Consider the following 49,418-nt stretch of genomic DNA (forward strand, 5'->3'; position numbering starts at 1 on the left):
GGCGCGGGTGCGTAGCTCGGTGGAGTTTTTGCCGCAGCCGTTGAGTGAAAACAGCCTGCATATTCTGGTCAGCCTGAAGAACCCCGAGCATGAGCAGATCGTTGCCAGCTTTGACCGCGAGATTGCCAAGATGAAGACTGATGGCAGCTATGCGCGGTTGATGAAGCAGCACGGGATGTAGGGGCCTACGCCGCGCTGGTGTCTTTGATCAGGTGCGCGGCCAGGGTGCGCAATGGCCCCAACTGCCGGCAAATCAACGCCAGTTGCGTCTGCACCAAGCGCTGCCCCTCATCGATCTCATCCGGCATCTGTTCCAGCTCGGCGGCCAACGCTTCCTCGGCATCGCTCTGAATCGCGATCGGCTGTTTATTGGCCAGCCCCGTGGCGATTTCGTCGATGCTCGCCGCCAGGGTTTTCCCCGCGCCGTCGATCAAGTGCTCGCGCACGTCGGCCGGCAGTTGGGTTTCGCGGTGCGCGCCGAGCCCCGACAGGTAGCTGAGCAAGGTGTGGGACAGCACCAGGAAGCGGAAGCCCACATCGGCTTCCTTTCGGAAGTGCCCCGGCTCCATCAGCATATTCGCCAGGGTGGTGGACAGCGCCGCATCGGCGTTGTGAGCGTTGCGTCGGGCCAGGCGATAGGCGAGGTCGTCGCGTTTGCCGGCGGCGTATTGCTGCATGATCTGGCGCAGGTAGATGCTGTTGCAGGTCAGGGTGTTCGCCAGCACTTTGTTCAGGCGCCGGCCTTGCCAGTCCGGCAGGAACAGGAACACGGTCAGGCCGGCAATCACGCTGCCGATCAAGGTGTCGAACAGCCGTGGCAGGAACAGCCCGTAGCCATCGCCCACCTGGTTGAAGCAGAACAGCACCATCAAGGTGATCGCCGCCGTGGCTAGGGTGTAGCGGGTGGTGCGGTTGATAAAGAACACCAGGCCTGCAGCGATGGCGAACATCGATTGCACCAGGGCGCTGGGGAACAGGTCGAACAACGCCCAGGCCACGGTGAGGCCGATGGCCGTGCCGATGATCCGCTGGCCGAGCTTGCGCCGGGTGGCGCCGTAGTTGGGCTGGCAGACGAATAGGGTGGTGAGGATGATCCAGTAGCCCTGGGAGGCGTGGATCGCATGCAGGGTGCCATAGCCGATGGTCAACGCCAGCGCCAGACGCAAGGCGTGGCGGAACAGCAGCGAGGTCGGCGTGAGTTGGGTGCGCAGGCGCGTCCACATTTCTTTGAGGTTGCGCGGGGCGCGATCGAGCAGGTTGCTATCAGTAGCGTCGGCCAGCGCGTCAGGGTTGCTGGCGTCACCCAGCAGGCGGTCGAGGGTCGACAGGTTGGCCGCCAGCGCACGCAAGGAGCGCAGCAGGCCGCGCCAGGCCGGGTTGCTCTGGATGCGCAGGTGTTCCATGGACGCGTTCAGGTCGCCCAGGGCTTCGGCGAAGCTGGCGTCATAGATGAACGGCTGGCGCAGTTGGATCGATTCGGCCAGGGCCTGGCAGGCCTTGCCTTGCTGGCGCAGCAGGCGCTGGCAGCGGAATAGCACGTCGCTATGGAAGAAGGCCTCGGCCAGGGCGTTGTAGGGGTAGTGGGACGAACTGGCGCGTTCGTGGATGTCCTGGGCCAGGAAGTACAGCTTGAGGTAACGACTGACCTTCGAGCCCGGCCGCCCATTGCCGACGCGGTGCAGGATAATTTCCTTCGCCGCATTCAGCGCGGCCACCACGCGGCCGTTTTGCTGGGCCAGCTCCAGGCGTCGCGCCTCCACATCCAACTGGCGGATCGGTTCGAACAGCGACGATTTGAGCTTGAGGTAATGCCCCAATTCGCGAAACAACCGCGCCAGGCTCTGCTGCACCGGCTGGTTGGAAAACAGCACCTGCCACAGCACTGACAGCGCCCCGTACCAGGCGGCCCCGGCCACCAGCAGCAGCGGTTCATGCCAGAAGTCCGTGACGGCGCCGCCGCGTTGGTCCACGCCGATCATGGTGTAGACCGACAGGATCAAGGTGGCCGAAGCAATCGCGCCATACCGTTCGCCAAGGGCGCCGAGCATGGTCAGGCCAAAACTCGCCAGGGCCAGGGCGACGGCAAAGGCCCAGGGATAGGGGAACAGCAACTCCACCGACAGCGCGGCAATGCTGAAACACACCAGCGTCACCGCCAGGGCATTGAGGCGGCCTTGCCAACTGTCGTCGGTCTCGGCCAGGGCGCTGGCGATAATTCCCAGGAACAGCGGGATCAGCAGCGTCATTTCATCTTGGTACCAGCACAGCGCCATGCTGCCGGTGAGGGCGATGAAGACCCGAACGCTGTAACTGAATTTATCCAGCGCCCACAGGCGCCGCATGGATTGGTTGAACGAGGTCGATGACATGAAGGCTGGAGTCTTCCGGGACGATGCCGCTAAATTGGGCCAGTAATGACGCCACGGCAAGCGTGGCGATCACATCTGACAGCAAAATTTATTCCGGCCACAGCATTCTCAATGTGCAATGCAGTCAATGTGGGAGGGGGCTTGCCCCCGATGGCGGCGTGTCAGTCACCTGATGAGTTGACTGGTCCACTGCTATCGGGGGCAAGCCCCCTCCCACATTTGTACTGCGTTGTGTCAGGCGTACTGCGCGGCGGCGTAGCCGGAAGCCCAGGCCCACTGGAAGTTGAAACCACCGAGGTGGCCGGTCACGTCCAGTACTTCACCGATAAAGTACAAGCCTGGGCTTTTCAGCGATTCCATGGTCTTGGACGACACTTCTCGCGTATCCACGCCGCCCAGCGTCACTTCGGCGGTGCGGTAGCCCTCGGTGCCTGCCGGGACCAGTTGCCAGCTCGCCAGTTTTTGCGCGATGTCGGCCAGTTCGGCGTGGGTGTACTGCTTCATCGGCTTGGACACGAACCAGGTTTCCGCCAGTAGGTTGGCCATCTTTTTGGTGAAGATCTCACCCAGCAGGGTTTTCAGCTCGCTGTTGGGGCGCTCGGCCTGTTGCTGTTGCAGCCAGGCGTGGGCGTCGTGGTCGGGTAGCAGGTTGATCTCGAGCGTGTCACCGGATTCCCAGTAGGAGGAAATCTGCAAAATCGCCGGCCCGCTCAGGCCGCGATGGGTAAACAGGAGGTTCTCGCGAAAGCTCTGGCCGTTGCAGTTGACCAGGCAGTCCACCGAGGTGCCGGACAACTCGCCGCACAAATCCTTGAGCTGGTCGGTGATGGTGAACGGCACCAGCCCGGCGCGGGTCGGCAGCAGTTCGTGGCCGAACTGCTTGGCCACCTGATAACCAAACCCGGTTGCGCCCAGCGTCGGAATCGACAAACCGCCGGTGGCGATCACCAGGGACTCGCAGCGCAGCTCGCCCAACGTGGTCTGCAACTGGTAGCCACTCTCGAGTTTGGCAATCTCTTGAATCGAAGTATCCAGGTGCAGGCTCACGCCGGTCTGGATGCACTCGTCGAGCAGCATGCCGAGGATGTCGCTGGATTTGTTATCGCAGAACAACTGGCCGAGTTTCTTCTCGTGGTACGGCACGCCGTGCTTGGCCACCAGCCCGATGAAATCCCATTGGGTGTAGCGGGCCAGGGCGGACTTGCAGAAGTGTGCGTTGTGCGAGAGGAAGTTGGCCGGCTCGGTGTACATATTGGTGAAATTGCAGCGGCCACCGCCGGACATCAGGATCTTCTTGCCGGCCTTGTTCGCGTGGTCGATCAGCATCACCTTGCGCCCACGCCCGGCGGCGGTCAGTGCGCACATCAAGCCTGCGGCGCCGGCGCCAATGATCACAACTTCGGTCGAGCGCACAGCAATGTCCTCACAAAATATTGATCTGAAATGCAATCAAAACTGTGGGAGGGGGCTTGCCCCCGATGGCGGTGGTCCAGTCAATTAATCAGGTGACTGATACACCGCCATCGGGGGCAAGCCCCCTCCCACATTAGATCTCCATGGGGTGGGAGATCGTTTACAAGATCCGCACGCGCAACGAACGGCCCTTGATCTTGCCGTCATTCAAACGCTGCAACGCCTGCTTGGCGACGCCGCGTTCCACGGCGACGAAGGCCTGGAAATCAAAGATCGCGATCTTGCCGACCTGGGCGCCGGGGATGCCGGCGTCACCGGTCAGTGCGCCGAGGATGTCGCCCGGGCGTACCTTGTCTTTACGGCCGGCGGCGATGCACAGGGTGCTCATCTGCGGCAGCAGCGGGCCACCGCTCTGCGGCTTGAGGTTGTCCAACTGGTCCCAGTTCAGCGGCGATTTCTGCAACTGCTCGATGGCTTGGGCACGGTGCGCTTCGGACGGCGCCACCAGGCTGATGGCGATCCCGGTCTCACCGGCACGGCCGGTGCGGCCGACGCGGTGGATGTGGATTTCCGAGTCGCGGGCCAGTTCGACGTTGATCACCATGTCCAGCGAGTCGATGTCCAGGCCTCGGGCGGCAACGTCGGTGGCGACGAGTACCGAGGTGCTGCGGTTGGCGAACATCGCCAGCACCTGGTCACGGTCACGCTGTTCCAGGTCGCCATGCAGGCCGACGGCGGAGATGCCCTTGGAGGTCAGGTGATCGACGGTTTCCTGCACTTGCTGCTTGGTGAAGCAGAACGCCACGCACGAGGCCGGGCGGAAGTGCGCGAGCACCTTGGTCACCGCGTCCATGCGTTCTTCCGGCGAAATCTCGTAGAAGCGCTGCTCGATCTGGTCATCGGAGTGGAAGGCTTCGGCCTTCACTTGCTGCGGCGCGCGCATGAATTTGGAGGCCAACTGCTTGATGCTCACCGGGTAGGTGGCCGAAAACAGCAGGGTCTGGCGGCGGGCCGGGGTCTTGCTGATGATGTCTTCGATGGCGTCGTAGAAGCCCATGTCGAGCATGCGGTCGGCTTCGTCGAGGATCAGCGTGTTCAAGCCGTCCAGCACCAGCGAACCCTTGCGCAGGTGTTGCTGGATGCGGCCCGGGGTGCCGACGATGACGTGGGCGCCATGCTCCAGCGAGGCGATCTGCGGGCCGAGGGACACGCCGCCACACAGGGTCAGCACCTTGATGTTGTCTTCGGCGCGGGCCAGGCGGCGGATTTCCTTAGCCACTTGGTCGGCCAGCTCGCGGGTCGGGCACATCACCAGGGCCTGGCAGCCGAAGTAGCGCGGGTTGATCGGGTTCAGCAGGCCGATGCCGAACGCAGCCGTCTTGCCGCTGCCGGTCTTGGCCTGGGCAATCAGGTCCAGCCCCTTGAGGATCACCGGCAAGCTCTGCGCCTGGATCTGCGTCATCTCGGCATAACCCAGCGAGTCGAGGTTAGCCAGCATGGCGGCGGAGAGCGGCAACGTATTAAAAGCGGTGGCGATGGTGGTCACGGGACTGGCTCTGCAAAACAAAATGTCGCGCAGTGTACCAGCCCCGTGGGATTTTCCCTGCAAGTTCTCGACGAGACGCCTGCTAGTGTTCGATGTCGTGCTCGCGGCTGACCCTACGTTTGCCGTCTTTTGGCGACAGTTGCAGGAAAATCGCCGCCGCCAGCATCGCCATGATGCCCACGGTGAGGAAGGTCAACTGGAAGGCACCGAGTACGGTGCTCACGCCGTCGTTGCCCGACTCGGCGGTAAACCCGCCGAGCAATGCACCGGCGCAGGCCACGCCAAGGCTCAGGGACAGTTGCGCTACCACCGACAGCAAGCTGTTGCCGCTGCTGGCCTGGGCGTCGTCGAGGTCGATCAGGGTGACGGTGTTCATCGCGGTGAACTGCAAGGAGTTGATCGCCCCCAGTACCGCCAGCATGCCCAGCAGCAGCGGGTAGGGGGTCTGCTCGCTGACCAGGCCCATGCTCGCCAGCATCAGGCCCAGGGCCAGGGTGTTGCCGGTCAATACCACGCGGTAGCCCAGGCGTTCGATCAGCGGCCGCGCGACAGACTTGGCCAACATCGCCGCCGCCGCCAGCGGCAGCATGCTCATCCCGGCCTGGGACGGTGAATAGCCCAAAGCCACCTGCAGCAGCAACGGCACCAGAAACGGCAAGGCGCCGCTGCCCAGGCGCGCGAACAGGTTGCCCAGGATGCCCACCGCAAAGGTGCGGGTCTTGAACAGCGCCGGCGAAAACAGCGGGTTATCGATATGCCCCGCGCGCAGCCAGTAGGCCGCCAGGCACGCCAGCCCGCCAAACAGCAGCAACATCACCCGCAGGTGCGGCAGGTGCAATTCGCCCAGACCTTCCATAGCGATGGTGATCAGCACCATCGCCGCGCCGAACAGCAGGAAGCCGCTCCCATCGAAACGCGTGCGCTCGCTGCCGCGCAGGTCGGGGATGAACTTCCACACGGCGTAGCAGCCGATCATGCCCACCGGCAGGTTGATCAGGAAAATCCAGTGCCACGTCAGGTATTGCACCATCCAGCCGCCGAGGGTCGGGCCGAGCAGCGGGCCGAGTAGGCCGGGGATGGTGATGAAACCCATGATTCGCACCAGCTCGGAGCGCGGATAAGCGCGCAGCACCACGAGCCGGCCGACCGGCAGCATCAGCGCACCGCCCAGGCCCTGGACCACCCGCGCGCCGACCAGCATGGTCAAGCTGCTGGACAGCGCGCACAGCAGCGAGCCAATGCTGAACAGCATGATCGCGCCAAAGAAGATTTTCTTGGTGCCGAAGCGGTCGGCGATCCAGCCCGACGCCGGGATCAGCAAGGCGACGGTGAGCATGTAGGCGATCACCACCCCTTGCATGCGCAGCGGGTTCTCTGCGAGGTCCCGGGCCATGGCCGGCAGTGCCGTGTTGAGAATCGTCCCATCCAGCGATTGCATGAAGAAGGCAATCGCGACCACCCAGGGTAGCCAGCGGGCGGTCTTGGCATCGAGAGGGGCGCGATTCGGCATGGGATCCCTTTTTGTTAGGAGGCTATGTGTCGGCGATTATGCGCCATTCGTCGCTCCTTTTCCCACTGGTGGTTCGTCTAAATCCGACAGCGGCGCGTGCTCGCCCACCAGGAAATCCAGCAGCGCCCGGTGGACCGCCAGCGCCGCTTCGCGGGACTCCAGGTCGAGCAAATGCCCGGTATGTTCGGCGACGGCAAAGCTGCTGCGGCCCACGTATTGCTTGAACAGTCGGGCCTCGGTGGCCGGGGTGTATTCGTCCAGCGTGCCGTTGAGGAAGTGCACCGGTGTTTCGATCCGGGTGAGCTGCGGCAGGTAGTTGCCATCGCCCATCGCCAGCACCTGGTGGATATGAAAGCGCGCCTGGCGGTATTCGGTGGTGGCCATGTTCGACAGGTGCCGATGGTTGTTGCGCTTGAGCCGCGGCGACAAGTATTTGCCCACCGTTTCGTTGAGCAAATGGCCGACGGCGGACTTGTCATCGGCCTCGATCAGCACGCGCACCCGCTCGACATAGTCGAGCATCGCCGGGTTGAGGTTGGGTGCCAGCGCCATCACTACTGAGCTTTCGATGGAGGGCGGGTTGTGCGCCAGGGTCAGCAGCGTGGAGATGCCGCCCCACGAGGCCGACACCAAGTGGTTGACCTGGAAGCGCTCCACCAGCGCGCGCAGGATTTGTACCTCGTCGTCCTTGGTCACCAGGTCCAGGTCAGTATTGTGTTCGCGCGAATAGCCGGAGAACGGCAGGTCGAACAGCAGCACATTGAAATGTTCGGCGAGGCACTTGCTGGTGCGCGCAAACGAGCGGGTGGTGGACAGCGCTCCATTGACCAACAGCACGGTTTTCCTTTGCGGATGTTTCTGTGGATCGAAACCCAACTGTTCTACGTGGACGTTGTAGTGCTTGAACAGCTTTTCTATGACAAAACTTCCATGGTTCATGTCAACGCTCCAGCTTGCCCTATCCCGGGCAAGGTCATACATCACGTGCGGGCACGTGGGTGGATGGCAGGGTGCCACCAACCGTTATAACGAGGTTTTTTGCAGGCGACAACCGGCCTTGGGCGGGCGGTGAGAGGGGTCTGATTTAGCTGTAGGACATGTCGAAACAAGACGTCTGAAATCAACACAAAACAATGTGGGAGGGGGCTTGCTCCCGATAGCGGTGTGTCAGTCAGTCCATCGAATACTGACACACCGCTATCGGGAGCAAGCCCCCTCCCACAAGGAGATTGCTGTTGGTTAGAGGGTCAGGGTCAGGCGCTTGACCAACGCCCCCGGCAACAGATTGGACGCGGTATTGCGCTGGCTGTAGGTGCTGGCTGACAGCAGCAATTCGCGCTCCGCGGTCAGCGCTTCGAGCTGTGAGCCGAGCAGGCTGTAGACGCTGTCATCGAAGCGCATGGTACTGACCGGCGCCTTGATCTCGCCGTCTTCCACCCAGAACGTGGCGAACCGGGTCATGCCGGTCAGGCGCGCCGCCGGCAGGTCGGAGTAGTTCAGGTACCACAGGTTGCTGATGTACAGCCCGGTGCCCAATTGCTTGAGGATATCGGCCTGGGCCAGGCTGCCCGCCGCCATCTGCAAGGCGCTGGGGGATTCGTCGCTGCTGGCGCCGTTGGCGCCGAGGCCGTATTCGGCGGCGCTGCGCGAATTGACCAGTTGGCCGTCGGCCTGGCCGGCGTTGATCAGCGTGACGTCACTGCGCGGGTAGCCTTCGCTGGAGAACGCCTCGCTCAGGGAGCCGCTGATGTGCTCATCCACCGTCACCAACGGGCTTAACGCCTGCTCTCCGGCATACAGGCGTTGCAGCGAGCTGCCTTTGCTGGCGATGGCCTGCGCGGAAAAACCGCCCCACGTGATGATGCTGATGATTTCTTCCAGCGCCGCCGGGGCCAGGTAGGCGCGGTATTGTCCTGGCGCCAGTGTGTGCAACGGGCGGCCGAGAAATTCCAGCTGATCGCGGGCTTGCTGGAAGCGCGCGGCGAACTCGGCGCTGTTCCAGGTGTGCCCGGCGTAACTGGCTTTCACCGCTTCGCCGTTGGCGTGGAACAGGCTGAAGTCGAAGTTGAAGCTATTGGCCTGGTGCCAGCCGAACGCCCCGTCGGAACTGGCGAAGCCACGGCTGATCGGGCCGGCGGCGTAGAAGCCGACCAGGTCGACCCCGTGTGCCGCCTGGCTGATGTCTTCGAGCACCTGGCCCAGCTCGGGCAGCGGCCGGGCCTGTTCGTTGTGGCTTTGCCAGGCGTTGTGGTTCAGCAACAGGTAAGGGTCATGCGGCAGCAACGGCAAGGTTTCGCGCAGTTGTTGCAGGCCATCGGCGAGGCGTTGGCGATCCAGCGCCGGTTCGCCGCCGAGGGTGATGCTGAGGTCGGCATGGCGACCGTCGTTGATCAGTTTGAGGTTGAGGCTGGCCTGTTGCACCTGGCCGGCCTGACGCACCTTGGCGTGGTTGAAACGCACGAATTCGGACGACTCTGCGGCATAGCCCAGGTGAAATTGTTCTTTGTCGGTGAGGGCTTGCTTGAGCCACTCCACCAATGCCTTGAAGTGGTTCATCAGGCATCTCCCCCGAATACATCAACGTTGCTGAACACACAGGCCGGCGACGCATGGCCGACGCGGATGACTTGGTTGGGTTCACCCTTGCCGCAGTTCGGCGTGCCCAGGACCTTGAAGGTGCTGGCGTCGCCCACGGCGCTGAGGTTGCGCCAGAACTGCGCGGAAATGGCGCGGTAGTTGGGGTTTTTTACCACGCCCTTGAGTTCACCGTTTTCGATCAACTGGCCCCACTCGCAGCCGAACTGGAATTTGTTGCGTGCATCGTCGATGGACCACGAACGGTTGGTCGACATCAGGATGCCGTGTTCGATGCCGCCAATCAGTTGCGCCAGGCTCTGGTCGCCGGCTTCGATATTCAGGTTGGCCATGCGGTCGATCGGCGGGCGGTTCCAACTGCTGGCACGGCTGTTGGCCACGCCGCCCATGCCGGAACGGAACTGCGACAGCGCGCCGCCCAGTGGCTTGAGCAGCAACCCTTCACGGATCAGGAATTGCTTGCTGGCGGCGGTGCCGTCGTCGTCATGGCTGTAGCTGGCCAGTTGCTCGGGAATGTCCGGGTCGAAGGTCACGTTGAGCAAGGGCGAGCCGTATTGCAGGCGGCCGAAGTCCTCGGCCTTGACGAAGCTGGTGCCGGCGTAATTGCGCTCGTCGCCCAGGATGCGGTCGAGCTCCAGCGGGTGGCCGATCGATTCGTGGATCTGCAGGATCATCTGGTCGGGCATCAGCAACAGGTCGCGCGGGCCCTGGGGCGTGTTCGGTGCCAGCAGCAACTGCAGGGCTTCGTCGGCAATGCGCGGCGCGGCGCCGACCAGGCCGAAGCGGTCGATCACATCGAAGCCACCCTGCTGGCCGAAGTTGCTGCCACCGAAGGTGCGCGACTGGCTGTCGTTGCCGTCGTAGGCGGTGACGTTGACGCCGGGGAATACAAAACGCTGGGCCTGGCGCAGCTCGGCACCGGCACTGTTGAGGTAGATCTGCTCGACGTGGGTCAAGCCGAGGCTGACTTCCCAGTTCACCAGGCGCTCGTCCTGGGGCACGGCAGCGGATTCATCGCCGAGCAACTGGTAGCAGTCGCTCAGGGACGGAAAGGCCTGGGCAAGGTTGGGTGACAGGTAGTCGGCGACGTCGCTGGACACGTGTTGATCGCGCAGGTCGAGCAGGGCATGGGGCTTGATCAGGCGTGCTTGCTGTTCGGCACGCTCAAGCGCGGCTTGCAGGCCGGGCAGGGAAATATCGTGGGTCGCGGCGTAGGCTTCGACCCCGTTGACGCGCACGGTGAGCATGGCGCCTTCGTCGTGGTTCAGGTGCGGCGGTGCGGCGACGTTCTTGCGCACCGACAGGTAGTGGCCGGATTCGCGCACGTAACGCAGGGAGAAGAAGTCGGCGGTGGTGCGCAGGGCACTGAAATGCTTTTTGAGTGTGGCGTGGTGGTCGAACATGGGGCCTTCCTTGTGGGCGGCTCAGCGCGGGCAGGCGAACAGAGTAGGCCTGGGCTGGGGAGCTATCAAGGAGAGTGTAGGTGCAAGGTTTGCGGCGTTGGGTCGGGCCTCATCGGGGGCAAGCCCCCTCCCACATTCTGACCGTGTGAACCCGATCAAGTGTGGGAGGGGGCTTGCCCCCGATGAGGGCGACACGGTCTTTCAGTTACTGCGCGGTCGGCCCCACTTCACGCATCGGCTTGCCCCGCACTGGCGCATCGCCGGCCACGTAGTAGTCGGCGGTGCTGCGCGGCAGCGGCTGGCGGCCACGGATCTTGTCGGCGATTTTCTCGGCGAGCATGATCGTCGGCGCGTTCAGGTTGCCGGTGGTGATGATCGGCATGATCGACGCATCGACCACGCGCAGGCCTTGCATGCCATGCACGCGGCCTTCGCCATCCACCACCGCCATTTCATCGGTGCCCATCTTGCACGAGCAGGACGGGTGGAACGCCGTTTCGGCGTGCTCGCGGATGAACGTGTCCAACTGCTCATCGGTTTGCACGTCGATACCCGGGCTGATTTCGCGGCCACGGAAGGCGTCGAGTGCGGGCTGCTGCATGATTTCACGGGTCAGGCGGATGCCATCGCGAAATTCCTGCCAGTCCTGCTCGGTGGCCATGTAGTTGAAGAGGATGCTCGGGTAGTCCCGTGGGTTCTTCGATTTCAACTGCACGCGGCCACGGCTCGGCGAACGCATGGAGCCCATGTGCGCCTGGAAGCCGTGTTCTTTCACGCCGTTGCTGCCGTTGTAGTTAATCGCCACCGGCAGGAAGTGGTACTGGATGTTCGGCCAATCGAAGTCTTCACGGGTACGGATAAAACCGCCCGCTTCGAACTGGTTGCTAGCGCCGATGCCGGTGCCGTTGAACAGCCACTCGGCACCGATCGCCGGTTGGTTGTACCAGAGCAGCGACGGGTACAGCGACACCGGTTGGGTGCAGGCGTATTGCAGGTACAGCTCAAGGTGGTCCTGCAGGTTTTCACCGACGCCGGGCAGGTCGTGGACCACCGGGATGTCGAGGCTTTCGAGCAGTTTGGCCGGGCCGACGCCGGAGCGTTGCAGCAGTTGCGGCGAGGCGATGGCGCCGCTGCACACCAGCACTTCTTTACGGGCGCGGGCTTCCACGCGTTCTTCGGCGGCACCGATCAGGTAACGCACGCCAACGGCACGCTTGCCGTCGAACAACACTTTGTCGGTCAGCGCGTGGGTGACGATGGTCAGGGTGGAGCGCTTTTTAGCCGTGTCCAGGTAACCGCGTGCGGTGCTGGCGCGACGGCCGTTTGGCGTGACGGTCCGGTCCATCGGGCCGAAGCCTTCCTGCTGGTAGCCGTTCAGGTCTTCGGTGCGCGGGTAACCGGCCTGCACGCCAGCTTCGACCATGGCGTGGAACAGCGGGTTGTTGCCGGCTTTGGGCGTGGTCACGCTGACCGGACCGTCGCCACCGTGGTAGTCGTTGGGGCCGATGTCGCGGGTTTCGGCCTTACGGAAATACGGCAGGCAGTCCAGGTACGCCCAGTCTTCAAGACCGGGCAGTTTCGACCAGTTGTCGTAGTCCATGGCGTTGCCACGGATGTAGCACATGCCGTTGATCAGGGAAGAGCCACCCAGGCCCTTGCCGCGCCCGCATTCCATGCGGCGGCCGTCCATGTGTGGCTCTGGATCGGTCTCGTAGGCCCAGTTGTAGCGGCGGCCTTGCAGCGGGAACGCCAGGGCGGCGGGCATCTGGGTACGGAAGTCGAGACGGTAGTCAGGACCGCCAGCTTCCAGCAGCAGGACGGTGACGCCTTCGTCTTCGGTCAGACGGGTCGCCAGGGTGTTACCGGCGGAGCCGGCACCCACAATGATGTAGTCGTATTCTTGGGACATGAATGCACCCTCTTTGAAGTGTGGTCAGGTCGGGCCTCATCGGGGGCAAGCCCCCTCCCACCTTTGACTGTGTAAACCCGATCAAATGTGGGAGGGGGCTTGCCCCCGATAGCGGCCTCAAAGGCAATACAAATCTCGGCTTTAGAACACCGAGGCGTAATCGCCCAGCTCAACCTGTACCGATTTGATGCGGGTGAAGTTGTTCAGCGAGCTGATCCCGTTTTCACGGCCCACGCCCGACTGCTTGTAGCCGCCGACCGGCATTTTTGCGTCGGACTCGCCCCAGGCGTTGATCCAGCAGATACCCGCTTCCAACTGATGAATGACGCGGTGGGCGCGGTTCAGGTCCTTGGTCACCAGGCCGGCGGCGAGGCCGAAGTCGGTGTCGTTGGCGCGGCGGATCACTTCTTCTTCCGTCTCATAAGTGAGGATGCTCATCACCGGGCCAAAGATTTCTTCACGGACGATGGTCATCTCGTCGGTGCAGTCGGTGAACACGGTCGGGGCAACAAAGGCGCCTTTGGCGAAGTCGCCCTCGGTCAGGCGGTCGCCGCCGCACAGCACGCGAGCGCCTTCTTCCTTACCTTTGGCGATGTAGCCCAGCACGCTTTCCATGTGGGCGAAACTGACCAGTGGGCCGAAGTTGGTGTTGTCATCTTGCGGGTCGCCAATGCGGATGCGCGCAACACGCTCGGCGATCTTGGCTTCGAACGCGGCTTGCAGGTGCTTGGGTACGAACACGCGCGTGCCGTTGGTGCAGACCTGGCCGGAGCTGTAGAAGTTGGCCATCATCGCGATGTCGGCGGCACGATCCAGGTCGGCGTCCTCGAACACGATCAGCGGCGATTTGCCGCCCAGTTCCATGGTCACTTCTTTGAGCGAGGAGCTGGAAGCGCTGGCCATGACTTTCTTGCCGGTGTCGGTGCCGCCGGTGAACGAGACTTTCTCGATGCGCGGGTGCTCGGTCAGCCAGGTGCCGACTTCACGGCCGCTGCCGGTCAAGACGTTGAACACACCGGCTGGAACGCCGGCTTCGGTGTAGATCTCGGCCAGTTTCAGGGTGGTCAGCGAGGTGACTTCGCTGGGCTTGAAGATCATCGCGTTACCGGCAGCCAGGGCCGGTGCGGATTTCCACAGGGCGATCTGGATCGGGTAGTTCCACGCGCCGATACCGGCGACCACGCCCAGCGGCTCGCGGCGGGTGTAGACGAAGGAAGTGTCGCGCAGCGGGATCTGCTCGCCTTCGATGGCCGGCACCAGGCCTGCGTAATATTCCAGCACGTCGGCGCCGGTGACGATGTCGACGTACTTGGTTTCGGAGAAGGATTTACCGGTGTCCAGGGTTTCCAGGGCGGCCAGTTCATCGTTGCGCTCGCGCAGGATGTCGACGGCACGACGCAGGATGCGCGAACGCTCCATGGCGGTCATGGCGGCCCAGATTTTCTGGCCTTTTTCCGCGCTGACCACGGCACGTTCAACGTCATCTTTCGTGGCGCGTTGCACGTTGGCGAGAACTTCACCGTTAGCCGGGTTGATGGCTTCGAAGGTGGCATCGCTGCCGGCATCGCTGTAGCCGCCGTCAATGTAGAGTTTTTGCAGGTCGAAACGGGCCATAAAGTCCTCGCAAGTGCATAAGTGGTTGGCGTTACCCGCCGCAAAGTGGGCCATAGGGGTGTGGCAACACTGAGCGGCAGACGTTCAGGGGTTGAGCGTTTATGTGTGCTCTAACTCACCTGCTTGGCCAATTGGAAATCCATGTATTCGTAAGCGATCCGTTGCGCTTGCGCCGTGTCGAAAGCGTCTCCCGACAGGGCGCCGCGTAGCCACAAACCGTCGATCAAAGCCGCCAGGCCCCGGGCTGCACTGCGCGCTTCAGGCAACGGCAGCTCACGGCGGAACTGGCAGCACAGGTTGGAATACAGACGTTGATCGTTGATCCGCTGCAACCTGTGCAAAGACGGGTGGTGCATGCTGGCGGCCCAGAAGGCCAGCCAGGTTTTCATTGCCGGTCCATTGACCTGGCTGGCATCGAAGTTGCCCCCGATGATTACCTGAATGTGTGCCCGCGGGCTGTCATCGTTCAGCGCCAGCCTGCGTTCATGGACGTTATCGATCAGCACATTCATCAGGTAGCGCATCGTCGCGGCGATCAGGCCGTTCTTGTCCTTGAAGTAGTGACTGATGATGCCGTTCGAAACGCCGGCCAAACGGGCGATCAGCGCAATGCTGGCATCTCCCATTCCGACTTGATCGATGGCCGTCAGCGTGGCTTCGATCAGTTGTTGGCGGCGTATGGGTTGCATACCGACCTTGGGCATGGAGTACCTCTCCTCAGGCCTGTCGGCGGGCGATAACGTCCGTCGACTTGATGGCCAGTCTATTTTGTTTTGATTGAACGTTCAATCAACAAAGAATAAGCTCTGCGACAAATTGCCGCTGCCTGCCGGTATTTCCTACGGGTAGGTGGCGACATCTGACACCTGCAAAAATCCTTGAAACAGGCCATTTCAGAGCCTGAACACCGCCTCGGCGGCCTCAAGAATTTTCGGGGTGTCTTTATAACACCCGTCCGTCGACTGCCGAAAAATCGATGAGCACGGGATCACCGTTGCCTTGTGTTTCTCTCTCGCACTGCCTGGAGCATCTGCGCCATGAGTTCTGCCTCTCTAATAAAGACCTCACCGGAAAAGGTGCGGGTCAACGGTTGGGTGTTCTACACCTCCACCGCGCTGATTCTGTTGTTGACCGCCATTTTGATCATCGCCCCGCAAGAGGCCGGCCGGGTGCTCGGCGTGGCGCAGGCATGGTTATCGAAAAGTTTCGGCTGGTACTACATGCTGGTGATCGCCGCCTACCTGGTGTTCGTGGTCGGCCTGGCGTTTTCGTCCTACGGCAAGTTGAAACTGGGCAGCAAGGACGACACCCCGGACTTCAGCTACGGCGCCTGGGCCGGCATGCTGTTCTCGTCGGGTATCGGCATTTCGCTGCTGTACTTCGGCGCCTCGGAGCCGTTGGACCATTACTTCAACCCGCCTGAAGGCGCGGCCGCCAGCAACGGTGCGGCGCGCCAGGCGCTGCAATTGACCTTCCTGCACTGGGGCCTGCACGGCTGGGCGATCTATGCCCTGGTCGGCCTGGCCGTGGCGTACTTCGCCTATCGGCACAACCAGCCGCTGGCCCTGCGTTCGGCGTTGTACCCGCTGGTGGGCGAGCGTTGGGTCAAAGGCGCGGCCGGCCACGCGGTGGACGGGTTCGGCATGTTCGTGACCCTGCTGGGCCTGGTGACCAACCTCGGTATCGGCGCGATGCAGGTATCGTCCGGCCTGGAAAACCTGTTCGGCATGCAGCACAACAACACCAACCTGCTGATCGTGATCATCGTGATGAGCACCGTGGCGACCATTGCCGCCGTGTCGGGGGTGGAAAACGGCATTCGTCGCCTGTCCAACCTCAACATCGTGTTGTTCAGCGGCTTGCTGATCTTCGTGCTGTTGTTCGGCCCGACCTTGCACCTGCTCAACGGCCTGGTGCAGAACACCGGTGACTACCTCGACGGCATCATCCTGAAAACCTTCGACCTGTACGTGTACGCCGGCGACGCCGACAAGACCGAACGCTGGATGGGCCTGTGGACTCTGTTCTATTGGGCTTGGTGGATTTCCTGGGCGCCATTCGTGGGCATGTTCATCGCGCGGATTTCCCGTGGTCGCACGGTGCGTGAACTGGTGGCCGGGGTGCTGCTGATTCCGCTGGGCTTCACCCTGGCGTGGTTGTCGATCTTCGGTAACTCGGCCCTGGACCTGGTGTTGAACCAGGGGGCGGTGGAGTTGGGCAAGACGGCGCTGGAACAACCGTCGATGGCCATCTACCAGTTGCTGGAGCATTACCCCGCGTCGAAAATCGTCATCGGTGTGTCTATTTTCGTGGGTTTTGTGCTGTTCCTGACCCCGGCGGATTCCGGCGCGGTGATGATGGCCAACCTTTCCTGCACAGGCGGCAACGTGGACGAAGATGCGCCGCACTGGCTGCGGATCTTCTGGTCGGCGGTGATCACCCTGGTGACCATCGGCCTGCTGTTTGCGGGTAACTTCGAAGCCATGCAGACCATGGTGGTGCTGGCGGGACTGCCGTTCTCGGTGGTGCTGATTGTGTTTATGTTCGGTTTGCACAAAGCGATGCGCCAGGACGTGGCGACGGAGCTGGAGCAGGCGCAATTGGCCGAGCGTGGCCGTCGTGGTTTCAGCGAGCGCTTGACCGCCCTGGACCTGCAACCGAGCCAGTCCACCGTGCAACGCTTTATGGACAAGCACGTCACGCCGGCGCTGGAACACGCGGCGACGGCGTTGCGCGACCAGGGGCTGGAGGTGCAGACGCTGTTGGGCAAATCTAAGCGTTGCATCGGCGTGCGCATCGAGATGGAAGAGGGCAACCCGTTTGTCTACGAAGTGAGCCTGGACGGCTACGCGGTGGCGTCGGACGAGCCGCCCGAGGCAGAGCGCACCCGTTACTACCGTGCCGAGGTGTACCTGCACAACGGGCCTCAGGAATACGACCTGATGGGCTTCGCCCAGGAACAGATCACCCGGGACGTGCTCGATCAGTTTGAAAGCCATCGGCAGCTCCTTGGCCGTGTCTATAGCTGATGGTTGAAGCCTGGTGGTGTCCCCACTGACACCACTGGGGCAAAAAATGTGGGAGGGGCGGTGCGACGATTCGACTTGCCCCCGATGGCGGTGTATCAGTAACAGATGAACCGACTGACACACTGCAATCGGGGGCAAGCCCCCTCCCACATTTTGACCCTGTTTCTTCAATGGCTTTTGCGGTGTCTGTTAACCGAGGTTTTTGCCTAATAACGCGTGGTACAACTCGCTGTCGCCAAGAATCCCCACCACCTTGTTGTTGTCATGCAACACCAGCTTGTTCCCCGTCTGGTAGCGAATCTGCAACGCATCGCGCATGCCGATGTTCGAATCCACCAGTGTCGGCACGCGGCCCAGGCCTTCCACGGGTTGCCCCGGTGCCCAGTTCTGCAGGTTCATCACCACGCCATTCTGGCGCGCGCCCTGGAGGGTGTTGCCTTCGGCCAGGTCCAGCCACGAGTCGCCGCTCGGATCAAGACACACCGAGCCGTTGACGCGTTTGCAGTTGTCCAGCGTGCGCATCAGGCTGCGCCCGCATAGCACGTTCAGCGGGTTGGTATGGGCGACGAAGGTGCGCACATAGTCATCCGCCGGGTTCAGCACGATCTCTTCCGGCACGCTGTACTGGATGATCTTGCCGTCTTTCATGATCGCGATGCGGCTGCCGAGCTTGAGAGCTTCGTCAAGGTCGTGGCTGACGAACACGATGGTCTTGCTCAGCTTGCGTTGCAGTTCCAGCAACTCGTCCTGCAGGCCTTGGCGGATCAGCGGGTCGAGGGCGGAGAAGGGTTCGTCCATCAGCAGGATGTCGGCGTCCATCGCCAACGCGCGGGCCAGGCCGACGCGCTGCTGCATGCCGCCGGAGAGTTCGTCGGGCTTCTTGTTGCGCCATTGGGTCAGGCCCACCAGTTCGAGCTTTTCGTCCACCAGCTTGCGCCGGTCTTTCTCTGGGAGGCCCTGCATTTCAAGGCCGAAGCTGATGTTCTCGCGCACCGTCAGCCAGGGCATCAAGGCGAACTTCTGGAACACCATGGCGATGCGTTTGGTGCGCATCATTTTCAGCTCAGCCGGGGTGCAGGAGGCGATGTCGATCTGGCGCCCTTCATGCTCGACGAACAACTGGCCACGGCTGACGGTGTTGAGGCCGTTGATGCAGCGCAGCAGGCTCGACTTGCCGGAGCCCGACAGGCCCATCAGCACACAGATCTCGCCTTTTTCTACATCCAGGCTGGCTTTTTCAACACCGACGATCTGGCCGGTCTTTTTCAGGATCTCGTTACGGCTCATGCCCTGGTCCAGCAGCTTGAGCGCTTCGCGTGGGTCTTTGGAGAAGATCACGTCGACATTGTCGAATCGGATAATGCTCATGCATCACCCCCTACTTTCTTGGCGTCGGGTTGTTTGCAGATGCGGTCGAGCATGATGGCCAGCAGCACGATCGCCAGGCCGGCTTCAAAGCCCAGGGCGATGTCGGCGGTGTTCAGTGCGTTGACCACCGGCTTGCCGAGGCCGTCGGCACCCACCAGGGCGGCGATCACCACCATCGACAGCGACAGCATGATGCATTGGGTAATGCCGGCAGCAATACTCGGCATGGCGTAGGGCAGTTCAATGCGCGAGAGCAACTGACGGCGCGAGCAGCCGAAGGCCTTGCCGGCGTCCATCAACTCTTGCGGGACATCACGGATACCCAGGTAGGTCAGACGGATCGGCGCGGCAATCGCGAACACCACCGTGGAAATCAACCCGGGCACCACACCCAGCCCGAAGAGGGTCAGGGTAGGGATGAGGTAGACGAAGGTCGGTACGGTCTGCATCAGATCGAGCACCGGCCGCATCAGGGTGTAGAACAGCGGTTTGTGCGCGGCAACAATGCCCAGCGGCACACCGATGACCACGCAGACCAGGGTGGCGAACAGCACCTGCGCCAGGGTCTCCATGGTTTCCTGCCAGTACCCCAGGTTTAGGATCAGCAGGAAGGAGGCGATGACAAACACCGTCAGGCCCCATTTACGTTGAATAAAGTGAGCGAGTAGCGCAATCAGACCGATCAATGCCAGCGGATTGAACCAGGTCAGCGCGAACGTCACGCCGTGGATCATCGTTTCCAGTGTCGATGCGATTGCGTCGAAGTAGTTGGCGCCATGTTGGGTCAACCATTCGACGAAGGCAGCGATGTACTGGCCTAGTGGGATTTTCTGTTCAGTCAGCATGGTAGTGAATGTCCACATGCGAAGGGGGAAAACATCCCGGGGCAGCGCACCGCCCCGGGGTCAGCGGTGTTACTGGGCGAGGTAGGCTTTCACGGCGTCGAGTCCAGGTTTGCCATCAACGGTGGTGACACCGGCGAGCCAGGTGTCGAGCACTTGCGGGTTCTTCTTCAGCCAGGCTTTCGCTGCGGCGTCGGGTTTCATCTTGTCGTCCAGGACGTTACCCATCAGGGTGCTTTCCATGTTCAGCGTGAACGACAGGTTTTTCAGCAACTGGCCGACGTTGCTGCATTCCTGGGTGTAGCCCTTGCGCACGTTGGTGTAGATGGTGGCCTGGCCGTAGTTGGGGCCGAACGAATCGTCACCACCGGTCAGGTACTTCATCTTGAAGCGGGTGTTCATCGGGTGTGGTTCCCAGCCGAGGAACACGATGGCCTTGCCGCGCTTGGTGGCGCGTTCGACCTGCGAGAGCATCCCGGCTTCGCTGGACTCGACCACTTTGAAACCGGCCGACTTCAAGCCAAACGCGTCTTTGTCGATCAGCGTTTGAATGGTGCGGTTGCCGTCGTTGCCGGGTTCGATGCCGTAGATTTTGCCTTCCAGCTCATCCTTGAATTTGGCGATATCGGCGAAGTCTTTCAGGCCTTTGTCATACAGCGCCTCAGGGACGGCCAGGGTGTACTTGGCGTTCTCCAGGTTGGCGCGCACGGTTTCCACGGTGCCGGCATCACGGTACTGCTTGATGTCGTTTTCCATGGTCGGCATCCAGTTGCCGAGGAAGATGTCCATGTTCTTACCGTCGGCCAGCGACTTGTAGGTCACGGGTACCGAAATCATCGTGGTGCGCGGCTTGTAGCCGAGGCCCTTGAGGATTTCGCTGGTGGTCGCGGTCGTCACGGTGATGTCGGTCCAGCCGACATCGGAGAAGTTAACGGTTTGACATTGTGCCGGTTCTGCAGCGTGCGCCAGGACTGGCAGACTCAGCATGGCGGCCAACAACAACGAGGGTGAACCTTTCATGGGGCTAGACTCCTGTGTGTTTTGTGGCGGCATTCGCCGCGCTTTATAAGTGTTGCGGTTGGAACGTGCTTTGAAGCGGCGGCACGGTGCCTTGCAAACGAGTCGAGACTGATCATGTACCAGTGAAAATCTGACGCCTACAGGGGGCGTCGTATCCAGTACAGGCAGGGTCGCATCCAGTGTCGGTGACGTCGTTTACAGGTTTTTCCCACGGCTAAACGGCTGTTTTTGCCCATCTGCACCGCTAAAAACGCCCAAAACAGGCCATTGCTCGTGAGCGACGCTGGTGAGCATGGTTGCGTCGGTGTGAGACGCCGTGATGACGGATAAAAGCCTGATGATGCCGCCATCTGGGCCGTCTGGGCGATCTGAGCGTAGCAGCTCGTTCAAGCCTGGCCTGTGCTTATCGAGGAGTTTCACGGCAATGGCTATCAGCGTTTTCGACCTGTTCAAGATCGGCATCGGGCCTTCGAGTTCTCACACCGTCGGCCCCATGCGCGCCGCAGCGTTGTTCGTTCAACGGTTGCGTGAACGTGAACTGTTGGAACAGGTGCGGCGCGTCGAAGTTCAGCTTTACGGCTCACTATCGGCCACCGGCATCGGCCACGGCAGCGATACCGCGACGATAATGGGCCTGATGGGCGAGTGGCCGGACGCAATCGATCCGGCGCAGATCGGCCTGCGTATCCAAACCCTGCGCGAGACCGACACGCTGCTGTTGGACGGGCGTTTGCCGGTGCCTTTCGTCTGGGCACGGGACATGCGCCTGCTCGACGAAAACCTGCCGTTCCATCCCAATGCCATGACCCTGGTGGTGTTCGGCGACGACGGCGAGTTGCATCGCAATACCTACTACTCGGTCGGCGGCGGTTTTGTGGTGGATGAAGCCCAGGCCCAAAGCGGCGTGGCGGATCTGGATCGCACCGAGTTGCCCTATGAGTTTTCCAGCGCGGTGGAGCTGTTGCAGTTGTGCAACAGCCACAATCTGCGCGTCTGCGAGCTGATGCTGGCCAACGAAAAAGTCTGGCGCAGCGAAGATGAAATCCGCAGCGGCCTGATGACGCTCTGGCGCGCCATGCAGGCGTGCGTGGAGCAGGGCCTCAAGCACGAAGGTATCCTGCCCGGCGGCCTGAATGTGCGCCGTCGCGCCGCCAAGTTGCACCGCAGTTTGCAGGAGCTGGGCAAGCCCAACGTGATCGGCTCGACCTTGAGCGCGATGGAGTGGGTCAACCTGTTCGCCCTGGCGGTCAACGAAGAAAACGCCGCCGGTGGGCGCATGGTCACCGCACCGACCAATGGTGCGGCGGGGATCATCCCGGCGGTGCTGCACTACTTTATGAAGTTCAGCGACGAAGTCACCGAAGCCAACGTGGTCGACTATCTGCTCAGCGCGGCGGCGGTCGGGATTCTGTGCAAGAAGAACGCGTCGATCTCCGGGGCCGAAGTCGGTTGCCAGGGCGAGGTCGGCTCAGCCTGCGCCATGGCGGCGGCGGGGTTGGCAGAGATTCTCGGCGCCACCCCGGAGCAACTGTGCAACGCCGCCGAAATCGGCCTGGAACACAACCTCGGCCTGACCTGCGACCCGGTGGGCGGGCTGGTGCAAGTGCCGTGTATCGAGCGCAACGCGATTGCCGCAGTGAAGGCGATCAACGCGGCGCAGATGGCCCTGCGCGGCGATGGCCAGCACTTCATCTCCCTGGACCGGGTGATCCGCACCATGCGCGATACCGGGGCGGACATGCATGACAAGTACAAAGAGACGTCGCGCGGTGGGTTGGCGGTCAGTGCGGTTGAGTGCTGAGACCGCGTCGCCTGCATCGGGAGCAAGCCCCCTCCCACACTCGACTGCATTCCAAAGGTGGAACTCGGTCGAGTGTGGGAGGGGGCTTGCCCCCGATAGCGCCAGTCCAAACAACCCTGCTCATAAAGTGAACACCAGAACCAAAAGCGCCACCTTTTAGCGCGTCGCAAACAGATAAGTACCCCCCACACACTTTCCCCTTCGACCAGCCGTCACCCGTGCTTGTGGTGACAGGCGCCGCCCTCACCCTCAAAGCGCCTACCCACAAGTGCTACCGATCTGCTCACGGCCCTTGAACGGAGCCGCTTCGGCGTTCGATTCGGGGCATATCCCGCACTTCGCACAGGGGCTTGTCTAGACACATCAAGAGGTCGTTTTCAGGAGTTATTGAATGGCCATTCAATTTTAGGCATGGCATTTGCTCTATCCATTCAAAGCCTCTCTCCGCGCTGGAGCAGAGCGCAATAACAAGAGCCTCGCCTGAGGCCATCACCCGCTTTGTGTGAGGAGATACCGCGATGACGTCGTTCAACTCCGGGGCCCAACCCCAGAACCGTGCGCCTCAATCCATCGGCTTTTTGCTGCTGGACAATTTCACGCTGATTTCCCTGGCTTCGGCAGTGGAACCGCTGCGCATGGCCAACCAGTTGTCCGGCCGCGAGTTGTATCGCTGGACCACCCTGAGTGTCGACGGTAACCAGGTATGGGCCAGCGACGGTCTGCAAATCACGCCCGATGCCTCCATGCACAAAGCCCCGGCCCTGGACACTGTCATCGTGTGCGGCGGCGTGGGTATCCAGCGCACCGTCACCCGTGAACATGTGTCGTGGCTGCAAAGCCAGGCGCGCCAGTCGCGTCGCCTTGGCGCGGTGTGTACCGGCAGTTGGGCCCTGGCCTGCGCCGGGTTGCTCGATGGCTTCGATTGCAGCGTTCACTGGGAATGCCTGGCGTCGATGCAGGAAGCCTTCCCGCGTGTGTCGATGAGCACGCGCCTGTTCACCCTCGACCGCAACCGCTTCACCAGCTCCGGCGGCACCGCGCCGCTGGACATGATGCTGCACCTGATCAGCCGCGACCACGGCCGTGAACTGTCGGCGGCGATCTCCGAGATGTTCGTGTACGAGCGCATCCGCAATGAACAGGATCACCAGCGTGTGCCGCTCAAGCACATGCTCGGCACCAACCAGCCGAAGTTGCAGGAAATCGTCGCGCTGATGGAAGCTAACCTCGAAGAGCCGATCGACCTGGATGAGCTGGCGGTGTACGTCGCCGTGTCGCGGCGCCAGTTGGAGCGGCTGTTCCAGAAATACCTGCACTGCTCGCCGTCGCGCTACTACCTCAAGCTGCGCCTGATTCGCGCACGGCAGTTGCTCAAGCAAACGCCGATGTCGATCATCGAAGTGGCGTCGGTATGCGGGTTCGTGTCCACGCCGCACTTCTCCAAGTGCTACCGCGAATACTTCGGTATTCCGCCACGGGATGAGCGCGTCGGCTCCAACACCACCCAGCAAGTGGCGATGATGCCGATTCCGCCAGCGCTGGTGTTGTCACCGTTGTCGGGGCCGATGTCGGCGTTGAGCCAGGCGCGGAACGAGTCGACGTTTGCCAGTGTAAGGCTCTAAACCGAGTCGCCTGCATCGGGGGCAAGCCCCCTCCCACATTTGAATTGTGAATACCTTCGAAGGTGGGAGGGGGCTTGCCCCCGATAGCGGTCTATCAGGCGCCAGATTTCTGTTTGAACTGCATCAGCGCCGGCAACAACTGCTTATCGATCGCCTGCCGCACCGCCGGCAAAATCGTCGCGCTGCCGCTGTACATCTGCTCAACCATCTTCTTGAGCGCCTTGGCCCGTGCCTCGCTCAAACCGCGTACCGCACATTCACAGGCCTGCTCGGCGCTGGCGCCGCTGGACACCTCGAAACCCAGCGAGCGCAGTTGGTTCAGCAGGTCATCCTGGTCAATCAAATCCGCGTGCATCATGACGTTTATCCTGGTGAAGGGAGCGGGGGGATTGATTTGGATTCTGGTAGCCGCCCAAGCGGTCGGCAAGGGCAGAATGCACGAATGGCTCAGATGGCTATGAACAGGTCGTTTTCGGGCTATTGGGCGCGGGCAGGCCAATGACGCGGCCGAGGAGGGCGGGCCTGGGCAGGTCGACTTGCGTGGCGCGGATGGCCGCGAGTCGTTCCAGCGTCGCCTCGGTGAACGGCGCCGAGCGCGGCCCGGCGAGGTCGACGTGCAGCAGCATCTGTTCGTTGCCCGCCAGTTCCTTGTCGTCGCTCACCCAGTGCAGGCTGTGATAAAGGTGCAGGCGCTTGGCATCGTGCGCGATCAGTTGGGTGCGCACCTCGACCTCGGCGCCGAGTTTCACTTCGTGCAGGTAGTTCAGGTGCAGCTCCAGGGTGAACAGCGAATGGCCGCTGGCGGCGCGGTTTTCGCTGTCCAGGCCCAGGGTGTCCATCAACGCGTCGGTGGCGTAGCTGAAGATCAGCAGGTAGAACGCGTCGCGCAGGTGGCCGTTGTAGTCCACCCAGTCGGGGTGGACCTGTGTGGTGTAGGTGGTCAGTGCGGGCATGCTGGGGTTTCCCTTATTCGGCGAAGGTCATGCCGTGCTTGGCTTTGGTGGTCTTCACCGCTTCCAGTACCGCCAGCAGGCAATCATCACGATAGCGCTCCAGCGCCGAAATGCTGTGTTGGCCCAACTGAGCGCGGGTGCCGTCGACCACATCGTCGATCAACTTGTCGGTCAGCTCCGGTGCCGGCAGGTAGGTCCACGGCAACTGCAACGCCGGGCCGAACTGCGCCATGAAGTGGCGCATCCCGGCATCGCCGCCGGCCAGGGTGTAGGTCAGGAACGTGCCCATGAACGACCAGCGCAAGCCGGCGCCAAAACGGATCGCGTCATCGATCTCGCCGGTGGTGGCGACGCCATCGTTGACCAGGTGCAGCGCCTCACGCCACAAGGCTTCGAGCAGGCGGTCGGCGATAAAGCCGGGGACTTCCTTGCGCACATGCAACGGGCGCATGCCCAGGGATTGATACACCTTGATCGCCGCCTGGATTGCCTCGGGCGCGGTGTTTTTGCCGCCCACCACTTCCACCAGCGGCAGCAGGTACACCGGGTTGAACGGGTGGCCGACCACGCAGCGTTCAGGGTGGGTCGAGCCCTCGTAGAATTCGCTGGGCAACAGGCCCGAGGTGCTCGAACCGATCAGGGCATTGGGCTTGGCCGCCGCGCTGATTTTGCCGTGCAGCTCCAGTTTCAGCGCCAGGCGTTCCGGGGCGCTTTCCTGGATGAAGTCGGCGTCTTTCACGCAGGCTTCGATGGTGCTGACAAAGCGCAGGCGCTGCTGGGAGGCGCCGGGAGCCAGGCCTTGTTTCTCCAGGGCGCCCCAGGCATTGGCGACGCGTTGGCGCAGCGCGGCTTCGGCGCCGGGCGCGGGGTCCCAGGCCACCACATCGAGGCCGTGGGCGAGGGCGCGGGACACCCAGCCGCTGCCGATCACACCGCTGCCGAGGGCGGCGAAGGTTTTGATATCTGTAATAAAGCGCATGGCGACATTCCTGAATAGTGTGATGTACCCCTGTGGGAGGGGGCTTGCCCCCGATAGCGGTGGATCAGCAGCGAATGCATCGACTGGTACACCGCTATCGGGAGCAAGTCGAATCGTCGCACCGCCCCTCCCACAGGTTTTGATCCGGTTTGGGCAGGGGGGTTAACCGCGTTTTTTGAGGCCCATTTTTATGCGCCCTTCGGCCGGGGTCATGACCCGCGCGCCCAGGCGGCTGAGGATTTCACTGGCGCGTTCCACCAGTTGACCGTTGGTTGCCAGTACGCCCTTGTCCAGCCACAGGTTGTCTTCCAGGCCGACCCGCACGTTGCCGCCCAGCAGCACCGCCTGCGCCGCCATCGGCATTTGCATGCGGCCGATGCCGAAGCCGGCCCACACCGCGTCGGCGGGCAGGTTGTCGACCATGGCTTTCATGGTGGTGGTGTCGGCCGGCGCGCCCCACGGGATGCCCAGGCACAGTTGGAACAGCGGGTCGTCGAGCAGGCCTTCCTTGATCATCTGCTTGGCGAACCACAGGTGGCCGGTGTCGAAGATTTCCAGCTCGGCTTTTACGCCCAGTTCCTGGATACGTTTGGCGCCGGCCCGCAACTGGGCCGGGGTGGACACGTAAATGGTGTCGCCATCGCCGAAGTTCAGCGTGCCGCAGTCCAGCGTGCAGATTTCCGGCAGCAGCGCTTCCACATGGGCCAGGCGGGTCAGCGGGCCGACCAGGTCGGTGTTGCTGCCGAATTCCATCGGGTTTTCGCCGCCGCCGATCTCCAGGTCGCCGCCCATGCCGGCGGTGAGGTTGACGATGATGTCGACGTCGGCCTCACGGATGCGCTCCATCACTTCGCGGTACAAGGCAACGTCGCGGCTGAACTTACCGGTCTCGGGGTTGCGCACATGGCAATGCACTACGGTGGCGCCGGCCTTGGCGGCTTCCACGGCGGCGGCGGCGATTTGTTTGGGGGTGACCGGCACATGGGGGCTTCTGGCGCTCGTGTCGCCAGCACCGGTGAGTGCGCAGGTGATGATGACGTCATGGTTCATCGGGGAGGTTCCTTACAGGCGTGTGATTTCAAGGCGTAGGGCGCCGTTCGCGGTCAGGGACGACCGCGAAACGGTGAGTCAAATACAGTTATTTGCCGGTCAGTTGCAGGTTGGCGGCGGCCGGTTTGCCGTCGAAGGTGGTCACGCCTTCGAGCCAGCGCTGCTGGTCTTGCGGGTGGTCCTTGAGCCACTGCTTGGCGGACTCGAATGCGTCCTTGTGATCCAGCAACGGCTGCATCATTCGGCTCTCGTCGGCGGCGGTGAAGGTCAGGTTGGTCAGCAGCTTGTGGACGTTGGGGCACTGCTCGGCATAGGTCGGCGAGGTGACGCTCCACACGGTGGCCATGCCTTCGTTCGGGCCCAGGGCGTCTTCGCTGCCGGTGAGGTAGGTCATCGCCACATTGACGTTCATCGGGTGCGGCGCCCAGCCGAAGAACACCACGGCTTCCTTGCGGCGCACCGCGCGGTCGACGGCGGCGAGCATGCCGGCTTCGCTGGACTCCACCAGCTGGAATTTGCCCAGGCCGAACTGGTTCTTGGCGATCATCGCTTTGATCTGGGTGTTGGCGCCCGAACCCGGCTCGATACCGTAGAGCTTGCCGCCCAGTTCTTTCTCGAACTTGGCGATGTCGGCGAACGTTTTCAGGCCTTTGTCCGCCAGATACGTCGGCACCGCCAGCGTCGCGCGTGCGTCTTCCAGGCTCGGTTTGTCGAGGACCTTGACCTGCTTGGCGTCGACGAACGGGGCGATGGTCTGGGTCATCAGCGGGTTCCAGTAGCCGAGGAACAGGTCCAGGCGCTGGTCGCGGATACCGGCGAAGATGATTTGCTGGGACGCGCTGGTTTGTTTGGTCTTGTAGCCGAGGCCGTCGAGCAACACTTGGGTCATGGCGCTGGTGGCGATGACGTCGGTCCAGTTCACCACGCCCATGCGCACGTTCTGGCAGGAGGGTGCGTCGGCCGCGAGGACGCTGGTGCTCAAGATGGCGCTGGCGCTGAATGCGAGCACGCAGCGGCTGATCAGTCGGTTCATGGTGGTTCCCTCGGCAGGTCGTTATTGTGGGGGCCGGCGTCTTTATGCGCCGTGCGATCACGTTACGCAGCTTGAGGGGCGACAAAACGCACGGCGGCGACCGGCTCTTGCACTGCAGCGACCTGTGCTCTTGAATGGGCCGTTGAACTGGCGTATCACAGTGACCACGCTGGCGGTCCGACGAGAGCGCACCATGTCCCAGGATTTCTACTTTCTGCTGATGCCGGGGTTCTCGGCCATCGGCTTTATCTCTGCGCTCGAACCGCTGCGGGTGGCCAACCGCTTTCGTGGCGAGTTGTACCGCTGGCATGTATTGAGCGCCGATGGCGGCGCGGTGCTGGCGAGCAATGGCATGTCGGTCAACGCCGACGCCGCGCTGGAGCCGCTGAAAAAGGGCGCGACGCTGATGGTGGTCGCCGGTTTCGAACCGCTCAAATTCGCCACCCCGGCCCTCGAACACTGGCTGCGCCGCCTCGACTATGACGGCGTGACCCTTGGCGCCATCGACACCGGTGCCTGCATCCTGGCCGAAGCCGGGCTGCTCGACGGCCACCGTCTGACCCTGCACTGGGAAGCCATCGACGCGTTCAAGGAAGCGTATCCACAGCTGACGGTGACCCAGGAACTCTTCGAGATCGACCGCCGCCGCATCACCTGCGCCGGCGGCACCGCCTCCATCGACCTAATGCTCGACCTGATCAGCCAGGCCCATGGGCCCGAGTTGGCGATCCAGGTGTCCGAACAATTCGTGCTCGGGCGCATCCGCCCACGCAAAGACCACCAGCGCATGCAGATCGTCACGCGCTACGGCATCAACAACAAGAAGTTGGTGCAGGTGATCGGCGAGATGGAACAACACACCGAGCCGCCGCTGAGCACCCTGGCCCTGGCCGAGGCGATCAAAGTGACGCGACGCCAATTGGAGCGGCTGTTTCGCCTGCATCTGAACGACACACCGAGCAACTTCTACCTCGGCCTGCGCCTGGAAAAAGCCCGGCAACTGCTGCGCCAGAGCGACATGAGCGTGCTAGAGGTGAGCCTTGCCTGCGGGTTTGAGTCGCCGTCGTATTTCACCCGCCGTTATCGGGCGCGGTTTGCCAAGTGTCCGCGGGAGGATCGGCGACGGGAGGTGGTGTGAACGTAGTTCCTACACGCGACAACGATCAAATGTGGGAGGGGGCTTGCTCTCGATAGCGGAGTGTCAGCCACTCATGTGCTGCTGATCCACCGTCATCGGGAGCAAGCCCCCTCCCACATTGGGTTTTCGGTGTGGCTTATTTCTTTATCAGCGCCGAACACGCCGCCTTGAAGGCTTCGAGCAACTGAAACACCCCTTCTCCTGTCAGCGACAACGATCAAATGTGGGAGGGGGCTTGCTCCCGATAGCGGAGTGTCAGCCACTCATGTGCTGCTGATCCACCGTCATCGGGAGCAAGCCCCCTCCCACATTGGGTTTTCGGTGTGGCTGATTTCTTTACCAGGGCCGCACACGCCGCCTTGAAGGCTTCGAGCAACTGAAACACCCCTTCTCCTGTCAGCGACAACGATCAAATGTGGGAGGGGGCTTGCTCTCGATAGCGCAGTGTCAGCCACTCATGTGCTGCTGATCCACCGTCATCGGGAGTAAGCCCCCTCCCACATTGGGTTTTCGGTGTGGCTTATTTCTTTACCAGGGCCGCACACGCCGCCTTGAAGGCTTCGAGCAACTGAAACACCCCTTCTCCTGTCAGCGACAACGATCAAATGTGGGAGGGGGCTTGCTCCCGATGACGGTGTGTCAGCCACTCATGTGCCGCTGATCCACCGCCATCGGGAGCAAGCCCCCTCCCACAGTAAATTGTCGGTGTGGCCTATTTCTTTACCAGGGCCGAACACGCCGCCTTGAAGGCTTCATGCTGGTACTTGTTCAGCGTCGTTGGCAGCTCAAAATTGTGTTTCTTGTTCTGCGCATTGAGGGTCTGCGGCGACAGCAGCGTCACTTCAACGCCGTCGAGCAACTGAAACACCCCTTCAATCTTGAACGTGGTCGGGCCACCGGCGAACTCGCCTTTCTTGCTGCGCTTCTTGATTGCGATGCGTTCGATGGCGTTGTCCTGCACGAACGCCTTCACCTGGGCCGCGAAGGCTTTGACGTTGGCCGCTTCATCGTCGTCTTCAAGGGCGATTTTCTTGGTGGCCAGGGCGACGTGGGTCAGCGTCTGGTTATCCAGGGAGGCAACGGCGAAAATGGCTTCGCTGCCTTTGATTTCGATGCCGCAGATAGTCATGTTCAAGCCTATGGGTATGAGAGGGTGTCAGTAATGCCGATCTTCTTCTTTATGCTGGTAGATCCGGTGCACCGTCCAGAACATCAGCATCAAGCATAAAATCATCAGGCCAGCACTTGCGCTCATGATGTAGAAATTGGGCGAGCTCGATTTGAGGTTTGCCTTGATGTTATGCACTGTCGGAAACCACTTCGAATACACCACTGGCACCGGGCCGCCCACTACGTAGCCTGGGTCGTCAACGTAGCTGCTGTTGTTCACCATGCCTTCTTCGCGATGGCCGTCATGGGTGAACGTGTAATAAACGTTGGTGCTAGAGGCGCGGGGGCCAACACTTTCGAGCTGGGTGATCTGCCCCATTGTTTCTACGGGCGCCGCCTTGATCAAGGCGTAGGGTGCCCCCCGGTCCTTGGACAGAAATAGCATCAGGCAGAGTACTAGCATGAAGAAAAACAGCAGCGTGGCGCGCGTGAACAGGAAATCCCGTTGCGCTTCGCGTGGGTAGTACATGTGAAGTCCTTTTCAATGGTTTTGAACGATAAAGCCTGCTTATTCCTGCCCAATCGACTCCAAAAACTCCGACCGCTCATCACTCATCCGCGCCAGGCAATCGTTCAGCTCGATCGCATAGGGTTTGGTGCCGGTCACCGCCGGGAAGGTGTCCACTGCGCAATCGGCGTCGCGCAATTTTTCCCACTTCTGCTGGGCATCCTTCAGACGAGCGGTAATGTCCGCCAGTTGCGTCTTGTTGTTGCCATAGGTCGAACCCATGCGTTCCAGCAGCCCTTGATAGTTATCCTTGAGCAGTTGTTCGGCGGTGGTTTTGTTGTAGGTGGCGCATTCCAGGGTTTGCTTGTCGTTTTCGATGCCATCGCACGGCGTGCTGTCGGTGTCTTCGGCCGCGTGGACGCCGGTTGCGATGAGTGCCAAAGCCAGGAAAATTGATTTCATTGCGCCGTCTCATATCGGTTGATGCGCGAATTCTGGCCCAAGCGTAAGACAAAGAACAGCCGTCAGACAGACCTGTCATAGCGACCTTCGTCGCGGATTGACGCTTTCGGCAATTCCCCTGTCGTTTTTGCACCCGGTCCGGTCGGCCCCTCGGCATATGCTGACCCCAAAGCGCCGGCAGACGATTCGGCGCACGAATCGCCAATAAGGGGACGCCTGATGAGCCCAGCGCAATTACACGCCGACAGCATCGTTATCGACGGGCTGATCATTGCCAAGTGGAACCGCGAGCTGTTCGAGGACATGCGCAAGGGCGGCCTGACCGCTGCCAACTGCACCGTGTCGGTGTGGGAAGGGTTCCAGGCCACGATCAATAACATCGTCGCCAGCCAGACCCTGATCCGCGAGAACAGCGACTTGGTGATCCCGGTGAAAACCACCGCCGACATCCGCAAAGCCAAGGAACAGGGCAAGACCGGCATCATCTTCGGCTTCCAGAATGCCCATGCGTTTGAAGACCAACTCGGCTACGTCGAGATCTTCAAGCAGCTCGGCGTCGGTGTGGTGCAGATGTGCTACAACACCCAAAATCTGGTCGGCACCGGTTGCTACGAACGCGATGGCGGGTTGTCGGGCTTCGGTCGCGAGATCGTCGGCGAGATGAACCGCGTCGGCATCATGTGCGACCTGTCCCACGTCGGCTCCAAGACCAGCGAAGAGGTCATCCTCGAATCGAAAAAACCGGTGTGCTACTCCCACTGCCTGCCCTCCGGGCTCAAGGAGCACCCGCGCAACAAGTCCGATGAGGAGCTGAAGTTCATTGCCGACCACGGCGGTTTTGTCGGCGTGACCATGTTCGCGCCGTTTCTCGCCAAGGGCATCGATTCGACAATCGACGACTACGCCGAAGCCATCGAATACACCATGAACATCGTCGGCGAAGACGCCATCGGCATCGGCACTGACTTCACCCAGGGCCATGGCCAGGATTTCTTCGAGATGCTGACCCATGACAAGGGCTACGCCCGCCGCCTGACCAGCTTCGGCAAGATCATCAACCCGCTGGGCATCCGCACCGTGGGCGAGTTCCCCAACCTCACCGAGACCCTGCTCAAGCGCGGCCATAGCGAACGCGTGGTGCGCAAGATCATGGGCGAGAACTGGGTCAACGTCTTGAAGGACGTTTGGGGCGAATAAGCCAAACACCCACGGGCAACACCACTACGAATTTTCTGGAGTTAAGTTTCCATGGCCAAGATCGCCCCGCAATTGCCTATCGAAGTCGACAGCGAAACCGGTGTCTGGACCTCCGACGCCTTGCCGATGCTGTACGTACCGCGCCATTTCTTCGTCAACAACCACATGGGCATCGAAGAAGTCCTCGGTGCCGAGGCCTACGCCGCGATCCTCTACAAGGCTGGCTACAAATCCGCCTGGCACTGGTGTGAAAAAGAAGCCGAATGCCACGGCCTCGAAGGTGTGGCGGTGTTCGAGCACTACATGAAGCGCCTGTCGCAACGCGGCTGGGGCCTGTTCAAGATCCAGGACATCGACCTGGATAAAGGCACCGCCAGCGTCAAGCTCGAACACTCGGCGTTCGTCTACGTGTACGGCAAGGTCGGACGCAAGGTCGACTACATGTTCACCGGCTGGTTTGCCGGCGCCATGGACCAGATTCTGCAAGCACGCGGCAGCCAGATTCGCACCGTGGCCGAACAAGTCTACGGCGGCTCCGAAGAGGGCCACGACGACGGCCTGTTCACCGTCAAGCCGTTGTAAGTCGAGGAACCCTGCCATGGCTTTCGAAGCAATGTTCGCGCCGATCCAGATCGGCAAACTGACCATCCGCAACCGCGTGCTCAGTACCGCCCACGCCGAGGTGTATGCCACCGACGGCGGCATGACCACCGACCGCTATGTGAAGTACTACGAAGAGAAAGCCAAGGGCGGGATCGGCCTGGCCATCTGCGGCGGCTCTTCCAGCGTGGCGATCGACAGCCCGCAAGGCTGGTGGAAGTCGGTGAACCTGGCCGACGACCGGATCATCCCGCACTTCCAGAACCTGGCCGATGCCATGCACAAGCATGGCGCCAAGATCATGATCCAGATTACCCACATGGGCCGCCGCTCGCGCTGGGACGGCGAGCATTGGCCGACCCTGCTGTCGCCCTCGGGCATCCGTGAGCCGGTACACCGTGCGACCTGCAAGACCATCGAGCCGGAAGAGATCTGGCGCGTGATCGGCAACTACGCCAGCGCAGCGGCGCGGGCCAAGGCCGGTGGCCTGGACGGCGTGGAATTGTCGGCGGTGCACCAGCACATGATCGACCAGTTCTGGAGCCCGCGCGTCAACAAGCGTACCGATGAATGGGGCGGCAGCTTTGAAAACCGCATGCGTTTCGGCCTTGAAGTGCTCAAGGCGGTGCGTGCCGAGGTGGGCCCGGACTTCTGCGTCGGTATCCGCCTGTGCGGCGATGAATTCCACCCGGACGGCTTGTCCCACGAGGACATGAAGCAGATCGCCAAGTACTACGACGACACCGGCATGCTCGACTTTATCGGCGTGGTCGGCTCGGGTTGCGATACGCACAACACCCTGGCCAACGTCATCCCGAACATGAGTTATCCACCGGAGCCGTTCCTGCATTTGGCGGCCGGGATCAAGGAAGTGGTCAAGGCCCCGGTGCTGCACGCGCAGAACATCAAGGACCCGAACCAGGCCACGCGCATCCTCGAAGGCGGCTATGTGGACATGGTCGGCATGACCCGCGCCCACATCGCCGACCCGCACCTGATCGCCAAGATCAAGATGGGCCAGATCGACCAGATCAAGCAGTGCGTCGGCGCCAACTATTGCATCGACCGCCAGTACCAGGGCCTGGATGTGCTGTGCATCCAGAACGCCGCCACTTCCCGTGAATACATGGGCGTGCCGCACATTATCGAAAAATCCACCGGGCCCAAGCGCAAGGTGGTGGTGGTCGGTGCCGGTCCCGCCGGGATGGAAGCCGCGCGCGTTGCCGCTGAACGTGGCCACGACGTGACCCTGTTCGAGAAAAAAGCCTTTATCGGTGGGCAAATCACCACCGCGTCCAAAGCGCCGCAGCGCGACCAGATCGCCGGGATCACCCGCTGGTTCCAACTGGAACTGGCGCGTTTGAACGTTGACCTGCGCCTGGGCGTGGCGGCGAATGCCGAAGCGATCCTCGACCTGCGCCCGGACGTGGTGGTGCTGGCGGTGGGCGGGCATCCGTTCCTGGAACAGAACGAACACTGGGGCGCGGCCGAAGGCCTGGTGGTCAGCAGTTGGGACGTACTCGACGGCAAAGTGGCGCCGGGCAAGAACGTGCTGGTCTACGACACCATCTGTGAATTCACCGGCATGTCGGTGGCGGACTTCCTCGCGGACAAGGGCAGCCAGGTCGAGATCGTCACCGACGACATCAAGCCGGGCGTGGCCGTCGGCGGTACGTCGTTCCCGACTTACTACCGCAGCATGTACCCCAAGGAAGTGATCATGACCGGCGACATGATGCTGGAAAAGGTCTACCGCGAAGGCGACAAGCTGGTGGCGGTGCTGGAGAACGAATACACCGGCGCCAAAGAGGAGCGGGTGGTCGATCAGGTGGTCGTCGAGAACGGCGTGCGTCCGGATGAAGAGATCTACTACGCCCTCAAGCCCGGCTCGCGCAACAAGGGCCAGATGGACATCGAAGCGCTGTTCGCGATCAAGCCGCAACCGTGCCTGAGCGAAGCGGGCGAGGGCTATTTGCTGTTCCGCATCGGTGACTGTGTGGCGCAGCGCAATACCCACGCTGCGATCTATGACGCCCTGCGCTTGTGCAAGGATTTCTGACCCGACACCGAACCAATGTGGACTTGGTCTGAAAATGTGGGAGGGGGCTTGCCCCCGATAGCGGTGGGTCAGCTACAGCTGTATCAACTGACAGTCCGCCATCGGGGGCAAGCCCCCTCCCACATTTAGGGCCCGGTTTCACACTAGATCTGTGTGGTCTGTGGGAGCTTCACCATGTTGAATACTCTTCTTCCGATTCTGCTGTTTGCAGCACTGGGCCTTGCCGTCCTGGGCGCACTGCGGCGGGCCGCCATGTGGCGTCGTGGCCGTGCGTCCAAGGTCGACCTGCTGGGCGGTCTGCTGGCCATGCCCAAGCGCTACATGGTCGACTTGCACCACGTGGTCGCCCGCGACAAATACATCGCCAACACCCACGTCGCCACGGCGTTGGGTTTTGTGCTGTCGGCGCTGCTGGCGATCCTGGTGCACGGTTTCGGCCTGCATAACCGCATCCTCGGCTATGCGTTGTTGCTGGCGTCGGTGCTGATGTTTGTCGGCGCCACGTTTGTGTATCTGCGTCGGCGTAATCCTCCAGCGCGCCTGTCGAAAGGCCCGTGGATGCGCCTGCCGAAAAGCCTGATGGCGTTTTCGCTGAGCTTCTTCCTGGTGACCTTGCCGGTGGCCGGGATTCTGCCGGCGGACTTCGGTGGTTGGTTGCTGGCTGCGCTGCTGAGCGTGGGCGTGCTGTGGGGCGTGTCGGAAATGTTCTTCGGCATGACCTGGGGCGGGCCGATGAAGCACGCCTTCGCCGGTGCCTTGCACCTGGCCTGGCACCGCCGCGCCGAGCGCTTCGGTGGTGGCCGTTCCACCGGCTTGAAACCGTTGGACCTGAACGATAAAAACGCGCCCCTGGGTGTGGAAAAACCCAAGGATTTCACCTGGAACCAATTGCTCGGTTTTGACGCCTGCGTGCAGTGCGGCAAGTGCGAAGCGGCGTGCCCGGCGTTCGCCGCCGGCCAGCCGCTGAACCCGAAAAAGCTGATTCAGGACATGGTCGTCGGCCTGGCCGGCGGCACCGATGCCAAGTTCGCCGGCAGCCCGTATCCTGGAAAACCGATCGGCGAACACAGCGGCAACCCGCACCAGCCAATCGTTAACGGCCTGGTGGACGCCGACACCCTCTGGTCGTGCACCACCTGCCGCGCCTGCGTGGAAGAGTGCCCGATGATGATCGAGCACGTGGACGCCATCGTCGACATGCGCCGCCACCTCACCCTGGAAAAAGGTGCCACGCCGAACAAGGGCGCCGAAGTCCTCGAAAACCTGATCGCCACCGACAACCCCGGCGGCTTCGCACCGGGCGGCCGGCTGAACTGGGCGGCGGATTTGAACCTGCCATTGCTCAGCGAAAAGGGCAGCGCCGATGTACTGTTCTGGGTCGGCGACGGCGCCTTCGACATGCGCAACCAACGCACCCTGCGCGCCTTCGTCAAAGTGCTGAAAGCGGCCAAGGTCGACTTCGCGGTGCTCGGCCTGGAAGAGCGCGACAGCGGCGACGTGGCCCGGCGTTTGGGCGATGAAGCGACCTTCCAACTGTTGGCCACGCGCAATATCCAGACCCTGGCCAAGTACAGCTTCACGCGCATCGTGACCTGCGACCCGCACAGTTTCCATGTGCTGAAAAACGAATACGGCGCCTTCAACGGTGACTATGTCGTACAGCACCACAGCACCTTCATGGCCGAGCTGATCGGCGACGGCGCGTTGAACCTGGGCCAATACAAAGGCAACAGCGTGACCTATCACGACCCGTGCTACCTGGGCCGCTACAACGGCGAATACGAGGCGCCGCGCCAAGTGCTGCGTGCGTTGGGTATCGAGGTCAAGGAAATGCAGCGCTCGGGCTTCCGTTCGCGCTGCTGTGGCGGCGGCGGCGGCGCGCCGATCACCGACATTCCCGGCAAGCAACGTATCCCCGATATGCGCATGGACGACATCCGCGAAACCGGCGCCGAGCTGGTGGCTGTGGGCTGCCCGCAATGCACCGCGATGCTCGAAGGCGTGGTCGAACCGCGCCCACTGATCAAAGACATCGCCGAGCTGGTGGCCGATGCGTTGCTCGACGACGCCGTGCCCGCCAAATCACCGATCAAACGTGAACCCGCGGAGGTGCATTGATGAGCGACATTATCCGCCGCGATCCACGCGCGCAATGGATCGCCCGTAACCGCCTGCACCCGCTGCATGCGGCGATGCAACCGGCGCAACACAGCTGGATGGGGCCCAACGGCGTCATCCGCAAAAACGTCCACGGTGTCGGTTTTATCGGTCCCAACGGCATCAAGCGCATCGACCGCAGCGGCGCCCAACAGGGCGGCGCGGCGAAGCGCACGGCGACAGTGGACGTGCAGTTGCCGCTGCATCAGGTGGCGGCACCTGCGTTCTACATCAACGTGGTGCCGGACATGGTCGGCGGCCGCCTGAGCAGCCACGACCGTGACCTGCTCGGCCTGGCCCGGCAACTCGCTGGCAGTGACGGTGCAGTGCTGGCCGTGGTGTTTGGTGAACACAAAGAAAACGCGTTTGCCACGGCCGGTGTCGACCGCCTGCTGGTGCTGGAAGGTCACGCCTTCGACGGTTATTCACCGGAGCAACGCGTGCAGGGCCTGCGGGCTGTGGATAACCAGTTCAACCCGCGCCATTGGTTGCTGCCGGACAGCCGCAGCGGTGGCGGCGAACTGGGCCGGCGTTTTGCCGCCAGCCTCAAGGAGCGCCCGGCCACGCGGGTCTGGCAGATCAAGGGCGAGCAGTGCATCGGCCGTGCCGGTGCCGGTCAGCAAGATTTGGCGCGGCCGCTGCCGCGGCTGATCCTGGCCGCCGCTGAATGCGCCGATCCGGTCAGCGAGATCCGTCATGAAGTGCTGCCCGTGGAGTTATCCACAGCCCTGGCGCGGCGCCTGCCGCGCATCGAAGACCTCGGCGCGGTGGCGGTGGACCCGGCGGCGATTCCGATGGCCGAGGCCGAGTTCATTTTCTCTGGCGGCAACGGCGTGAAGGACTGGGCGCTGTTCCACCAGGCCGCCGCCGCCCTGGGCGCTACCGAAGGCGCCTCGCGGGTCGCGGTGGACGATGGCTTCATGGCGCGTGATCGTCAGGTCGGCGCGAGCGGCACCTGGGTCACGGCGCGGGTGTATGTGGCGGTCGGTATCTCCGGGGCGATCCAGCACCTGCAAGGCATCGGCGCCTGCGACAAGGTGGTGGCGATCAACCTCGACCCGGGCTGCGACATGATCAAGCGTGCCGACCTGTCGGTGATCGGCGACAGCGCCGCGATTCTGCAAGCCTTGATCGCTGCGGTCGAGGCCTTCCGCAACGGCGCCAAGCGCGATGCGGCTTAAGCAAAGGATAGGGCCATGAACACGTATGTAATCAGTCTGGTTTCCATCGGCGCCCACCCCACCTCCGGGCGCCCGCGCCGCGCCGAGCAGGACGCGCGCGCGGTCGAGCTGGGCCTGCAGATGGCTGGGGATAAGTTGCAGGTGCTGCATGCCGGCAACATCGCCGAGCCCACGCTGCGCAGCTACCTGGGCATGGGGCTGGCGCAATTGCATGTCCTCGAACAACCGGCCGGCGCGGATGCCTTGCCGGTGCTCAGCGAGTATCTGCGCGACGCCGGTGCCCAGGTGGTGCTCACCGGCAGCCAGGCCGAAACCGGCGAAGGTTCGGGGATGCTGCCGTTCCTGCTCGCCGAACACCTGGGCTGGCCGCTGATTGTCGGGCTGGCGCAGGTGGAGTCCATCGACAGCGGCGTGGCCCACGTGCTGCAAGCCTTGCCACGCGGGCAGCGGCGGCGCTTGAAGGTGCGCCTGCCGTTTCTGGCCACAGTGGATAACGCTGCGCCCAAGCCTCGGCAAAGCGCGTATGGCCCGGCGCAACGCGGCGAACTGGCGGCCCACGAAGTCGAGGTTGCAGAGGATGAGTTATTCACAGGTGCCGTGCTGCAACCGGCCAAGCCCCGGCCCAAGCGGCTCAAGGTGATCAAGGCCAAGAGCGGCGCGGATCGGATGAAGGCGGCCACGGCCAAGGCCAGTGGCGGCGGTGGGCAGGTGCTCAAGGGCCTCAGCCCGGAAGCGGGCGCTGAAGCCATTCTCAAACTGCTGGTTGAGGAAGGCGTGGTTCGCTGATCCTGGACGGGGAGTGTGGTTACCCACAATCCCTGTTGACCCGTCTGTGGATAACCTGTTCGCGGCTGTCCACACCCCCTGTAAATCAAGCCCTGCAGCCCTCTGTACGAAAAACAACCAGGGTAACTTGCGGTTTTTCCTTGGGTTTTTCTGTGTTCAAGGTGATTGTCCTGTGCAGACTTGCCCCCAAAGTCTGTTGGCGCTTCTGTGGATAAGATGTTCGCTTTCCTCTGTAGCCCTTATAAATAAAGGCCTGCGCTGATCTGGTTGAAATATGATCAATTGCCGCCTTTTCCGCTCTGAAACGCTTGGATAGCCCGGTTTATGAAGGTTTTAGCGGGTTTTCCACAGCCTGGTCAAAGTTGCCCCCAAAGTCTGTTGGTGCTTCTGTGGATAAGGTGTTCGCGTACCGCTGCAGGGCACGTTTTATATGGCTTGCGCGGAGTTGTTCAAAAATTGACCAGTTGCGTCTTAAAACGCCCAAGTCAAATAAGTCACGGATTTTCTTGATTTATTTTCGGGTCAAAAGCGCACTTGCCCACAATTGCTGTGGGTGGCTCTGTGGATAAGTTGTTAGGCAAAGGCTGGAGGGCAGGCGGCGAGAGGGGTTTAGCGGGCCTGATCAAGTTTTGATCAGTGCGCCACCCGATGCGGGAGCGAGCAAGCCCGCTCCCACAGGGTCGGTTACTGGGCGGCCACGCCTTTGAGGTAGGGCGCCGGCGCTGCGCCGAGGTTGCTCAGCATGCGCTCGCTGTACCAGTCCACGAAGTTCACCACGCCAAACTCGTAGGTCTTGGAGTAAGGGCCCGGCTGGTAAGCAGTGGAGTTGATCCCGCGCTGGTTCTCTTCGGCCAGGCGACGGTCCTGGTCGTTGGTGGCGTCCCATACTTGGCGCATGCGCTCCACGTCGTAGTCCACGCCTTCGACCGCGTCCTTGTGGACCAGCCACTTGGTGGTGACCAGCGTTTCCTGGGCGCTGATCGGCCACACGGTGAACACGATGACGTGGTCGCCCATGCAGTGGTTCCACGAATGCGGCAGGTGCAGGATGCGCATCGAGCCCAGGTCCGGGTTCTTGATGCGGCCCATCAACTTTTTGCAGCCCTGTTTGCCGTCCAGGGTCATCGACACGGTGCCCTTGAGCAGTGGCATGCGCACGATGCGGTTGCGCAGGCCGAAGCTGGCGTGGGCGTAAGGGATCTTCTCGGCGTCCCAGGCAGCGGCGGAAGCAGCCACGTGGTCTTTGAAGGCCTGGTCAGCACGCGGGTCGGTGACGTCGTCCCATTCGAGCAGGGTTTTCAACAGCTCCGGGTGCGAGGCGTTGCAGTGGTAGCACTCGCGGTTGTTTTCCAGCACCAGCTTCCAGTTGGCCTTTTCCATCAAGGTGGTTTGCACCGCCACCTTGGTGTTCTCCATGTCGTAGGGTTCCATGTAGTGGTTCAGGGTCGACAGGAAGTCATCGATGGCCGGCGGGTTTTGCGCCAGGCTGATGAAGATGTAGCCGCCGGCCGTCTTCACGTTGACCGGCTTGAGGCCATACTGCTTCATGTCGAAGTCGGCGCCCATCTCGGTGCCGGCGAACAGCAGGCGGCCGTCCAGTTCGTAGGTCCACTGGTGGTAATGGCAGACCAGCTTGGCGACCTTGCCTTTGTCGCTGGTACACAAGCGCGAACCGCGGTGGCGGCAGACGTTGTGGAACGCATGCACCACGCCCTCGGCGCCACGGATCACGATAATCGGGTTCTTGCCCACTTGCAGGGTCAGGTAGTTGCCCTTGGTGGGGATCTCGCAGGTCATGCCAGCGATCAACCACTCTTTCTGGAAGATCTCCTGCATGTCGATATCAAACAACCGTTCATCAGAGTAGAACGGCTGTGGCAGCGAGAATGTACGCTCGCGCTCTTGCAGCATCTGCGCGGTGGCCTTGCGTGCGGGTTCCAGCGGATCGCCCAAGCTTAAGGTTGCGGTGACGTCCATCGTATGTGTCCTCATGGCCATTCTGTGTGGCCGGCGAAAAGTGGCTACGGTTAGTGCAGTGCAAGGCGTAAAGAAAGCGTCGTTGTTGGCAGCGAGTGTGGGGCCGCTGTTGCGGTGAACCTTATCCATGGGCGACATGGCCCAATCTGTTCCCGACGCGCAACCCTATGTCGTTGGGGGCTGGTCGCGATAAGTATGTGAATGTCGCAGATAGGTAAATGGGTGGTTCTCGCGTTACGCAGAATCGCCACTATAAGGCCGAGCCTCGGCGGTGGAGAACAGCATGTCCAGCAACTTCCTGAATCCGGTAACCACCCAGACCTGGGCCAATGGTCGGCACATCGTCCGTTGCGTCAAAGTCATCCAGGAAACCTGGGACGTGCGCACCTTCTGCTTTATGGCCGACCAGCCGATCCTGTTCTTTTTCAAGCCGGGGCAGTTCGTCACCCTGGAGCTGGAAATCGACGGCCAGCCGATCATGCGTTCCTACACCATCTCCAGCTCACCGTCGGTGCCTTACAGCTTCTCGGTGACGATCAAGCGCGTACCCGGCGGCAAGGTCTCCAACTGGCTGCACGACACCCTGCACGAGGGCCAGGAGCTGGCGGTACACGGGCCGGTCGGGCTGTTCAATGCCATCGATTTCAGCAATCCCAAGGTGCTGTACCTCAGCGGCGGCGTCGGCATCACCCCGGTGATGTCCATGGCGCGCTGGTATTACGACACCAACGCCAACGTCGACATGACGTTTATCCACAGTGCGCGCTCACCCAAAGACATCATCTATCACCGCGAGCTGGAACATATGGCCTCGCGGATCGACAACTTCAGCCTGCACCTGATCTGCGAGAAACACGGCCTGGGCGAACCCTGGGCCGGGTATCGCGGCTACCTGAACCACAAGATGCTCGAATTGATGGTGCCGGACTTCCTGGAGCGCGAAGTGTTCTGCTGCGGCCCTACGCCGTACATGACGGCGGTGAAGCGCTTGCTCGAAGCCGCTGGTTTCGACATGGCGCGCTATCACGAAGAGTCGTTCGGCGCGACGCCAGCAGAAGCCCGCGCCGACGCGGTGGAACAGGCCGAACAAGCCGCCGACGCGCCGGAAGTCGACCTGGCGGATCTGCATCAGGTCGAGTTCATCGCCTCGGGCAAGAGCATTCGCGTGGCGCCGGGTGAAACCGTCCACGCCGCCGCCGCCAAGCTCGGCCTGCTGATTCCCAAGGCCTGCGGCATGGGGATTTGCGGTACGTGCAAGGTGCTCAAGCTGGGCGGGGAGGTCGAGATGGACCACAACGGCGGGATTACCGAGGAAGACGAAGCCGAAGGCTACATCCTGTCGTGCTGCAGCGTGCCGAAGGGCGACGTGCGGATCGAGTTCTAGGCGCGCTCGTGCGCCCTGCGCGGGCGCCAGGCGTTTCAGTACAGCCCTGGGCGGCGGTCCAGATGAACGTGGTTATGCTCGCTAATGTGTTTGTTCCGCGCCTGTAGCAGCGGCAGGTCGGCGACCAGGCGCTGTTCTTGTTGCTGGGAGACCCCGCCGGCCAGCGGATAGCCGTCCGCATCGACAATGACTGAGCCGCCCACCCAATTCACACCGCGCTCCTCACCGTATCGATCACACGCGGCGATAAACATCCGATTGACCGCCGCATTGGCCTGCACGCGGACGATTTCGCCTGGGCGCTCTGCGGCGGGCCGTGGGCTGTCCGGCCAATTCACTGGCGCACACAGCAGGTCGGTACCGGCCAGGGCCGCCAGGCGGACCCACTCGGGCAGCTCGAGGTCGTAGCAGATCACCACGCCAATGCGCCCGACCGCCGTTTCCACCAGTGGCGGCGGGGCAGTGCCGGCAGTGAAGATGAGTTTTTCGCGGTCCCACAGATGCGCCTTGCGGTACACCGTCAGCCTACCGTCGGGCTCAATCAGCGCGGCGCTGTTGGCCACTCGGCCGGCACTCAGGCGCTCGCAGAAGCCCGCGACGACGATCAAGCCCAATTCGATAGCCAGGGCTCTCCACAGACTCAGCGTCGGGCCATCGAGCGGCTCCGACACCGCTCTGGCTTCTGCCAGGTCATTGAACGCGTAGCCGCTTTGCATGAGTTCGGGCAGCACCACCACGTGGGCACCCAGGGTGGCCGCGCTGCGGATCGCCGTTTCGCTCAGGCGACGGTTGTCGTCGGCGTCGCCCAGGCGCGGTGCCAATTGATGGCAGACAACGCGTATCGGTGTCATGACTCATCGCCTTCAAACAGGCGTTCGCTGGCTTCAATGGCGCGTTGCTCAGCGCTCAGGTCACGCGTACACGACAGCAGGCAGTAGGCAATCGCAGAAACTGCCAGGCCTACCACGAATGCAATATCCGCCCCGTCCAAGGCCTTCGCGATGGGCCCTTGGTAAAACCCCAGCGAGATGAACGGTGTCATCGCCCCCAGGCCGAGGAAGTAGGAAACAAGCCCGGCACCCGACCAGCGGCCGTAGATCCCGCCCGGGTTGAAGATGTCGCTGATTGCGTATTGCCCCTTGCGGACAACATAGAAGTCCGCGAGGTTGACGGCGGTCCAGGGCACCAGGAAATACAGCATCAGCAAGACGAAGGTATTGAAACTCTGCAGGTAGCTCTGCGGGATACTCAAGGCGATGGCAAAAATCACCCCGCCCACCAGGCTGATCCCCACGATGCGCGCCTTGATGCCCGGTTTGATCGAGATGAAGCCGTCAATCGCGCTGATACCGGTCAGCATCGCGCCGTAGCAGTTGACCGCCATGATGCCAACCAGTGCGGGTACGGCGATCAACACGGTAAAGGTGCCAAACCCCGGAAGCAGTTGGTTGCCCACCGCCTGCACGCTGCCGATGGCGTCGGGTGAGGGCAGCGCCGAGGCGAGAAACGCCCCCAGCGACATCAGCCACAGCGCCGAACTCGCTGCCCCCAGGTACGTCCAGGTGATGACCCTGCGCGACGGCGTGTCATGGGGCAGGTAGCGCGAATAATCCGAGACGTAGACGGCGTAGCTGATCTGGTAACCCGCGGCGGCTGAAAGCTGGATCAGAAAGGCCGACCAGGAAAAATGCGCGTCGGCCACTGCCGTGTCGGCCTGCAGATTGATCACGGCCGCGACCGTGAGGACCGCGAACACACTGATCATCACGTAGGTCAGCCAGCGTTGCACGGTGTGCAGGAGGTTGTGGCCGATCACGGCAATCACCACGGCCAGGATGATCATCAAGGCGTACCACGGCGCGCGGTTGCCGGGCAGCACGGTATTGATGGCGTCGGTCGCCAGAATCACGTTGAACACGTTGAAGCCGATGTACACGAACACCACCGCGATAAAGGGCACGATTGCCCCGCGCAGGCCAAACTGTGCCCGCGACTGGATCATCTGCGGCAAACCCATGCGCGGCCCTTGGTTGGCGTGGAACGCCATGGCGAACGTGCCCAGGCACACGCCGATGACAATCGCCAGGATCGCGTACACCAGGCTCAGCCCCAACGCTGCGCCGGTAAACCCGGTGACCAGGGTGGTCAGTACGAAGTTACCGGTGAACCAGAACGGCGCCTGATGCCAGACTTTGCCGTGGCGTTCATTGCGCGGCACGTAGTCAATGGAGCGGGTTTCGATTTTCAGCGCGCTGGATGGCGCAGCCGCCGATCGGTGGGAGGGCGTGTTCATAGGCATCACGGTCTGTTTTTATTGAGTGAGGCTACGAAGAGTCTTGTAACTAAATAAATTATTGAATCGGTATTCGCAAATAGTCACTTCAGGATTTTCTGAACTGATTGCCTAAACCCCCCCTGACAAGGGGTTTGCATTACGAATCAGTTTTTTATTCCTAAGCGATATAGAGACATTTCCTACAAGTATCTACGCTGAGCAGCGCACCCGTCGTATTCGCCCTTCGCAGTTAAGCAGTAGGTGGACGTCCTCATTACATGCCAAGGATGATTGCCATGTCTGCTATTCCCTCCCGCAGTAAAGGCGCCGCGCGCTTGCTTGCCAACGATGTCACTGCACTTGTTCCAGACTTTCCTTTTCATTACGCCCGGTTTCTCGATACGGCCGCCCGTAACGGCACGCCGTTGGCGCAGGTATCCCGCCTGGCATATGGCAGCCAGGTATTGATCGTCGGCGCCGGAGTCGCTGGAATGGTGGCGGCGTATGAAGCCATGCGCATGGGGTTGCACCCGGTGGTGGTAGAGGCCAGTGACCGCATCGGTGGGCGACTGTATTCCTATGTGGTGGGTGATCCGCAAGATTCTACGAACAGTGTTATCTGCGAAATGGGTGCCATGCGCTTTCCTGTTTCAGGCAAGGCGTTGATGCACTATTTCGACAAAGTTGGCATGCGGGAAAACTCGACGGAGTTTCCCAATCCGGGGTCGCCTTCTACCCCCAGCACGGTCGTCGACTACCAGCAAAAACAGGTTTATTACGAAGGCGATAATCTGCCGGTTGATTACGCTGAGATCGAGCGCAAGCTATTCGAAGTATTTCTTGAGCAGGATCCGATCAAGTTCACCGAGATGGAAGCGGCAATGTCCGAGGGCAGCCTTGATCAGGCCAGGATCAAAGCCTTGTGGAACGCGATCCTTGATGCAGGTTGGGACAACCTCAGTTTTTTTGCCGCGATGGTCGAGCAGGCGGGTTGGAGTCGCGAAGATATCGATCTGTTTGGCCAGATCGGCTTCGGCACTGGCGGTTGGAACACCGATTACCCGAACTGCTTCCTGGAGGTGTTACGGGTGCTGTATACCGGGTTGGATACCAACCACAAGCTGATGTATGACGGTTCCAGCGAGCTGCCAAACCGGCTGTGGACGCGTGCCCCGGATATCTTCGGCGACGCGATGGTCCATTGGCCTGCGGGCACCACCGTCCAAGGTCTGACTACCCAGGTCATCGCTCAGCCTTTGAAGCAGGAAGTGCGGCAGATCCTGCGGCGGCCGGATGGCGAGTTCGACGTGTGGGTGTTTGATCACAACCTGGGAAGCGACCGCCAATACACCTTTCCTGCCGTGGTCTATACCCCGCACAAACGGGTCCTCGACAAATTCCGTTATATGGATGGCGCTGCCCGCTTCAACGCGATGAATGACCTGTTATCCGGCAAGGAATGGGAAGCGGTGATGTACACCCATTACATGCAGTCGGCAAAAATCTTCGCGCAAACCAAACGACCGTTCTGGACCGACAGGGAGGCTGATTCGCAGTACAGGATGAGTGTGACGTTGTCGGATCGAATCACCCGCGGCACCTACCTGCTGGACTATGGCGATAGCCCGGGACCTCACAACGGCAGTGGCCTGTTTTTGTCTTACACCTGGAATGATGACGCCCTCAAATTCCTGGGTGATCGCAGTGCGCCGCTGCCGTCCCACGTGCAGTTATGCACAACCCTGCTGGACAGCGTGTATGCCCCTCATCAGTTGAATCTGGCCGCTGAGTTCGGCATGACCAACCCGTTTGTTGAAATCAACTGGGAAGAGCAGCCGTTTTTCCTGTGCGCGTTCAAAATGAACCTGCCGGGACAGTACGAGTACCAGCGCTTGTTGTTTTCTCAGTTCATGAACGGTGTGTCGAGCGCGAACCCCGATGGCTTCATTCTCGCGGGTGACGACGTTTCGTGGACGGGAGGCTGGGCGGAAGGGGCGGTGACGACGGCCTTGAACGCCGTCAATAAACTGGCGGTGAAATTCAACGGCGGGACCCATCTCACCAACCGCGGCCCCATTGATGAATGGCAAGCGCTTCAGCCGAAGGCCTTGTGAACATACGTGGGTGAGCCAGATGCGCGAGCGGTAGGCGTTGGGCGTTAAATCATGCGCCAGCCAGTTGCTGCAGGCCCGCGTCGCAGGTCATGAGCCTGCGACGCGGGCCGTCGTTTCAGGCGCCCATCACTTCACGAATATCCGCCGCCAGTTCGCGCACGCGTTCTTCCTCGGTGTCCCACGCACACATGAAGCGCGCGCCGCCTTTGCCGATGAAGGTGTAGAAGCGCCAGCCCTTGGCCGTCAGCGCGGCAATGGCCGGCTCCGAGAGTTGCAGGAACACGCCGTTGGCCTGCACCGGAAACATCAACTCGACCCCTGGAATATCCGCCACCAGGCTGCTCAACAACTGCGCGCAGTGGTTGGCGTGGCGCGCGTGTTTGAGCCAGGCGTCGTTTTCCAGCAGGCCCACCCACGGGGCAGAGAGGAAGCGCATCTTCGACGCGAGCTGGCCGGCCTGTTTGCAGCGGTAGTCGAAGTCTTCGGCCAGGGCGTGGTTGAAGAACAGGATCGCTTCGCCCACGGCCATGCCGTTTTTCGTGCCGCCAAAGCACAGCACGTCCACCCCGGCTTTCCAGGTCAGGTCGGCCGGTGAACAGCCGAGGAACGCGCAGGCGTTGGCAAAGCGCGCGCCGTCCATGTGCAGGTTCAGGCCGAGCTCTTTGCAGGTGGCGCTGATGGCGCGGATTTCTTCCGGGGTGTACACGCTGCCGACTTCAGTGGCCTGGGTGAGGGTCACCACGCGGGGTTTGGGGTAGTGGATATCCTGACGCTTGAGGGCGATCTCGCGGATCGACTCCGGGGTCAGCTTGCCGTTTTCGGTGCGTGCGGTGAGCAGCTTGGAGCCGTTGGAGAAAAACTCCGGCGCGCCGCATTCGTCGGTTTCGACGTGGGCGGTTTCCGAGCAAATCACGCTATGGTAGCTCTGGCACAACGAGGACAGCGCCAGCGAGTTGGCGGCGGTGCCGTTGAAGGCGAAGAACACTTCGCAGTCGCTCTCGAACAGGTTGCGGAAACCGTCGGCGGCGCGGTGGGTCCATTCATCATCGCCATAGGCGCGTTGATGGCCGTGGTTGGCTTGTTCCATGGCGGCCCAGGCTTCCGGGCAGATGCCGGAATAGTTATCGCTGGCGAATTGTTGGCTCTTGTCGGTCATGGCCCATTCCTGTGGTCGATGTTGGTGCGCACTGTAACCAAGATTGTCGGGCGCACGCACGCACTGTAAATGCAAAGTCACTGGGGAATTATGCACGGTACTGAAACGTTTCCTGTCGGACGCGTCCGCGATGGCGCTTTGGATTTGCTTAAGTGGCTGGCGCTGCTGAGCATGGTACTGGACCACTTGCGTTATGTCGGGTTGAGCCTGGACGGCCTGTATGTGCCGGGACGCCTGGCGTTCCCGTGGTTTTGCCTGGCGATTGCGGCGAATGTGCATCGGATGCGCAACGTAGCGCTCACCGGCCAATGGCGTTACCTGGGCTGGCTGGTGCTGTTCAGCGTGATCAGCGAAGTGCCGTACCGGCTGTTTATCGACGATGCCGATACGTTGAACGTGTTGCCCACATTGGCGCTGGGCCTGCTGGTTGCACGAGGATGGCAGCAGAAGGCGCTTGTTGATCGAGGATTGGCACTGATTGCCCTGGCGATAGGCGCTGTATTTTCCACGCAGCTGATGTTCGGTTTCTTTGGTGTGTTGCTGCCGTTGGCGATGCTGGTGGTGTTTCGTCGGCCATGGTATTTCAGCGTGTTGCCGGGGCTGCTGTGTGTGGCTGCCAATCAATGGCAAATCCTGCTCGATAGCGGCACGCCGGTGGCGCTGATGGGATTGAGCGCCTGCCTGCTCGCGCCGCTGCTCGGCCTGGTCCTGTTGCGACACTCCCAAAACACCTCGCCACCGGCCATGCGCCGCTGGGCGTATGCCTTGTATCCCGCACATTTCCTGCTGTTGCTACTGGTCCGCGAAGCCATAGCCAACCCCTTTTAGGGATCAACCCAATGCTCTATGAGCATCAAAAATCTCATGGGGCATCTGATTTCTGTCCTCGACTGGAAACGTGTTCATTTTCTTTTATGGCTATCTGCATTGGGAAAGTTCTTACGAGAATCTCGGAAAGTCTCACCTGAGCAATACCGTCACTGCGTGATTTGATCCGAGTCTTTTTCAGACACGGATCGTTACGCATGACTGACACGCCTTGGGCTGCCCGCGAGGGCGATGCGCTTCTGCACAGTTCCATGCTGGCCGACGTTTTAGGTGGAGTCCTGGAGATTGCCGCCAACGTGGCCGTGACGGCCTTGGCGACAGCGGCGGTGGTTGCGGCGGCGGGTGTCACCGTGGCGACTGGCGGTCTCGGCTGCGTGGTACTCGGCGCTGTGGTGGGTGCGGTGGTCGGCGTCGGCATGAGCAAAACCGG

General features: G+C 61.7%; 40 protein-coding genes (1 of these 40 cut by a window edge). 15 read left to right on the forward strand and 25 right to left on the reverse strand.

Features of this window, described 5'->3' with window-relative positions:
- On the forward strand, nucleotides 1–181 hold the end of the coding sequence (locus ACP7CJ_RS08285) for a substrate-binding periplasmic protein (RefSeq protein WP_276195242.1). Its footprint begins 557 nt before the window's first position; the window shows 181 of its 738 coding nt (coding positions 558–738); its start codon lies beyond the left edge, outside the window; its stop codon occupies nucleotides 179–181.
- A gap of 4 nt (nucleotides 182–185) precedes the next feature.
- Here the strand turns inward: ACP7CJ_RS08285 and yccS are convergent, their stop codons facing one another.
- The 10 genes from yccS to betI all read right to left on the reverse strand — a co-directional run bounded on the left by yccS (nucleotide 186) and on the right by betI (nucleotide 15,063).
- Nucleotides 186–2,369 (reverse strand): YccS family putative transporter, encoded by a 2,184-nt coding sequence (gene yccS, locus ACP7CJ_RS08290; RefSeq protein WP_276195241.1) that lies wholly within the window; start codon nucleotides 2,367–2,369, stop codon nucleotides 186–188.
- 234 nt (nucleotides 2,370–2,603) lie between these two features.
- Nucleotides 2,604–3,782, reverse strand: coding sequence for an NAD(P)/FAD-dependent oxidoreductase (locus ACP7CJ_RS08295; protein WP_426099991.1), 1,179 nt, complete (start codon nucleotides 3,780–3,782; stop codon nucleotides 2,604–2,606).
- 160 nt (nucleotides 3,783–3,942) lie between these two features.
- Nucleotides 3,943–5,280, reverse strand: a complete 1,338-nt coding sequence (gene dbpA / locus ACP7CJ_RS08300; protein ID WP_247397788.1) for an ATP-dependent RNA helicase DbpA — start codon at nucleotides 5,278–5,280, stop codon at nucleotides 3,943–3,945.
- A 130-nt stretch (nucleotides 5,281–5,410) separates the two neighbouring features.
- Entirely contained in the window at nucleotides 5,411–6,838 is a 1,428-nt protein-coding gene (gene mdtD / locus ACP7CJ_RS08305) for a multidrug transporter subunit MdtD (RefSeq protein ID WP_426099992.1), read from the reverse strand.
- Between the two features lie 36 nt (nucleotides 6,839–6,874).
- Nucleotides 6,875–7,777: an alpha/beta fold hydrolase gene (locus ACP7CJ_RS08310; RefSeq protein ID WP_426099993.1), complete on the reverse strand. Its 903-nt coding sequence runs from the start codon at nucleotides 7,775–7,777 to the stop codon at nucleotides 6,875–6,877.
- Nucleotides 7,778–8,077: 300 nt separating this feature from the next.
- Nucleotides 8,078–9,394 (reverse strand): TldD/PmbA family protein, encoded by a 1,317-nt coding sequence (locus ACP7CJ_RS08315; protein WP_426099994.1) that lies wholly within the window; start codon nucleotides 9,392–9,394, stop codon nucleotides 8,078–8,080.
- Nucleotides 9,394–10,836, reverse strand: coding sequence for a TldD/PmbA family protein (locus tag ACP7CJ_RS08320; protein WP_276195235.1), 1,443 nt, complete (start codon nucleotides 10,834–10,836; stop codon nucleotides 9,394–9,396). The genes ACP7CJ_RS08315 and ACP7CJ_RS08320 overlap by 1 nt, the downstream gene beginning before the upstream one ends.
- Nucleotides 10,837–11,041: 205 nt before the next feature.
- Complete coding sequence (betA, locus tag ACP7CJ_RS08325) at nucleotides 11,042–12,745, reverse strand: choline dehydrogenase (protein ID WP_247397767.1); 1,704 nt, start codon at nucleotides 12,743–12,745, stop codon at nucleotides 11,042–11,044.
- A 141-nt stretch (nucleotides 12,746–12,886) separates the two neighbouring features.
- Nucleotides 12,887–14,359, reverse strand: coding sequence for a betaine-aldehyde dehydrogenase (gene betB, locus ACP7CJ_RS08330; protein WP_276195234.1), 1,473 nt, complete (start codon nucleotides 14,357–14,359; stop codon nucleotides 12,887–12,889).
- Between the two features lie 110 nt (nucleotides 14,360–14,469).
- Nucleotides 14,470–15,063, reverse strand: coding sequence for a transcriptional regulator BetI (gene betI, locus ACP7CJ_RS08335; protein ID WP_276195233.1), 594 nt, complete (start codon nucleotides 15,061–15,063; stop codon nucleotides 14,470–14,472).
- A gap of 390 nt (nucleotides 15,064–15,453) precedes the next feature.
- Between betI and ACP7CJ_RS08340 the strand changes: the two genes are divergently transcribed.
- On the forward strand, nucleotides 15,454–17,388 hold the full coding sequence (locus ACP7CJ_RS08340; RefSeq protein WP_426100013.1) for a BCCT family transporter: 1,935 nt from the start codon (nucleotides 15,454–15,456) through the stop codon (nucleotides 17,386–17,388).
- A 189-nt stretch (nucleotides 17,389–17,577) separates the two neighbouring features.
- Here ACP7CJ_RS08340 and choV read toward each other — a convergent pair whose 3' ends face one another.
- The 3 genes from choV to ACP7CJ_RS08355 all read right to left on the reverse strand — a co-directional run bounded on the left by choV (nucleotide 17,578) and on the right by ACP7CJ_RS08355 (nucleotide 20,618).
- Entirely contained in the window at nucleotides 17,578–18,756 is a 1,179-nt protein-coding gene (gene choV, locus ACP7CJ_RS08345) for a choline ABC transporter ATP-binding protein (protein WP_276195232.1), read from the reverse strand.
- Nucleotides 18,753–19,601, reverse strand: coding sequence for a choline ABC transporter permease subunit (gene choW / locus ACP7CJ_RS08350; protein WP_247397755.1), 849 nt, complete (start codon nucleotides 19,599–19,601; stop codon nucleotides 18,753–18,755). Before choW ends, choV begins: the two co-directional genes overlap by 4 nt.
- Nucleotides 19,602–19,670: 69 nt before the next feature.
- On the reverse strand, nucleotides 19,671–20,618 hold the full coding sequence (locus ACP7CJ_RS08355; RefSeq protein WP_276195230.1) for a choline ABC transporter substrate-binding protein: 948 nt from the start codon (nucleotides 20,616–20,618) through the stop codon (nucleotides 19,671–19,673).
- Nucleotides 20,619–21,042: 424 nt separating this feature from the next.
- Between ACP7CJ_RS08355 and ACP7CJ_RS08360 the strand changes: the two genes are divergently transcribed.
- Both ACP7CJ_RS08360 and ACP7CJ_RS08365 read left to right on the forward strand, forming a co-directional pair.
- Nucleotides 21,043–22,419 carry an L-serine ammonia-lyase gene (locus tag ACP7CJ_RS08360; protein WP_276195229.1) on the forward strand — a complete coding sequence of 459 codons (1,377 nt, stop codon included), beginning with the start codon at nucleotides 21,043–21,045 and terminating at the stop codon, nucleotides 22,417–22,419.
- Between the two features lie 518 nt (nucleotides 22,420–22,937).
- The gene (locus ACP7CJ_RS08365) at nucleotides 22,938–24,041 is read left to right on the forward strand and encodes a GlxA family transcriptional regulator (RefSeq protein WP_247397746.1); all 1,104 of its coding nucleotides are present in this window, start codon (nucleotides 22,938–22,940) and stop codon (nucleotides 24,039–24,041) included.
- Nucleotides 24,042–24,135: 94 nt separating this feature from the next.
- Here ACP7CJ_RS08365 and ACP7CJ_RS08370 read toward each other — a convergent pair whose 3' ends face one another.
- The 5 genes from ACP7CJ_RS08370 to ACP7CJ_RS08390 all read right to left on the reverse strand — a co-directional run bounded on the left by ACP7CJ_RS08370 (nucleotide 24,136) and on the right by ACP7CJ_RS08390 (nucleotide 28,056).
- Nucleotides 24,136–24,399, reverse strand: coding sequence for a hypothetical protein (locus ACP7CJ_RS08370; RefSeq protein WP_247397743.1), 264 nt, complete (start codon nucleotides 24,397–24,399; stop codon nucleotides 24,136–24,138).
- A gap of 97 nt (nucleotides 24,400–24,496) precedes the next feature.
- A complete protein-coding gene (locus tag ACP7CJ_RS08375) occupies nucleotides 24,497–24,994 on the reverse strand; it encodes a thioesterase family protein (RefSeq protein ID WP_426099995.1) in 498 nt (165 codons plus the stop codon).
- A 13-nt stretch (nucleotides 24,995–25,007) separates the two neighbouring features.
- Nucleotides 25,008–25,973 (reverse strand): L-carnitine dehydrogenase, encoded by a 966-nt coding sequence (locus tag ACP7CJ_RS08380; protein ID WP_276195227.1) that lies wholly within the window; start codon nucleotides 25,971–25,973, stop codon nucleotides 25,008–25,010.
- A gap of 162 nt (nucleotides 25,974–26,135) precedes the next feature.
- On the reverse strand, nucleotides 26,136–27,023 hold the full coding sequence (locus tag ACP7CJ_RS08385) for a 3-keto-5-aminohexanoate cleavage protein (RefSeq protein ID WP_276195226.1): 888 nt from the start codon (nucleotides 27,021–27,023) through the stop codon (nucleotides 26,136–26,138).
- Nucleotides 27,024–27,111: 88 nt separating this feature from the next.
- On the reverse strand, nucleotides 27,112–28,056 hold the full coding sequence (locus ACP7CJ_RS08390; protein WP_276195225.1) for a choline ABC transporter substrate-binding protein: 945 nt from the start codon (nucleotides 28,054–28,056) through the stop codon (nucleotides 27,112–27,114).
- A gap of 193 nt (nucleotides 28,057–28,249) precedes the next feature.
- On the opposite strand from ACP7CJ_RS08390, the gene ACP7CJ_RS08395 reads away from it, so the two are divergent.
- Complete coding sequence (locus tag ACP7CJ_RS08395) at nucleotides 28,250–29,194, forward strand: GlxA family transcriptional regulator (protein WP_247403257.1); 945 nt, start codon at nucleotides 28,250–28,252, stop codon at nucleotides 29,192–29,194.
- Nucleotides 29,195–29,906: 712 nt separating this feature from the next.
- Here ACP7CJ_RS08395 and ACP7CJ_RS08400 read toward each other — a convergent pair.
- From ACP7CJ_RS08400 to ACP7CJ_RS08410, 3 genes are read right to left on the reverse strand one after another with little or no spacing between them, the layout of a single operon-like run.
- A complete protein-coding gene (locus tag ACP7CJ_RS08400; RefSeq protein ID WP_426099996.1) occupies nucleotides 29,907–30,323 on the reverse strand; it encodes a DUF3010 family protein in 417 nt (138 codons plus the stop codon).
- A 27-nt stretch (nucleotides 30,324–30,350) separates the two neighbouring features.
- A complete protein-coding gene (locus tag ACP7CJ_RS08405) occupies nucleotides 30,351–30,833 on the reverse strand; it encodes a hypothetical protein (protein WP_426099997.1) in 483 nt (160 codons plus the stop codon).
- Nucleotides 30,834–30,872: 39 nt separating this feature from the next.
- On the reverse strand, nucleotides 30,873–31,274 hold the full coding sequence (locus tag ACP7CJ_RS08410) for a lysozyme inhibitor LprI family protein (RefSeq protein ID WP_276195222.1): 402 nt from the start codon (nucleotides 31,272–31,274) through the stop codon (nucleotides 30,873–30,875).
- Nucleotides 31,275–31,493: 219 nt separating this feature from the next.
- Between ACP7CJ_RS08410 and ACP7CJ_RS08415 the strand changes: the two genes are divergently transcribed.
- The 6 genes from ACP7CJ_RS08415 to ACP7CJ_RS08440 all read left to right on the forward strand — a co-directional run bounded on the left by ACP7CJ_RS08415 (nucleotide 31,494) and on the right by ACP7CJ_RS08440 (nucleotide 39,254).
- A complete protein-coding gene (locus ACP7CJ_RS08415; protein ID WP_017849539.1) occupies nucleotides 31,494–32,471 on the forward strand; it encodes a dipeptidase in 978 nt (325 codons plus the stop codon).
- A gap of 51 nt (nucleotides 32,472–32,522) precedes the next feature.
- A complete protein-coding gene (locus tag ACP7CJ_RS08420; RefSeq protein WP_426099998.1) occupies nucleotides 32,523–33,053 on the forward strand; it encodes a DUF5943 domain-containing protein in 531 nt (176 codons plus the stop codon).
- Between the two features lie 16 nt (nucleotides 33,054–33,069).
- Nucleotides 33,070–35,130 carry a dimethylglycine demethylation protein DgcA gene (gene dgcA / locus ACP7CJ_RS08425; RefSeq protein WP_426099999.1) on the forward strand — a complete coding sequence of 687 codons (2,061 nt, stop codon included), beginning with the start codon at nucleotides 33,070–33,072 and terminating at the stop codon, nucleotides 35,128–35,130.
- A gap of 174 nt (nucleotides 35,131–35,304) precedes the next feature.
- The gene (dgcB, locus tag ACP7CJ_RS08430) at nucleotides 35,305–37,248 is read left to right on the forward strand and encodes a dimethylglycine demethylation protein DgcB (protein ID WP_426100000.1); all 1,944 of its coding nucleotides are present in this window, start codon (nucleotides 35,305–35,307) and stop codon (nucleotides 37,246–37,248) included.
- A complete protein-coding gene (locus tag ACP7CJ_RS08435) occupies nucleotides 37,248–38,468 on the forward strand; it encodes an electron transfer flavoprotein subunit alpha/FixB family protein (protein WP_426100001.1) in 1,221 nt (406 codons plus the stop codon). The genes dgcB and ACP7CJ_RS08435 overlap by 1 nt, the downstream gene beginning before the upstream one ends.
- 15 nt (nucleotides 38,469–38,483) lie before the next feature.
- Nucleotides 38,484–39,254: an electron transfer flavoprotein subunit beta gene (locus tag ACP7CJ_RS08440; RefSeq protein WP_426100002.1), complete on the forward strand. Its 771-nt coding sequence runs from the start codon at nucleotides 38,484–38,486 to the stop codon at nucleotides 39,252–39,254.
- Nucleotides 39,255–39,938: 684 nt separating this feature from the next.
- Here the strand turns inward: ACP7CJ_RS08440 and gbcA are convergent.
- Nucleotides 39,939–41,231, reverse strand: coding sequence for a glycine-betaine demethylase subunit GbcA (gbcA, locus tag ACP7CJ_RS08445; RefSeq protein ID WP_426100003.1), 1,293 nt, complete (start codon nucleotides 41,229–41,231; stop codon nucleotides 39,939–39,941).
- 283 nt (nucleotides 41,232–41,514) lie between these two features.
- Between gbcA and gbcB the strand changes: the two genes are divergently transcribed.
- Complete coding sequence (gbcB, locus tag ACP7CJ_RS08450) at nucleotides 41,515–42,615, forward strand: glycine-betaine demethylase subunit GbcB (RefSeq protein ID WP_276195215.1); 1,101 nt, start codon at nucleotides 41,515–41,517, stop codon at nucleotides 42,613–42,615.
- 35 nt (nucleotides 42,616–42,650) lie between these two features.
- On the opposite strand, the gene ACP7CJ_RS08455 is transcribed toward gbcB, so the two are convergent.
- Entirely contained in the window at nucleotides 42,651–43,466 is an 816-nt protein-coding gene (locus tag ACP7CJ_RS08455) for a nitrilase-related carbon-nitrogen hydrolase (RefSeq protein WP_276195214.1), read from the reverse strand.
- Nucleotides 43,463–44,908 carry a purine-cytosine permease family protein gene (locus tag ACP7CJ_RS08460; protein ID WP_426100004.1) on the reverse strand — a complete coding sequence of 482 codons (1,446 nt, stop codon included), beginning with the start codon at nucleotides 44,906–44,908 and terminating at the stop codon, nucleotides 43,463–43,465. Before ACP7CJ_RS08460 ends, ACP7CJ_RS08455 begins: the two co-directional genes overlap by 4 nt.
- Nucleotides 44,909–45,186: 278 nt before the next feature.
- Between ACP7CJ_RS08460 and ACP7CJ_RS08465 the strand changes: the two genes are divergently transcribed.
- Nucleotides 45,187–47,004, forward strand: a complete 1,818-nt coding sequence (locus tag ACP7CJ_RS08465; RefSeq protein ID WP_276195213.1) for a flavin monoamine oxidase family protein — start codon at nucleotides 45,187–45,189, stop codon at nucleotides 47,002–47,004.
- A gap of 115 nt (nucleotides 47,005–47,119) precedes the next feature.
- Here ACP7CJ_RS08465 and ACP7CJ_RS08470 read toward each other — a convergent pair whose 3' ends face one another.
- Nucleotides 47,120–48,160 carry a threonine aldolase family protein gene (locus ACP7CJ_RS08470; RefSeq protein WP_426100005.1) on the reverse strand — a complete coding sequence of 347 codons (1,041 nt, stop codon included), beginning with the start codon at nucleotides 48,158–48,160 and terminating at the stop codon, nucleotides 47,120–47,122.
- 90 nt (nucleotides 48,161–48,250) lie between these two features.
- On the opposite strand from ACP7CJ_RS08470, the gene ACP7CJ_RS08475 reads away from it, so the two are divergent.
- Together ACP7CJ_RS08475 and ACP7CJ_RS08480 are read left to right on the forward strand one after the other, a co-directional pair.
- On the forward strand, nucleotides 48,251–48,988 hold the full coding sequence (locus ACP7CJ_RS08475; protein WP_426100006.1) for a TraX family protein: 738 nt from the start codon (nucleotides 48,251–48,253) through the stop codon (nucleotides 48,986–48,988).
- 197 nt (nucleotides 48,989–49,185) lie between these two features.
- On the forward strand, nucleotides 49,186–49,418 hold a 233-nt coding region (locus tag ACP7CJ_RS08480; RefSeq protein WP_426100007.1), incomplete at its 3' end, for a hypothetical protein.

Source organism: Pseudomonas sp. PSPC3-2 (assembly GCF_049897085.1).
GTDB classification, from domain to species: Bacteria; Pseudomonadota; Gammaproteobacteria; order Pseudomonadales; family Pseudomonadaceae; genus Aquipseudomonas; species Aquipseudomonas paraveronii.

Coding starts and splice junctions, on each gene's coding strand:
- yccS (WP_276195241.1), bottom strand. CDS start 2,369: ATGTCATCGACCTCGTTCAACCAATCCATGCGGCGCCTGTGGGCGCTG.
- dbpA (WP_247397788.1), bottom strand. CDS start 5,280: ATGCTGGCTAACCTCGACTCGCTGGGTTATGCCGAGATGACGCAGATC.
- mdtD (WP_426099992.1), bottom strand. CDS start 6,838: ATGCCGAATCGCGCCCCTCTCGATGCCAAGACCGCCCGCTGGCTACCC.
- ACP7CJ_RS08310 (WP_426099993.1), bottom strand. CDS start 7,777: ATGAACCATGGAAGTTTTGTCATAGAAAAGCTGTTCAAGCACTACAAC.
- ACP7CJ_RS08315 (WP_426099994.1), bottom strand. CDS start 9,394: ATGAACCACTTCAAGGCATTGGTGGAGTGGCTCAAGCAAGCCCTCACC.
- ACP7CJ_RS08320 (WP_276195235.1), bottom strand. CDS start 10,836: ATGTTCGACCACCACGCCACACTCAAAAAGCATTTCAGTGCCCTGCGC.
- betA (WP_247397767.1), bottom strand. CDS start 12,745: ATGTCCCAAGAATACGACTACATCATTGTGGGTGCCGGCTCCGCCGGT.
- betB (WP_276195234.1), bottom strand. CDS start 14,359: ATGGCCCGTTTCGACCTGCAAAAACTCTACATTGACGGCGGCTACAGC.
- betI (WP_276195233.1), bottom strand. CDS start 15,063: ATGCCCAAGGTCGGTATGCAACCCATACGCCGCCAACAACTGATCGAA.
- choV (WP_276195232.1), bottom strand. CDS start 18,756: ATGAGCATTATCCGATTCGACAATGTCGACGTGATCTTCTCCAAAGAC.
- choW (WP_247397755.1), bottom strand. CDS start 19,601: ATGCTGACTGAACAGAAAATCCCACTAGGCCAGTACATCGCTGCCTTC.
- ACP7CJ_RS08355 (WP_276195230.1), bottom strand. CDS start 20,618: ATGAAAGGTTCACCCTCGTTGTTGTTGGCCGCCATGCTGAGTCTGCCA.
- ACP7CJ_RS08360 (WP_276195229.1), top strand. CDS start 21,043: ATGGCTATCAGCGTTTTCGACCTGTTCAAGATCGGCATCGGGCCTTCG.
- ACP7CJ_RS08365 (WP_247397746.1), top strand. CDS start 22,938: ATGACGTCGTTCAACTCCGGGGCCCAACCCCAGAACCGTGCGCCTCAA.
- ACP7CJ_RS08370 (WP_247397743.1), bottom strand. CDS start 24,399: ATGATGCACGCGGATTTGATTGACCAGGATGACCTGCTGAACCAACTG.
- ACP7CJ_RS08375 (WP_426099995.1), bottom strand. CDS start 24,994: ATGCCCGCACTGACCACCTACACCACACAGGTCCACCCCGACTGGGTG.
- ACP7CJ_RS08380 (WP_276195227.1), bottom strand. CDS start 25,973: ATGCGCTTTATTACAGATATCAAAACCTTCGCCGCCCTCGGCAGCGGT.
- ACP7CJ_RS08385 (WP_276195226.1), bottom strand. CDS start 27,023: ATGAACCATGACGTCATCATCACCTGCGCACTCACCGGTGCTGGCGAC.
- ACP7CJ_RS08390 (WP_276195225.1), bottom strand. CDS start 28,056: ATGAACCGACTGATCAGCCGCTGCGTGCTCGCATTCAGCGCCAGCGCC.
- ACP7CJ_RS08395 (WP_247403257.1), top strand. CDS start 28,250: ATGTCCCAGGATTTCTACTTTCTGCTGATGCCGGGGTTCTCGGCCATC.
- ACP7CJ_RS08400 (WP_426099996.1), bottom strand. CDS start 30,323: ATGACTATCTGCGGCATCGAAATCAAAGGCAGCGAAGCCATTTTCGCC.
- ACP7CJ_RS08405 (WP_426099997.1), bottom strand. CDS start 30,833: ATGTACTACCCACGCGAAGCGCAACGGGATTTCCTGTTCACGCGCGCC.
- ACP7CJ_RS08410 (WP_276195222.1), bottom strand. CDS start 31,274: ATGAAATCAATTTTCCTGGCTTTGGCACTCATCGCAACCGGCGTCCAC.
- ACP7CJ_RS08415 (WP_017849539.1), top strand. CDS start 31,494: ATGAGCCCAGCGCAATTACACGCCGACAGCATCGTTATCGACGGGCTG.
- ACP7CJ_RS08420 (WP_426099998.1), top strand. CDS start 32,523: ATGGCCAAGATCGCCCCGCAATTGCCTATCGAAGTCGACAGCGAAACC.
- dgcA (WP_426099999.1), top strand. CDS start 33,070: ATGGCTTTCGAAGCAATGTTCGCGCCGATCCAGATCGGCAAACTGACC.
- dgcB (WP_426100000.1), top strand. CDS start 35,305: ATGTTGAATACTCTTCTTCCGATTCTGCTGTTTGCAGCACTGGGCCTT.
- ACP7CJ_RS08435 (WP_426100001.1), top strand. CDS start 37,248: ATGAGCGACATTATCCGCCGCGATCCACGCGCGCAATGGATCGCCCGT.
- ACP7CJ_RS08440 (WP_426100002.1), top strand. CDS start 38,484: ATGAACACGTATGTAATCAGTCTGGTTTCCATCGGCGCCCACCCCACC.
- gbcA (WP_426100003.1), bottom strand. CDS start 41,231: ATGGACGTCACCGCAACCTTAAGCTTGGGCGATCCGCTGGAACCCGCA.
- gbcB (WP_276195215.1), top strand. CDS start 41,515: ATGTCCAGCAACTTCCTGAATCCGGTAACCACCCAGACCTGGGCCAAT.
- ACP7CJ_RS08455 (WP_276195214.1), bottom strand. CDS start 43,466: ATGACACCGATACGCGTTGTCTGCCATCAATTGGCACCGCGCCTGGGC.
- ACP7CJ_RS08460 (WP_426100004.1), bottom strand. CDS start 44,908: ATGAACACGCCCTCCCACCGATCGGCGGCTGCGCCATCCAGCGCGCTG.
- ACP7CJ_RS08465 (WP_276195213.1), top strand. CDS start 45,187: ATGTCTGCTATTCCCTCCCGCAGTAAAGGCGCCGCGCGCTTGCTTGCC.
- ACP7CJ_RS08470 (WP_426100005.1), bottom strand. CDS start 48,160: ATGACCGACAAGAGCCAACAATTCGCCAGCGATAACTATTCCGGCATC.
- ACP7CJ_RS08475 (WP_426100006.1), top strand. CDS start 48,251: ATGCACGGTACTGAAACGTTTCCTGTCGGACGCGTCCGCGATGGCGCT.